Origin of the sequence: Bradyrhizobium murdochi (assembly GCF_000472965.1) — a bacterium.
Taxonomy (GTDB): domain Bacteria; phylum Pseudomonadota; class Alphaproteobacteria; order Rhizobiales; family Xanthobacteraceae; genus Bradyrhizobium; species Bradyrhizobium murdochi.
Genome location: NZ_AXAU01000020.1, coordinates 57079 through 113220, shown reverse-complemented (window position 1 = coordinate 113220; position 56142 = coordinate 57079). Strand labels below are relative to the sequence as shown.

Below are 56142 nucleotides of genomic sequence, written 5' to 3'. Positions count from 1 at the left end.
GGCGGCGACGCCCGGAGGCCCCGTGGTCGGCTTTTCGATCGGTGCAGTGGCGCTGAAGGTCGGCGGCGGCACGCCACAGGTGATCGCCTATGTCGTCGCCTGGGCGCTGTTCGCCTTTCAGCGCATGATCCTCTGGGAAATCCCGTTCATGCCGGCCCGCTTCGTCTGGTTTCGTGCCGCAGTCTCAGTGCCGTTTCCGTTTCTGGCGGCGGCGATCGCGATGGTGATCGGGAAGCCGTGAGGGTGCTAGGAGGGCCACAAGGCTTTCAATGAGGAACCGAACTCATTATATTTGCAGGATGACCCGCTTGCTCGAACAGGCCGTCAGGGCCGTTTCCGCTCTGCCAGATGAGGCGCAGGACGATCTTGCGCGAATTCTGCTGCAACTCGCAGGCGTGGACCAGCCGCCTTATGAGCTCACACCCGAGGAAGCCGCCGATCTTGATGCTTCGCTGGCCGAAGCCGCACGCGGTGAGTTCGCAACCGATGAAGAGGTCCGCGCCGTCTGGGCGAAGCATGGGCTGTGAGGGTCCGCTACACACGCCGGGCGCTCCGGCAGCTTGCCGAAATCCTCGACTACATTGATGCTCGTTCGCCACAGGGTGCAGACAACGTCAAGCGGCGACTCCAAGCCGTGATTGAACTGCTTGCAGATCACCCGAATTCCGGCCGTCTTACCAGCAAGAATGGCATCCGCAGGGCGGTGGCAAGACCCTATCCCTATCTGATTTTCTATCGGCCCGACACGATGGGGATTGTAATCCACGGGGTTCGGCATGCCGCTCGCAGATCGCGTTAAAGACCTCGATTCGCGCCGGGTATCGGGTATCTAATGATGGGGCTCGTCCGCTTCGCCGGAGCCTGTCATCGGGCGCGCATTCGCGCGACCCGGTGGGGCGAGGGACGACGGGCCAGGGCTCCCTAGAGAACACCGGTTTACCTAGAGAACACCGGTTTACGGCCGCTCCGCCTCGTGGACTCCGGTAATGTTATAATATAACGTCGATCCATGCCTCACGCCCATGACCACGCGCATCACGCTCACGCCCACAGCCACGGCCCGGCGACGCCGCATCCGGCGCAGGCCGCGCCCTGGTCGATCCTGCGGATGACCCTGTCAGCCCGCCTTGCGGCAGCGCTCGCCGTCAGCGTCGCTCTGTGGGCCGTTGTCCTGGTGGCGATGAGGTGAGCATGACCGCGCAGATAAAGTTTCGAAACGTCACGCTCGGCTACGACCGCCATCCGGCGGTGCATCACCTCAACGGCGAGGTCGCGCCGGGCGCGCTGATGGCGGTGATCGGGCCGAACGGCGCCGGCAAGTCGACCCTGTTCCGGGGGGTGGCCGGCATCCTCAAGCCGCTGTCCGGCGCGATTGGTCTCGGCGGTCTCGATAGCAGGGACATCGCCTATCTGCCGCAGAGCGTCGACATCGACCGCAGCTTCCCGATCTCGGTGTTCGATTTCGTCGGCAGCGGGCTGTGGCGTTCGACGGGTCCGTTCGGCGGCATCGGCAAGGCCGCGCGCGAAAAGATCCTGGCGGCGCTCGCCGCGGTCGGGCTCAACGGTTTCGAAAACCGTGCGATCGGCACGCTGTCCGGCGGGCAGATGCAGCGCATGCTGTTCGCGCGGGTGCTGCTGCAGGATTCGCGCCTCATTGTTTTGGATGAGCCGTTCAACGCCATCGATGCAAAAACTTCCGCGGACCTGATCGCGCTGGTCAGGCGCTGGCATGGCGAGGGGCGCACCGTGCTGGCGGCGCTACATGATCTGGAGATGGTGCGAAGCCACTTCCCCGAAACCCTGCTGCTGGCGCGCGGGCCGGTTGCGTGGGGGCCGACCGCCGAAGTGCTGACACCGGAAAACCTGCTGGTCGCGATGAAGATGTGCGAAGCCTTCGATGACAGCGCCGCAGCTTGCGCCGCCGATATGCCATCACGGGCGGCCTGATGCTATACGACGCGCTGTTCGCGCCCTTCATCGAATTCGAGTTCATGCGCCGCGCGCTCGCCGCCGTGATTGCGCTTGCGCTTGGCGCCGCGCCGATCGGCGTGTTCCTGATGCTGCGCCGGATGAGCCTGGTCGGTGACGCCATGGCGCATGCGATCCTGCCGGGCGCTGCGATCGGTTTCCTGGTCTCGGGGTTGAATCTATTCGCGATGACGACGGGCGGATTGATCGCGGGCTTTACCGTCGCGCTGCTCGCCGGCCTCGTCGCGCGCAACACCGAGTTGAAGGAAGACGCCTCGCTCGCGACCTTCTATTTGGTGTCGCTGGCGCTCGGCGTCACCATCGTCTCCATCAGGGGCACCAATATCGACTTGCTGCACGTGCTGTTCGGCAACATCCTCGCGATGGACGACCAGACGCTGCTGGTGATCGCCTTCAACGCCACGATTACACTCGTGGTGATGGCGGTCATCTACCGTCCCCTCGTGATCGAATGCGTCGATCCGGTGTTCCTGCGCACCGTCTCGCGCGCCGGCGCGCCCGCGCATCTGGCGTTCCTGGCGCTGGTCGTCATCAATCTGGTCAACGGCTTTCACGCGCTCGGCACGCTTCTCGGCGTCGGCCTGATGATCCTGCCCGCCGGCATCGCCCGCTTCTGGTCGCGCGACATCACCGGCATGATCTGCATCGCGGTCGCGAGCGCGATCGTTTCAGGCTATGCCGGACTGGTGCTGTCCTTCCAAACCAAAATTCCCTCAGGCCCCGCGATCATCCTGATCGCGGCGGTGCTGTATGTCGCGTCGCTGTTGTTCGGCCCTGTCAGCGGTTTGGTCCGGCAGATGTTTCCCGGCCGTCATCTCGAGGCGTAGTCATGATCCGATACTGGCCTATCGTTCTCGCCATGCTCGCGGTCGTCGGCCCGGCCCGCGCGGCGGATCGTCTCGACGTCGTTGCGAGCTTCTCGATCATCGGCGATTTCGTCCGCCAAGTCGGCGGCGATCGTGTCGAGGTTACGACGCTGGTCGGGCCCGACGGCGATGCGCATGTTTATGTGCCGGCGCCCTCGGACGCCAAACGGGTTGCGGGTGCAAAGCTTGTGTTCGTCAATGGTCTTGGGTTCGAGGGCTGGTTGTCGCGGCTCGTCAAATCCGCTGGCGGAAAGGCGACCGTCGTAACCGCGACGACCGGCATTACGCCGCTCAAGCTCGGCTCGGTAGCTGATCCTCATGCCTGGCAATCGGTCGCCAACGCCAAGATCTACGTGGCCAATATCCGCGACGCGCTGGTGGCCGCCGATTCCGCCAGTGCCGAGACCTTCAAGTCCAACGCCGGCGCCTATCTGGCGCAACTCGACGCATTGGACCACGAGGTGCGCGAGGCAGTCGCCAAAATTCCGGAAGGGCGCCGCAAGGTGATATCGACCCACGGCGCGTTCGGTTATTTCGCCGCCGCCTATGGCATCGAATTCATTGCGCCGGTCGGCGTATCGACCGAGTCCGAGGCCAGTGCCCGCGATGTCGCAAAAATCATTACCCAGATCAGGGCGGCCAAAATACCGGCAGTTTTTCTCGAAAATATCAGCGATCCTCGCCTGATGGGCCGGATATCGGCGGAGACCGGCGCCAGGGTCGGTGGAACGCTCTATTCCGACAGCTTGACCGGCGAAAAGGGCGATTCTCCCACTTACATTGCGATGGTCAGGCACAATATAAAGGCCCTGACCAGCGCGCTGAGCCCATAGGGCAGGGGCCTCCCTGCTGCCGGTGCGTAAAACCATTTCCGCTCCGGAGCGATTATGTCTGAACTTTCGTCCCAAAAAATTCCAGTGACCGTGCTGACGGGCTATCTCGGTGCCGGCAAGACCACGCTGCTCAACCGCATCCTATCGGAAAATCACGGCAAGAAGTACGCCGTCATCGTCAACGAATTCGGCGAGATCGGCATCGACAACGACCTCATCATCGGCGCCGATGAGGAAGTATTCGAGATGAACAATGGCTGCATCTGCTGCACCGTACGCGGCGACCTCGTCCGCATCATGGATGGCCTGATGAAGCGCAAGGGCAAGTTCGACGCCATCATCGTCGAGACCACGGGGCTGGCCGATCCGGCGCCGGTGGCGCAGACCTTCTTCGTCGACGAGGACGTGCAGAGGAACGCGCGGCTTGACGCAGTCGTCACCGTGGCGGACGCCAAATGGCTGAGCGATCGTCTCAAGGATGCGCCGGAAGCCAAGAACCAGATTGCGTTCGCCGACGTTATCGTGCTGAACAAGACCGACCTCGTCTCCAAGCCGGAATTGGCCGAAGTCGAGGCCCGAATTCGCGGCATCAATCCATATGCAAAGCTGCACCGCACCGAGCGCTGCAAAGTGGCGCTTGCGGACGTGCTGGAGCGTGGCGCGTTCGACCTCGACCGCATTTTGGAGATCGAACCGGAATTCCTCGACGCCGGCGACGACCATCACCATCACCATCATGACCATGACCATCATCACAACGATCACAGCCACAGCCGTGGCGGATTGAAGCACTACCACGACGAGGACATGCAATCGCTGTCGCTGCGGTCGGACAAGCCGCTCGACCCGACCAAATTCATGCCGTGGCTGCAAAACCTCGTCGCTACCGAGGGCCAGAAGATCCTGCGCTCGAAGGGCGTCCTCTCCTTCACCGACGACGACGACCGTTATGTGTTCCAGGGTGTGCATATGATGCTGGAAGGCGATCATCAGCGGAAGTGGAAGGAAGGCGAGCCGCGCGAAAGCCGCGTCGTCTTCATCGGCCGCGAGTTGCCGGAAGAGACGATCCGCGAAGGTTTCGAAAGCTGCATTACTGCGTGAGACGGAAATCATGTCTTCCGAACAGCTCACCATTGCATCCCTGACCGATCGCGTGAAATCCGTCGCGGTCGGTGCTCCCGTCTCCGCCGTGCATTTCCTCGGCGAGCGCGGTGCCTTCGTCTGTGCCGAGGAAAAAGTCGCAATCGCCGATGCCACCGGAGAAATCTCCCATGTGGTCGTGCACGGCGGCGCCATCCTCTGCACCGCGTCCGATGGCAAGCGTGTCGTCACCGGTGGCGACGACGGCAAGCTCGTTGCGTTGAATGCAAAGGGTGAGACGTCGGTGCTTGCGACCGACGCGAAACGGCGCTGGATCGACAGTGTCGCGCTGCATCCCGATGGCGCGTTTGCCTGGTCGGCTGGCAAGACGGCGTTCGTCCGCAGCGGCAAGGGCGAGGAGAAGACTTTTGACGCGCCGTCGACCGTCGGCGGCCTCGCCTTCGCGCCAAAAGGCCTGCGCGTGGCGGTCGCCCATTACAACGGCGTGACGCTGTGGTTTCCCAACATGGCGGCGAAGCCGGAATTTTTGGAATGGGCCGGCTCGCACCTGGCCGTCACCTTCAGCCCCGACAACAAATTCCTCGTCACCGCGATGCACGAGCCGGCGCTGCATGGCTGGCGGCTCGCCGATAACAGGCACATGCGGATGAGCGGCTATCCCGGCCGTGTGCGCTCGATGTCGTGGAGCGCGGGCGGCAAGGGGCTCGCCACGTCGGGTGCGGACAGCGTGATCATATGGCCGTTCGCTAGCAAGGACGGTCCGATGGGCAAAGAGCCTGCGATGCTGGCGCCGCTGCAGGCGCGCGTTTCCGTGGTCGCCTGTCATCCGAAGCAGGACATCATGGCCGCAGGCTATAGTGATGGCACCGTGCTGATCGTGCGGCTCGAGGACGGCGCGGAAATTCTGGTGCGCCGCAACGGCAGCGAGCCGGTCTCGGCGCTGGCCTGGAACGCGAAGGGCACGTTGCTGGCCTTCGGCACCGAGGACGGCGACGCCGGGATGCTGGAATTCTAGAAAACGACCGCCTGACACCGGTCCGTGGCTACCCGACAAAACACCGTTTCACCGGCCCGCTGCGTCACTCGTAACCACCAAACCCGCCTTCAACCATGGCGGCCGAGACTTCAACCATGGCGGCCGAGACTTCACAGGCGTACCCGATCAGCAATCCGTACTTCGCGACTACCAGTTTTTCGGCGGTTATTCGTCCTATCCCCTGACCGAGCCGAGTTGCATGAGCGGTTGACCCGACGACATCGGTGAGTAGAAGAGTCGCGAGCATACGTCGTTTGCCGCTGTAACCACCAGTCGACGTCTCCATGACGTAACGTCGTTTCTCAAGACTTCGCCGTTGCAGGTGTCTGCATCTACGCACCGCCGGGCTCGAATGGGCCTGGTTCGGAGAAGCCCTCGATCGATTCGACCTTTGCGTAGTTCTCGGCGATGCTCTCGGGTGTCAGATGTGGATCGTAGAAGCCAGGTCCCATGACAATAGCGATGCGTTGGATTGCTCGGGCTCCCACGTTGTAGATCCTGTTCGTCTCCGAACAACTATCGCTTGCCAGCCAAACAATCGCTGGCGCAACAGCCTCAATCGGCATGGCGGCTCTTCCATCTGCTTCAGCCAAGCGGGATCCGGCGGCCGGGTGCATCCTCGTGTACGCGACTGGCGAGATGGTGTTCACGAGAATCCCATGCTCAGCACCTTCAATTGCAAGAATGCGCATCAATCCGACTACTGCGCACTTGGCCGGCGCATAAGTGGCTTGGCCACGCAGTCCGAACAGGCCGCTGACTGAGGTCGTGAGGATGATCTTCCCATAGCGCTGTGCGGCCATATAGGGCCAGGCAGCTTTCACCGTGTTAACCGGCCCGCCGAGGTGCACGCGCCAATAGTGATCGAAATCGTCAAAGGTGGCGTCCTTGAATAGCTGGCTTCCGCAGATACCAGCGTTGTTCACGAGAAGGTCTATTCTCCCGAAATGCTCGATGGTCGTCGCGATCAGGTCACTGCCACCTTCAGGGGTGGAAACATCGCTGTCATTCGCGATTGCCTCGCCTCCACGTGACCGAATGAGGCCGACCACCTGTTCCGCTATCGCGGAGTCCTTCCCGAACCCCGATACGTCGGTCCCCAGGTCGTTCACCACGACCCGGGCACCGCGTTCGGCGAGAAGTTCGACGTATGCCCGCCCCAGCCCGCGGCCTGCCCCAGTCACAACCGCAACCTTTCCTTCTAACGAAATTCGTTCAGTCATCTCGCTATCCTCTTCCGCGTTTTTTCCTTGGGGCTCCGCGGCGCCGCCAGTCGCGGCCGGAGCCTTATGCGTGGCTCTTGCGAAGAAATGACGCGGTAACTCAATCGGAAACACGCTTAAGATTGCGCATCTTCCGAATTCTAGGCGTCTCGGAGAGGTTACCAAGCAGGTTCCCCGCGGAACCATGCGCCTTGCCGGCCGTTGAGCCCACGAACCATTTTGTGGGTCGAACGATATGCCCGCCGATGCCCGTCAACGCAGTTACCGAAGGGAAATGCTGGGCGCGTCCACGCTGATCGCGGTCGGGCTAATCATTTCGGCGCTGTCGCTGAGCGAGATCGTGGCAGGCGATCCCCGGCACATCGCGCAGGCAACGCCACCCACACAATCGACGCCGGGCGCGGAAACGAAACCGCCTGCGGAGAAACCGCCCGAACCCGCCGAGCCGGGCACGACCGGGCAAAGGCCATCAGACATTCCGCCGCAGCCGGCCCGTCCCGACCCGGAAGCGCAGAAGTCGGGCGCTCAGCCCGCGCTGCCGCCGGCGCCGGCGGAGAAGACTGCACCGCCGATCCGCGAAAAGGAAAAATGATCCCACTGCCGTTGCGCCAATTGTGCAATCGCAAAATCGTGGGCTGAAGCCGTGCCGCGCTCGTTCGGTGCGCAAATGTGCGGGCCATGTGACCCTATCCGCCCGTGTCAATTCGTCGGAGAGGGCGCAGGCATCGCCTTCGAACGCCTTGTGCTGATCCCCAACAAGCGGTTAGGCTTGCAGCAAAACAGCCGGCAGGTCGAATAACAGCCGGCAGCTCAGGGAGTGACGCATGCGTGAGTTAACGCCGGAAACGATCACGGACGCCGTGCTCGACCAGATGGCGACGACGCCCGATCCTCGTCTGAAGGAGATCATGGCGTCGGCGGTAAAACATCTCCATGCCTTCGCCCGCGAGGTCAACCTGACGCCGGCGGAATGGATCAAGGGCATCGAATTCATGACTGCCGCTGGCAAGATGTGTTCGCCGGAACGGCAGGAATTCATCCTGCTATCCGACACGCTCGGCCTCTCGGCGCTCGTCAACGGACTGCACGACGCCACCGCGCTCGAGGAAGCTACCCACACCAGCCTGCTTGGCCCGTTCTACCGCGAGGCCACGCCGACGCTTGCAGCCGGCAGCTCGATCGCCAAGAACCCGAAGCCCGGCAGCGAGTGCGTGTTGTATGGCCGCGTCACCGATGCCGCGGGCAAACCGGTCACGGGCGCCACCGTCTCGATCTGGCAGACCGGCGCCGACGGCCTCTATGACATCCAGTCCAGCGCGACCTCGGTCGATTACCGCGGCGTGTTCACGACAGACGCTGACGGACTCTATGTGCTGCGCACCGTGAAGCCACTCGGCTATTCGATCCCGATGGATGGCCCGGTCGGCGCGATGGTGAAGGCGCAGGCGCGGCATGGCATGCGGCCGGCGCATATTCACTTCCTGGTCGGCGCAGCCGGCTATCGCGAACTGGTCACGGCGCTCTATCTGCGTGACGATCCCCATCTGGCCGATGATGTCGTGTTCGGCTCGTCGGGCGATCTTGCCGTCGACGTGGTAGCCAATGATCCGGACTGCCCGATCAAGGGCATGCCGAGTATCCGCTTCGACATGCGGCTGTCGCGCGAAAGCGCCGCCGACAAGACCAGTGGCCGCGTCGGCGCCGATCCGTCGGCGATCATGAAACAATCGAAGAACGAAACCGCCCCGGCGGGTGCCGGCGGCTAGCCCGAGACTGACACGATCCACTTCACCGCAGCCGGGCGAAGATCCGGCGGACGCAGAAATACAACGACATAAGGGGGAAGCAATGAAACGCAGAACATTCCTGGGCGGCGCAATGGCCGTCGCGGTGGTAGGGTACGGATCGAGCACTCTCGCCCAGCAGCCTCCGATCAAGATCGGCATGTCGATGCCGCAAACCGGCGGCCTCGCCGGCGGCGGCAAGGCGTCGTTGCTCGGCATCGAGATCTGGCGCGACGATGTCAATGCCAAAGGTGGACTGCTCGGCCGCAAGGTCGAACTGGTCGTCTATGACGACAAGTCGAGCGCATCCGAGACGCCCGCGATCTACGCCAAGCTGGTCGATGTCGATAAGGTCGACCTGCTGTTCGCGCCCTATGCAACGGTACCGACCGCGCCGATCATGCCGTTCGTCAAGCAGCGCGGCCTCTTGCTGATGGGGAATTTCTCGTTCCAGGTGAACAGCAAGGTCGGCCACGACATGTGGTTCAACAATGCACCCTGGGGGCCGGCCGATAGCTGGGCGGCTTCGTTCCTCGACCTGGCGCAAAAGGCCGGCGGCAAGAACATGGCCCTGTTAACGGCGGATCAGGAATTCGCGCAGAACCTCGCGCTCACCGCGCGGGACGTCGCCAAGAAGCGCAACATCCCGATCGTTTTCGACCAGGTCTACCCGCCGAACACGGTTGAATTTTCGTCCATCGTTCGCGCGTTGAAGGCGGCCAAGCCCGACATCGTCTATGTCGCGTCCTATCCGCCGGATTCGGCCGGCATCCTGCGTGCCGTGAACGAGATCGGGATCGGCGACAGCGTCAAGATTTTTGGCGGCGGCATGGTCGGTCTGCAATTTGCCGCTGTGATGTCCAACCTCGGCTCGCTGCTCAACGGTGTCGTGAACTACAATACCTGGCTGCCGGAAAAGAGCATGTATTTCGACGGCACCAAGGAATTTTTCGACAAATACACCAAGCGCGCCGTCGAGGCCAAGGTCGATCCGCTCGGCTACTATCTGGCGCCGTTCGGCTATGCGATGGGCCAGATGATCGAGGCGGCGGTCGGCGCGACCAAGTCGCTCGACCAGAAGGGCATCGCCAAATATCTGCGCGAAAACGAGCACAAGACCATCGTCGGGCCGATCGCATTTTCGGCCGATGGCGAGCGCAAGGAAACAGCAACGTTGCAGGCGCAATTCCGGGGAGTGAAGGACAAGGACATCGAACAGTTCCGGTCCTCCGGCAGGCAGGTGATCCTGTTCCCCGACAAACTGAAGACCGGAGATCTCATCAGTCCCTTCGAGGCTGCCCGAAATTAGCCTCGTGGCTTTTCCGGCTCAGGGCCAAGGGGGGACTTGAATTGCTTTCGATGGACCTGCTGCTTGGGGCAGTAGTACTCGGCGTGCTGCTAGGCTGCTTCTATGCAGCCGTCAGCGTCGGCTTGTCCGTCGCGTTCGGCTTGCTCGACGTTCCCCATGTCGCACATCCGGCCTTCCTGGTGCTCGCCTCCTACGGCGTGTTCCAGCTCAACGAGAGCTATGACATCGACCCGTTGCTGGCGGGCCTCGCAATCACGCCGCTGTTTTTCGTGTTCGGCCTGCTCGCCTACCGCGTCTACTACGAAACCTTCGAGCGGCGCGGTAGCGATGCGGCCGTCCGCGGCATCGCCTTCTTCTTCGGCATCGCCTTCATCATCGAGGTGCTGATCATCCTGCAATTTGGCGTCGACCAGCGCTCGGTTTCCGCGACCTATATCGGCAAGTCGTGGCGGTTCGGCGAGTTTCGGATACCGATCCGGCAACTGGTGGCGTTCGCGGTGGCGTTGGCGCTGACGGTGCTGCTTGCCGTGTATCTGTCGAAAACCTTCATGGGCCGCGCGATCCGCGCGGTCGCGCAGGACGAGGAGGCGCTGCGGCTGATGGGCGCCAATCCGGTCCGCATCAAGCAATTTGCCTTCGGCATCGCCACCGCCGTGCTCGGCATCGCCGGCGCGCTCCTGATCATCGTGGCGCCGGTCGAGCCGACGCTCGATCGAGCCTATATCGGGCGGACCTTCTGCGTCGTCGTCATGGCCGGGCTCGGCAGCATCAGCGGCACGCTGATCGCCGCCATCATCCTCGGCGTCGCCGAATCCATCGTGCTGACGTTGTTCGGGGCCTCCTGGGCGCCGGCGATCTCGTTCGCAATGCTGCTCGGCGTGCTCGCCGTCCGGCCGCAAGGTCTGCTCGGCCGATGAACAAGCGCAACCACAGCATTGCATTTTGGGCCGCCGTCGTCGTCTTCCTGGTCGCCGTGTTGTCGATGACGCAGATCGTCCGCAACGAATATCCGTTTTTTGCCGGCTACGTCATCCTGCAGTTCATCGCGCTTGCGGTTGCCTGGAGCATCCTCGGCGGCTACGCCGGTTACGTCAATTTCGGCACCAACGCCTTTTTCGGCGTCGGCGTCTACACAGCGGTAGCTTTGTTCAAGGCGACAGGCGCGCCGCTCGCGGTGCAGATCGCCGCCGCCGCCGTCGTCGGCATGACGCTCGGCTTTGGCGTTGGCCTCCTCACGTTGCGGATGCGCGGCATCTTCTTCTCGATCGCCACGATTGCGCTAGCGATCATCATCGAGACCTTTGTGATGAACTGGCGGTTCGTCGGCGGCGCGGCCGGCATCCAGATCCAACGACCGCCGGTGATGGCGCCGTTCGACAGCTATGTGAAGATGCTGTTTTTCGTGCAGGCCATCCTGGTCGTCATCGCCATTGCGATCGCGCGCTACATCCAGAATTCCCGGATCGGCCGCGGCCTGCAGGCACTCAGAGACGACGAGCTCGCCGCCGAATGCACCGGCGTGCCGACGCTGAAGCTGAAACTGATCGCCTGCATGATATCCGGCGCGCTGATTTCTGCAGCCGGCGCGCCCGCCGCCATGTACCTGCAATATGCCGATCCGTCCTCGGCGTTCAACCTGAGCTACTCGGTCTCGGCGCTGGCGATGGCGCTGATCGGCGGCACCGCGCACTGGATCGGCCCGGTGTTAGGGGCCATCCTGCTCGGCTCGACGCAACAGCTCCTCGCCGTGACCATCTCCTCGGAAGTCAACGTGCTTGTGCTTGGCATCATGCTGGTGCTGTTCGTGGTCGGCGCGCCGAAGGGCATCATAGGGCTGTTGCGGCCGCGCTATCGTCTGCGCGCGGGGGGCAAGCAATGAATACAGCAGCCGCCGACGCACCCCTGCTGCGGGTGGGGACTCTGACAAAGACCTTCGGCGGCTTCACCGCGCTCGACAATATCAGCGTTGATATCCGAAAGGGCGAGCGGTTCGGGCTGATCGGCCCGAACGGCTCGGGCAAGACCACGCTGATCAACTGCATCTCCGGCGCATTGAAGCCGCAGGCCGGCAGCGTGGTGTTCTGCGGCGAGGACATCACGCAATTGCCGCCGCACTTACGCGCGCGCCGCGGCATCGCCCGCAGCTTCCAGATTCCGCGGCCGTTCAGGAGCATGACGGTGCTGGAAAACCTCATGGTCGGGCTCGACTTCGCTGCCGCCGGTTCAGCCGCGGCGGAGGAAGAGATCGCGATGTCGATCCTGACGCGGATGGGGCTCGCCTCAAAAGCCGGCGCGGCGAGCGATACGCTGAGCCAGGTGGAGCTGCGCAAGATGGAGCTCGCCCGCGCGATGGCGGTGCGTCCAAAACTTTTGATTTCGGACGAGGCGATGGCCGGGCTGTCATCTTCCGAAGTCGACGAGGTGCTCGACCTCCTGATCAGCCTTGGCGAGGAAGACATCACCATCATCATGATCGAGCACATCATGCAGGCGGTGATGCGCTTTTCGGAGCGGGTGATGTGTCTCGACGCCGGAAAAATAATCGCGCTCGGCGCGCCAGCCGAGGTGATGGCCAACAAGCGGGTGCAGGAGGCCTATCTTGGCACTTAGCCTTGCCATCGAAGGCCTCGATGCCGGCTACGGCGCCGTCAAGGCGCTGCGCGGCGTCACGCTGCATGTCGAGGCCGGCGAGACCGTGGCCTTGCTCGGCACCAACGGCAACGGCAAGAGCACGCTGATGAAGTGCGTCATGGGCCTGGTGCGTCCGGATGGCGGCCGGCTTGCGCTGTCGATCGACGGCGTGGCGCATGACCTCACAAGGCTCTCGCCCGAGGCGATCGTCGATCTCGGCGTGGCGCTGGTGCCGGAGGGGCGGCGGCTGTTTCCCAAGCTGACGGTGACGGAAAACCTGATGCTCGGCGCGTTCAGGAAAATGGCCCGCAGCGCCATCCAGCAGAATCTCGCGCTCGTCTTCGACACCTTTCCGGTGCTGAAGGAGCGGCGCGGCCAGCTCGCCGGCACCATGTCCGGCGGACAGCAGCAGATGCTGGCGATTGCGCGCGCGCTGATGTCGTCGCCGCGGCTGCTCTTGATCGACGAGCCGTCGGTCGGGCTGTCGCCGCTATTGGTGTCGCAGACCATTGCCAAGATCGGCGAGCTCAAGCAGCGCGTCGGCCTGACGGTGCTGATGGCGGAGCAGAATTTCAACCAGGCGATCCGGATCGCAGACCGCGGCTACATCATCGTTCACGGCGAGATCGCGGTGGCTGCGCAGTCGGTCGATGAGTTGAAGGCCAACGATATCGTCAAGCGGCTCTATCTCGGCGGCGTCGCGTGACGGCGCTTGCCCAAGACCTGTACTCATGAGCGCGATTGGTTGAGTGCGGCGGGCTGAATATCCGCTTCTCTCCAATAGCGACCGCTATGCGAGCATCCCAAAATCGACGCGGTGGGGCCACGAGCGCAACTTCACTGCTTGGGCGGTGGGCGCAATGACGAGTGATGATGGGCTAAGATCTTTGGAGCTTATCTGTGGCCGGCCCGTTCACCACGGGTTCAGTCCCAATGACCAAAGCTGAATTGGTCACAACGGCTGCAGGAATTCCTAGCGACGTTGTAGGCGCAGAATCATTGCTGATTTCCAAAAGGAGCAAGTTTGATGATCAATCGGCGTCTCGCACTCGGACTGATCGCGACAGCTACCACGATCGACGCATCTCGCATCGCCTTCGCGAAGGAGAAACATCATCTCAACGGAAAAGACCTTCTTGGCGAAAAAATCAAAAAGAATGGCAAGCACAAGATCCATACGAGTGGAAAGAAAGCCGATGTATTTACCGAAGTGAGCAACGGCAAGGTCACCTCTGTTACCGCCGCTGGAATGCAGGTTAAGAAAGTGAGGTCACGTCAGAAGTTGGCCGACACGACCCCTGGTATCATGCTTGCCAGCATGCAACTCGCACAGGCCGACATCTACTACTACGGATATTGGGTCTATGACGATCTGACTGATTACTACTATTGGTTCCCAGCCGAGTACGTGATCGTCGATTCGTCCTGGATCGACTATGTGGGTTAGGAGCGATCGGCCGAATGATCAAGCTTCGGCCTGACCTGCGCCGTGAGGCTCCCACTTGTGGGCACATGGACGTGATTGAGCTCGCTTCTCAGCGAGCGTTGTGACGGCAGCTTCGGGTCAAGAGCAGCGGTGCATGCGAGGATGGATAGCCGTGCGGCCGGATCATAGGCTTCGGGGCGCGGCGGTGGCGGTATTTCCCCAGCGCATCATTACCAATCAAACTTCAGCCGTTTCTGGGGAGCAATCCATATTCCTGGAACCTTGTTTCGCTTCGCCAGTTATTTTCCACGCAATTTCGCGTTTGGAGGAGACACAAATGAAAAGCGCGATTCTGGGTTGCGTCGCAGTTGCTGCGTTGGTCACAGCTGCTTCAGCAGCACCGCTCAATCCAACTGCGCTCGGAGGCGAGGAGGCTTCTAACATAGATCAGGTTCGCCTCGTTTGTAACGAATATGGACGCTGCTGGCGAACCCGCGGTCCTCGGTACATCACGCGCGACTATGATGATGACGGTTATTACGTGCGCCGCAGCTACGGCTACTATGATCGGCCGGGGTATTATGGCGGCCCCGCCTATGGGGGCTATTACGGTGGCCCTAGCATCGGGTTCAGCTTTGGGACCGGGCGTTGGTAGAAGCAAAATCGAACAAAAGGCCGCCCTTTCGGGGGCGGCCTTTCTTCGCAGCAAGCAGTGACCGATGTCCGGTCCGGGTCACGAGCGTCGCTCTCTGTGATAGATGGCGGCCTATCGATTTCCGCTTTGCCTTGTAAGCGACCGAGATCGTTGGCGGTGCAATATGTCGCGAAGGGCCAATAGGTGACATTCGAAATGAAAGAGGCCGCCAACTGAGGCAGCCTCACGTTATGTCTTGCAACCGAAGATTAGTCGGTACGCTGCGCCGGTAGTAGCTGGTCCGGCCGCTGTCCCACTTCACTTTGACTTCGCCGTTGGCGGCTAGGATTGCTGAGAGTTCTGGCTTTACATTTCCGACCTACTTCTCGTCCTTTGGTACCAATCGACCTTCATGAACTTCATGGCTGATGGCTTGTCTTTGGTCGGGAGTGGACAGGCGTTGAACCAGCCGCGTTCCGCTCCAAAGCTCCGCGGGCTGCTGGCCCACCATCTGCCTTGCCCACACGATAGCGTTCTCGTCAGTGTCGCAGACGAACGCGCGGGAGCTTTCGAACTGGCCGTCCGAGCCAATGAGGTAGGCGCGATATTCTGCCATGCACGTTCTCTTTAAAGCGAGGCCGGTTACTGCTGGGGCTTTACCGGACGCTTAGTTCTTTGATTGCCAGAGTCGAAAGCTGCGCCGCATCATGGACACCAGTTTGCGCGATCCCGATGATCTTCTTCGCAATCATTTCCGTAAGAGGATCGTCGCGATCCTTGACGCAAAGGGTGTGCAGCGTTTGCTCGTATGCCTCTATGATGCAATTAACCTCCTTCGGCCCCAGTCCTAGGGCAGAGTTCTCTAATAGGCGATAAATAGCCATTTCTGTTTGATCCTATCTTGGTTGCTTGCGGGCCGAGGTCAGCCACTCGATCATTTGAGAAGCTGCCTCGGATCGCCGGGCCTTGCGAACCAGGAGCTCGCGCTCAAACCCCGGTGGGGTATCTTTCGCCTGCTTGCGCAACCGCGTCGCCTCTTCTGCAAGGCGTTCTTTAACGGATGTCGTTTGTTTGAAACGGCTACGCTTTGGCATGCGCTGCTCCATCCGTGCGAGGTTTGCAGGAGCGCGACTGGCGGTCTCATCAGCGATGAAAGCCACGTGCCAGTGATAAGCGATATGTACGAGCGGTGATAACGATGTATGCAAGATCCTGAAAAGCACCAGAGTTAAAAACATTAACTTTCTGTCACTCTGACTTGCTCTCTGGACGTTCGATAAGTTCGTATGTGGGAGCGTGGGTGCTGTGCTGCCACGACTCTAAAGCAGCTCCGCAAATTGCGGCAGACCGCGTCACCGTTTGCGGTACCAGCGTCGACGCCTGTGTCGATACGCTCGCGACCAACGACCATGGCTGGAGAGAGCGCAAATTTGACTATCTTCTGAGACCTGGGAAGACACTCGCGCGGCGGGCAATTAGGCAGCGGATGGGCCGATTGGCCGCGCTGCTGATGTCGCCTTTGGGTTAATCGCGACGTTTACGCGGTTCAGCTAAGGCCCGGTTTGCTCCAATCGCGACATCCCGGTAGCCGATACCCGTCAAACCGTGCCTGATCTCCAGCTCATTCGTTCAAGTATCGGGAAGCCGCGGGGCTGGGACTCAAGTTCCTGATTGGCGCCTCGAATCTTGCGCTACGAATTGAGCGAGATTGCTGCCCGCCCATGATTCCACGCCCCCGGTGACTTGGCAATGTTGTGACCGTCTGCCGATTTTACGGTCTCGCATGTCGTCGCCTGCTGTCCCACAATCGCTCAATCGTGCGTAACGATACATGAGGGCAAGCCATGAAGATCGACGATGTCAGGCGAACCGCCTATTCGATGCCGCTGACTAACCCGTCGTTTCCGCCGGGACCCTATCGCTTCTTCAACCGCGAATATTTCATCATCGCCTATCGCACCGACCCCGACGCGCTCGCCGCGGTGGTGCCGGAGCCGCTGGAAGTCACTGATGCGGTCGTCAAATACGAGTTCATCCGCATGCCTGACTCGACCGGCTTCGGCGATTACACCGAAACCGGGCAGGTGATCCCGGTCCGCTTCAAGGGCGAGGAGGGCGCCTACGTCCATTCGATGTATCTGGACGACGAGGGCCCGATCGCCGGCGGCCGCGAGCTCTGGGGATTCCCCAAGAAACTGGCGTTGCCGAAAATCGCCGTGGAGAGCGACGTGCTGGTCGGAACGCTGCATTACGGCTCGGTACTCTGCGCCAGCGCCACGATGGGATACAAGCACCGCACGGTCGACCACGACACGGTGCTGAAGTCGATGAAGGCGCCGAACTTCATGCTCAAGATCATCCCGCATGTCGACGGCAGCCCGCGGATCTGCGAACTGGTGCGTTACTATCTCGAAGACATCACGCTGAAGGAGGCGTGGACCGGCCCAGCGGCGCTCGGCCTGTTTCCGCACGCGCTTGCAGATGTGGCCCGGCTCCCGGTGCGCGAGGTGATCTCCGCGCTGCATTTCAGGGCCGATCTGACGCTGGGTCTCGGGACGGTGGCGTTCGATTACATGGCGAAGTGACGGGTGGGCTCTTTGCCTGCGCTTACTGTGCGCCCCTGAGCGTGCAGGCGGTCGAGCAGGTCGTCACCACGCCGCGCTCGCAGGCGATGCACACCGCGACGCACTGCTTCTTGTCCTTGGGATTGTACTGGCTGAAAAGCTTGCGGGCGCAATTGTCGATCGAGCCCGTGACATCAGCATTGCTGCCGCTCTCGGGCGTGCACGCCGCCAGTGCCGCCGCCGACAGCACGATGGCAATGATGCTGCGCATGTTGCTCGCTCCACCGAGGGAGCCGCCGCTCAAAAGCTTGGCGACGGCCCAAGGGCCCTCGCAGAAATTCACCCTTCAGGATGGCGCGATTGGATTAATCGACTGTTACACGGCGCCGGCTTCGGGTGCGTAGTTCTACGCCGGTCGAGGCCGTGGAAGAACAATGTGCACTGCAGCGAGAGCTGCAGCGCCTGTGTCGCGGTGCTACCGCACCAGCACGTTCCTGAACTGCCAGGGATCCGACGTGTCGATATCCTCCGGGAACAGGCCGGGCCGGTCCGACAGCGGCGTCCAGTCGGTGTAAAACCCTTTCACCGGGCCGAGATACGGCATCTGGATTTCGAGGCAGCGGCGGAAATCCATCTCGTCGGCCTCGACGATGCCGGCCTCGGGGTTTTCCAGCGCCCACACCATGCCGGCGAGCACCGCCGACGACACCTGCATGCCGGTGGCGTTCTGGTAGGGCGCGACGAGGCGGGTCTCCTCGATCGAAAGCTGCGAGCCGTACCAATAGGCGTTCTTGCCATGGCCGTAGAGCAGCACGCCGAGCTCGTCGATGCCGTCGACGACCTCGTTCTCGTCGAGGATGTGCCACGACGACTGCATCTTGCCGGTGGCGCCGAACATCTCGTGCAGCGACAGCACGGCGTCATTAGCCGGGTGGTAGGCGTAATGGCAGGTCGGGCGGTAGACCACCTTCGTCCCATCGCGCACCGTAAAATAGTCCGCAATCGAGATCGACTCGTTGTGGGTGACGAGGAAGCCGTATTGCGCGCCCGGCGTCGGGCACCAGGAACGGACGCGCGTATTGGCGCCGGGCTGCAAGAGATAGATCGCAGCCCCACAGCCGTCGGTGTGCTGCCGGCCGTTGTCCGGCATCCATTTCTCATGGGTGCCCCAGCCGAGCTCGGCCGGCTGCATGCCCTCGGAGACGAACCCTTCGACCGACCACGTGTTGACGAACACATTCATCGGCTTGGGATTCCTGGCGCGCTGGGTGTCGCGCTCGGCGATGTGGATGCCTTTGACGCCGAGCTTCTGCGCGAGCTGGCCCCAACCCTCGCGGCTCTTCGGCTCGTTGAAGGGCGTGTTGGTGTCGCGAGCGATATCGAGCAGCGCCTGCTTGACGAACCAGGATACCATGCCGGGATTGGCACCGCAGGTGGAGACGGCGGTGGTGCCGCCCGGGCTCTTGTGCTTGGCGGCGAGCAAGGTCTCGCGCAGGGCGTAGTTGGAGCGCTTTTCGGGACCGATGTTCTTGTCGAAATAGAAACCCGCCCAGGGCTCCACCACGGTATCGATGTAAAGCGCGCCGATCTCCCGGCACATGGTCATGACGTCGACCGAGGAGGTGTCGACGGAGAGGTTGACGCAGAATCCCTGGCCGCCGCCTTCGGTGAGCAGCGGGATCAGGAATTCGCGATAATTGTCGCGGGTCACGGCTTGCTTGATGAAGCGCACGCCGTGCTTCTTGGCGAGCTCGCCATCCTCATGCGGATCGATGATGACGAAGCGCGACTTGTCATAGTCGAAATGGCGCTCGATCAAGGGCAGCGTGCCCTTGCCGATCGAGCCGAAGCCGATCATCACGATGGGGCCAGTGACTTTCGCGTGAATTTTGGCGAGTGCGTTCATCAGTTGGTCTCCGGAAACAGAAATTCGTGGGAATGGAGGGATTAGGCGGTGCGGCGCCTGGCCGTCACTTCGATCTCGATCTTCATCTCGGGCTTGTAGAGGCCGGCGACCACCAGCAGGGTTGTGGCCGGACGGATCTCGCCGAAGACTTCGCCGCAGACCGCAAAGAAGGCGTCCGCATCGGCAATGTCGGTGATGTAGTAGGTGGCGCGGACGATGTCGGCCATCGCAAAGCCGCCTTCCCTCAGCGCCGCCTCGATATTGCCAAAGCAGTTGCGCGCCTGGCTCGTGATATCGGCCGGAATGACCATGGTCTTGTAGTCATAGCCAGTGGTGCCGGCGACGAAGGCGAAATCGCCGTCGATGACGGCGCGGCTGTAGCCGGCGGTCTTCTCGAACGGCGAGCCGGTGGAAATCAGGCGGCGGGGCATCGGAACCTCGATCTTGGGAACGATCCTGGGAATGATCCGGCGGCGGGATGGGCGCGGTTTAAGGGCTTTTCCCCGGCGCGCGCAACCCCTGGGGACGTCACCGGGAATGCCGGGCGAAATCGGAGGCCGGCGGCGCGCCGGCGCTCCAGCGACGCACGAGAATGTCGTTGACGATCAGGCCACGCGCGGCAGGAGCAAGGTCTTCGCCTTCCTGGCCCGCACTGCCTTTGTTTTCGGCAAGCGTGCACCGGTCGGAACGATCATGCCGCAGGCGCCGTCGAGCGCGCCTTCGCAAATCTCCAGGCCGAGCAGCCGGTCGCGCTCGAACGCGCCCGGTAGCCGCAGCTCGGCGGTCTTCGCGGCCGAAAAGCCGAAGCGGGCGTAGTACGGCGCATCGCCCAGCAGGACTACCGCGCGATGGCCACGCGCCTTCGCCGCCGCGAGCGCGTGGTCCATCAGCGCAGCCCCGACCCCGAGCTGGCGGGAGGATGCCTCCACCGCCAGCGGGCCGAGCATGAGCGCCGGGATGCCCCCGGCGCTGACGTGCCACAACCGCAACGTACCGACCAGCCGGCCCTGGCTCACAGCCGAAAGGCTGAGGCCCTCGGCGGGCGTGCGTCCGTCGCGCAGGCGCTGGCAGGTGCGCATATGGCGGTTGTCGCCAAAGCAGGCATCCAGCAGCGCCTCGCGCGCGGCAACGTCCGAGGCCCGCTCGCTGCGGATCGCAAACGGAGCGGCATCGGAGATGAGGGCAGCAATGGTCTTCCGCAAAGCAGTCATGGCACGTCAGTCCCCGCTCGCAACGGCAAACTTGCCGCGCAAAGCGTTGTCAAAAATTCGCAAATGACGGGGAGGGAGCCGGCGCACCGGCTCCCGTTATTCGAGCCTCAAAAAGAGGCAGCTCAGATGTGGTAGGTCCTGAGCGGCGGGATGCCGTTGAACGCCACCGACGAGTAGGTCGACGTGTAGGCCCCGGTGCCTTCGATCAACAGCTTGTCGCCGATCTCGAGCGTCACCGGAAGCGGGTACGGCATCTTCTCGTACAGCACGTCGGCGCTATCGCAGGTGGGGCCTGCGAGCACGCACGGCGTCATCTCCGCGCCGTCATGCGGCGTGCGGATGGCGTAGCGGATCGACTCGTCCATCGTCTCGGCGAGACCGCCGAACTTGCCGATGTCGAGATACACCCAGCGCACCTCGTCCTCGTCGCTCTTCCTGGAGATCAGGACGACTTCGGTCTCGATGATGCCGGCGTTGCCGACCATGCCGCGGCCCGGCTCGATGATGGTCTCCGGGATCTGGTTGCCGAAGTGCTTGCGCAGCGCACGGAAGATCGACCGGCCGTACTGCACGACCGGCGGAACGTCCTTGAGGTACTTGGTCGGGAAGCCGCCGCCCATGTTGACCATGGACAGGTTGATCCCGCGCTCCGCGCAGTCCCGGAACACCGTCGAGGCCATCGCCAGCGCGCGGTCCCACGCCTTCACCTTGCGCTGCTGCGAGCCGACATGGAACGAGATGCCGACCGGCTCCAGCCCCAACCGCTTGGCGAGGTCGAGCACCTCGACCGCCATCTCCGGGTCGCAGCCGAACTTCCGCGACAGCGGCCATTCGGCGCCGGCACAGTCATAGAGGATGCGGCAGAACACTTTTGCGCCGGGAGCGGCGCGCGCGATCTTCTCGACTTCGGCGGCGCAGTCGACCGCAAACAGGCGAATACCGAGCGCGAAGGCGCGCGCGATGTCGCGCTCCTTCTTGATCGTGTTGCCAAAGGAGATGCGGTCCGGCGTCGCACCGGCAGCCATCGCCATTTCGATTTCGGCAACGGTTGCGGTGTCGAAGCAGGAGCCCATGGAGGCGAGCAGCGACAGCACTTCGGGCGCAGGATTGGCCTTCACCGCGTAGAACACGCGGCTGTCGGGCAGCGCCTTGGCGAAGGTCTGGTAGTTGTCGCGCACGACTTCGAGGTCGACGACGAGGCACGGCTCGGTGTCCTGGCCCTCGCTGCGGCGGTGACGCAGGAATTCCTGAATACGTTCGGTCATAGCACCCTCCAAACGGCCCAGCGACGGGTCCCGTTCAAATTTGATCTCGGACGTGAGTGCTTTGGCGTTGTCGCACGATGGAGACGCGACGAAGCCTCGAACTCAAGAACCGAATTGTGCTGCCGTGGATTGGTTGGGAATTTTCCCGCCCGCTCACCTGGCAATGAAGGACAAGCCTTTTCAGTAGCCCGCGCCGGCGGTGGAATGCCGGTAGAGACCAAAAAAGCCCGATCCGTCGTTGCTTTAAGTCGCGTCCCCCGTTGAGAGCGGGGTGCGCCGGTTCGCCTCCGGCTGCCAGTCACGGTTGCAAAGGATGGAGAGACCTTCAACGGCATCTCTTGAGAGAGATGCTGGCCGCTTCGAAAAACGACCCTCGGTTCTTCATCCCTTGGCGGCTGTCCGGCCTCTTGTCCGGATACCTACCGACTGACACACGACCACAGGCACGTGCGAAATTGGGCAAGGCTGGAAATAAGTCTTTTGAATCGGCTTCGCAAGAATTTTTTTAGGGTGGGGACAAATTTCCCCGACGTGTGCTTACGAAAGCGTTCGCAGCGCGCACGGCTCACGACAAACATGAATGGAAGTTAAGATTTTTTAGACAGGCGATGAGCGCTTCAGCGCCTGGGCCGCAGCGCTTTCTTGAACGCGCGTCAGGCGCGCTTGGAGAACGGCTCGATGCGCTGCGCGCCGCGGATGAACGCCACCATGATCATCACGCCGATGCCGAACAGCACCGCCTGGAGGATGTGCGCGCTGGTGTCGTCGAGGCCGAACAGGATCGCGAGCGCCCAGCCGCCGGCAAACGCCGCGCCGAACACTTCCGCGCCGATCAGGATCGCAGCCGAAATGACGGTGATGACGCTCGGCCAGACGATCTGGCGGGAGGATGTGGAGGCGGGCTGTGGGCTCATGAAAAAGGTCCTGTTCTTGGGGGCGCAATCTCTCCGAAAAGGCCCCATCTATCAAGCGCAAAAGGCCCAAAAATGCCGCATCGCGTGCTATAGATTGCCGCATCTTCTGGAGCGTTTTCGAGCGAAATCGGTGCCGGTTTCAGCCCAAGAAAACGAGCCACGAAAACGAGACAAAAACGGGAATTGTGATGTCAGAAACCCTGCAGACGGCGGCCCCTTCGGATGCTGGCGAAAACCCGCTGCTCCGGCCGTGGCAGACGCCGTTCGAGACACCGCCCTTCAGCGAGATCCAGCCGGAACACTTCCTGCCCGCCTTCGAGCAGGCTTTTGCCGATCACGCCGCCGAGATCGCGGCGATCACCCATGATCCCTCACTGCCGGACTTCGCCAACACCATCACGGCGCTGGAGCGCTCGGGCAAGCTGCTCGCGAAGGTCTCTGCCGTATTCTACGACCTGGTCTCGGCGCACTCCAATCCGGCGATCCTGGAGATCGACAAGGAAGTCTCCTTGCGGATGGCGCGGCACTGGAACCCGATCATGATGAACGCAGTGCTGTTCGGCCGCATTGCGCTGCTGCACGAGAACCGCGCCAAGCTTGGCCTGACCGGCGAACAGATGCGGCTCCTGGAGCGCACCTATACCAATTTCTACCGCGCCGGCGCCGGCCTCGACGAGGTCGCCAAGAAGCGCCGGGCCGAGATCAACGAGCGGCTGGCCCAGCTCGGCACCTCGTTCAGCCACCATCTGCTCGGCGACGAGCAGGACTGGTTCATGGAGCTCGGCGAGGACGATCGTGACGGCCTCCCCGAGGCCTTCGTCACCGCGGCCAAGGCCGCCGCTGAAGAGCGCGGCATGGCGGGCAAGGCGATTGTGACGCTGTCGCGCTCCTCGGTCGAGCCGTTCCTGAAGAGCTCCTCCCGCCGCGACCTGCGCGAGAAGGTCTTCAAGGCCTTCACCGCGCGGGGCGACAATGGCAACGCCAACGACAACAATGCCACCATCGTCGAGATCCTCGCGCTCCGCGAGGAGGCCGCCAAGATCATGGGCTTTCCGACCTACGCCGCCTACCGGCTGGAGGATTCCATGGCCAAGACCCCGGAGGCGGTGCGTAGCCTCCTGGAGCGGGTCTGGAAGCCCGCCCGGGCCCAGGCGCTCGCCGACCGCGACGCGCTGCAGGCGCTGATCGCGGAGGAGGGCGGCAACTTCGCGCTCGCCCCGTGGGACTGGCGCTACTACGCCGAAAAGCTGCGGCAGCGGCGGGCTGACTTCGACGACGCGGCGATAAAGCCCTATCTGGTGCTCGACCACATGATCGAGGCCGCCTTCGACTGCGCCACCCGCCTGTTCGGGATCACCTTCTCCGAGCGCAAGGACATTCCGGTCTGGCATCCGGATGTCCGGGTCTGGGAGGTCAAGGACGCCGCCGGCAAGCACAAGGCGTTGTTCTATGGCGATTATTTCGCCAGGCCCTCAAAGCGCTCCGGCGCCTGGATGACCTCGCTGCGCGACCAGCAGAAGCTCGACGTCGACGTCGCCCCGCTGATCATCAACGTTTGCAATTTCGCCAAGGGCGCGGACGGCCAGCCGTCGCTGCTGTCGCCGGACGATGCGCGCACCCTGTTCCACGAGTTCGGCCACGGCCTGCACGGCATGCTGTCCAATGTGACTTATCCTTCGCTGTCGGGGACATCCGTGTTCACCGATTTCGTCGAGCTGCCTTCGCAGCTCTACGAGCATTGGCAGGAGCAGCCGCAGGTGCTGCGGCAGTTCGCCAAGCACTACCAGACCGGCGAGCCGCTGCCGGACGACCTGCTGCAGCGCTTCCTCGCCGCGCGAAAATTCAACCAGGGCTTTGCCACCGTGGAGTTCGTCTCCTCGGCGCTGGTCGATCTCGAATTCCATACCCAGCCGGCCGCTGCCAGCCGCGACGTGGCGGCGTTCGAAAAGGCGGAGCTGGAGAAGATCGGCATGCCCGCCGAAATCGCGCTGCGGCACCGGCCGACCCAGTTCGGCCACATCTTCTCCGGCGATCACTACGCATCGGGCTACTACAGCTACATGTGGTCGGAAGTGATGGACGCCGACGCCTTCGGCGCGTTCGAGGAGGCCGGCGACATCTTCGATCCCGCGGTGGCAAAACGCCTGCACGACGACATTTATTCGTCGGGCGGCTCGCGCGACCCCGAGGACGCCTATGTCGCCTTCCGCGGCCGCGAGCCGGAGGCCGACGCGCTGTTGCGCCGTCGCGGCCTGCTCGAAGCAACGCCGGCGGCCTGATCAGCCGGCGCCGCTTCCACGAGTCGTCCCTGCGAATGCAGGGACCTATAACCTCTGATGTTCGTTGTGAAGGAACAGCCTTTGCCACATTGCCAAACAGAGACGACACGGCGTATCGGTCAACGTCTTCGGAGGAATGACGTGTTACGTGGAATGTTCGGATTGTTGGGCTTGATCGTCGCGTGGTCGCTCGGCACGGCCGCGGCCGAGGCCCATCCCCATGTCTGGATCACGGCCAGGAGCGAGGTGGTCTACGCACCCGACGGCGCGATGACGGGTGTGCGTCACGCCTGGACCTTCGATGACATGTTCTCGACCTACGCGCTGCAGGGTGTCGCGACCAAGACCAAGGGCGTCTACACCCGCGAGGAACTGGCGCCGCTGGCACAGACCAATGTCGAGTCGCTGAAGGACTTCGCCTATTTCACCTTCGCCAAAGCCGACGGCAAGAAGGCGAAGTTCGAGGAGCCAGTCGACTATTACCTCGAATACAAGGACAGTGCGCTGACGCTGCATTTCGTGCTGCCGTTGAAGGCACCGGCGACCTCGAAGCAGTTGGCGCTGGAAGTGTTCGACCCCTCCTACTTCATCGACTTCAAGTTCGACGACAAGGACCCGATCAAGCTGATCGGTGCGCCCGCCGCCTGCCAGATGCAATTCCAGCGGCCGAACGACGAGACCGCCAACACCCAGCGCCTGAACGAGCAGAATTTCTTGAACGGCGACAATTCCAATTATGGCGCGATGTTCGCCAACAAGGTCACGGTGAACTGCCCATGAGGCGGATGCTCCCCGCAAGCCTCGCGCGAAGTATCGCAATGACGGCCGCGGTGATCGCGGCCGTTGTGATTTTCGATGCTGCCTTGCATGCACTGATGGCGCAGAATCCGTTCGGTGGTCCACGTCCCGCGGCCGAGCCACAGGTCGGCGGCGTGATCGGATGGATTTTGGCCAAGCAATCCGAATTCTACCGCGAAATGTCCGCCACCATCCGCGCGGCGAAATCGGACGGCAGCGCAGTCTGGACGCTGCTTGGAATCTCCTTTGCTTACGGCATTTTTCATGCCGCCGGCCCCGGCCACGGCAAGGCGGTGATCTCGTCCTATCTCGTCGCCAATGAGGAAACCGCGCGCCGTGGCATCGTGCTGTCGTTCGCCGCGGCGTTCCTGCAGGCGTTGGTGGCGGTCGCGATCGTGGCCGTCTTCGCCTGGCTGCTCTCTTCCACGGCCAAGACGATGTGCAGCGCGGAGAAAGCGATCGAGATCGTCAGCTACGCGCTGATCGCGGCGCTCGGCGCCCGGCTGGTCTGGACCAAGGGCGGCGGCTTTATGCGCGCGCTACAGGCGAAGCCGGAGCTGGCGATGGCATCGGCCACGGCTCATCATCACGATCATGGCCACGCCCGCGCCCATCACCATCATCATGATCACGGCGATCATCACGGCCATGGTCATGACCATGATCACGGCGATGCCCATGTTCATGACGAGCATTGCGGCCATTCGCACGGGCCGACACCGGACCAACTCGCCGGTCCTGGCGGCTGGCGGCGCGGCTTGGGGACGATCTTTGCCGTGGGCATGCGGCCCTGCTCGGGTGCCATCCTGGTGCTGGTGTTCTCGCTGGCGCAGGGCCTGTTCCTGGCCGGCATCGCTGCGACTTTTGTGATGGGTCTCGGGACCGCGATCACGGTCGCTGCCATCGCCGTGATTGCCGTATCGGCGAAAGGTCTGGCAAAGCGGCTGAGCGCCGGGCGCGAAGGCGGCGGCGCGCTGGTCATGCGCGGCATCGAATTCGGCGCCGCCGGCCTCGTGCTGCTGTTCGGCCTCGGCCTGTTGTTCGGCTACCTCGCCGCCGAACGCGCGACGTGCCTCTAGATCCACGCTACGAACTGTCGTCCCTGCAAAGCCGGGAATCCCATGTCACGCGAGCAATTCTGGTTCTTCCACCCGTTCCGGGTACGCTACTCCGAGATCGACGGCCAGGGCGTCGTCTTCAACGCGCATTACCTGACCTATTTCGACACCACCATCACCGAATATTTTCGCGCGCTCGGCTATGATCAATATGCCGACGCCAGGAAATCCGGGGTCGATTTCCACGTCGTGAAATCCGTCATCGAATACAAGGCGCCCGTCCGGTTCGACTGGGAGCTCGACGTCGGCGCGCGCGTGGCGCGGATCGGCAATTCGAGCATGACCTTCGAACTCGCGATCTTCCTGAAGGGTGAGAGTGACGCGCTCGTGACCGGCGAGATCGTCTGGGTCAACACCGATCAGAAGACCCATCGCCCGCTCCCGATATCGAAGGAGATCCGGGATTTGATCGCGACGCGTGAGCGGCATCTGACGGCGCCGACATCGTAGGGTGGGCAAAGGCGCGATAGCGCTGCGCCCACCATCCATCACCGACTGTGCTGCTTGATGGTGGGCACGCTTCCGCCTTCGCTCTTCGAGCTACGGCGGACAAGTCGCTTTGCCCACCCTACGAACTCTCATTGGAGAGGGCGGAAAAGAAAATGCAAACCTCGGGCAAACATGTCGCGAGAAGGCGAAACTATATCCACGTCATTGCGAGCGCAGCGAAGCAATCCATCTGTCCCCGAGCTGAGGCGTGGATTGCTTCGCTGCGCTCGCAACGACGCGGAGGGGCTGCAGCGTACCCTCTACTTAACCCGCGCTGAGCACTCCACCCTACACCGACAAATAATCCTTGATCGCCGGCAGAAAGAAGATCGCGATATTGATCGCGAAGCCGATGCTCCAGAGGATCGAGCGCAGCGTCGGGCGGTTGCCGAGATACGTGAAGACATAGGCGATCCGCACGATCACGAACAGAATCGCGAGTTCGTCGATCAGGCGCTGCGGCCCGAGCCGAAACTCCGCCAGCAGCACGGCGACTGCGAAGAACGGAAAGGCCTCGATGCCGTTTTGATGCGCGCCAAGGGCGCGGGCGCGGATCGGGTCCTGGTAGAAGGCGGGATCGCGCGGCTTGGCATTGTCGAAGCGGCCGTAGGCGGCCCATTTGACCGATGCGATCGTCAGCAAATACAGCAGCACCGTTCCGAAAACGCACCATTCGGCGATCGTCATGGTTCCTCCCCGCGCACGCGCGCCCAGCCGCCAGTTGCGAAGCGTAGCGAACCGGCGGTTATCTTGACAAGGATGGTGCAACGCGCGAAGCCATCGAAATCATGACCGAGGTCGTTCCCCCCAGAAATGCAACGGCGCCGGCAGCCCTGGAGCAACGCATCGGCGTGCTGCTGGTCAATCTCGGTACGCCCGATACCGCTGATGCCCGGGGGGTGCGGGTCTATCTGAAGGAATTCCTCTCCGACCCCCGCGTGATCGAGGATCAGGGCCTCGTCTGGAAAGCGATCCTCAACGGCATCATCCTGCGGGTGCGTCCGGCCAGAAAGGCGCGCGACTACCAGAAGATCTGGAACGCCGAGAGAGGCGAGTCCCCGCTCAAGACCATCACCCGGTCGCAGGCCGAAAAGCTCGCGGCGGCGATCGCCGACCGCGAGCACGTCGTGGTCGATTGGGCTATGCGCTACGGCAACCCGTCGATCCGCTCGCGGATCGATGCCCTTGCCGCGCAAGGCTGCGATCGCCTGCTGGTGGTGCCGCTCTATCCGCAGTATTCCGCGGCGACCTCGGCGACGGTCTGCGACGAGGTGTTTCGCGCGCTCGCCGACATGCGCGCGCAGCCGACGCTGCGGGTGAGCCCGCCTTATTATGACAATCCCGAGTATATCGAAGCGCTCGCCGTCTCGATGTCAGAACATCTGGCGGCTCTGCCATTCCAGCCCGAACTGATCGTGGCGTCGTTTCACGGCATGCCGCAGAAATATGTCGACAAGGGCGATCCCTATTACGCGCAGTGCGTTGCAACGACGGAAAGCTTGCGCAAGCGGTTGGGCCTTGATGCCGCCAAGCTGGTCCTGACATTTCAATCGCGCTTCGGCACCGACGAGTGGCTGCAGCCCTACACCGACAAGACCATCGAAAAATTGGCGAGAGATGGCGTGAAACGCATTGTGGTGGTGACGCCCGGCTTCTCCGCCGATTGCCTGGAGACGCTGGAGGAGATCGCGCAGGAGAACGCCGAGATTTTCAAGCACAATGGCGGCGAGCAATTCTCCGCAATTCCTTGCCTGAACGACAGCGAGCCCGGCATGGACGTGATCCGCCAACTCGTTTTGCGCGAGCTTCAAGGCTGGATTTAACCACCTCGACAACCAACTCGCCGTTCGGAGCCCAAGAACATCTGGTGGCCCGCAAACGATTCCCTAGCTATATAACCGTAAACTGAGAATAGCCGGCTGAACCGGGCCTACGCCGTTGCAGACAAATGAGAGATCGCGCCGGGCAACGCACCGTGCCGGCCTTGGAGGGATTTTATGAGTGGCTTCGACATTTTCGCGATTGCCCTTGTTCTACTTGTCATTGCCACATTGTTCGCGGGCGTCAAAACGGTGCCGCAGGGCTATGATTGGACCATCGAGCGGTTCGGCAAATACACCCGCACGCTGTCGCCGGGGTTGAATCTCATCATTCCCTATTTCGACCGAGTCGGCCGCAAGATGAACATGATGGAGCAGGTGATCAACATCCCCGAGCAGGAGGTGATCACCAAGGACAACGCCACCGTGACGGTGGATGGCGTCGCGTTCTTCCAGGTGTTCGATGCCGCGAAAGCGAGCTACGAGGTCGCCAATCTCGAGCAGGCCATCATCGTGTTGACCATGACCAACATCCGCTCGGTGATGGGCTCGATGGATCTCGACCAGGTGCTGTCGCATCGCGACGAGATCAACGAGCGGTTGCTGCGCGTGGTCGATGCGGCCGTCTCGCCATGGGGGCTCAAGGTCAACCGCATCGAGATCAAGGACATCGTGCCGCCGGCCGACCTGGTCGAGGCGATGGGCCGGCAGATGAAGGCCGAGCGCGTCAAGCGCGCCGACATTCTGCAGGCCGAGGGCCAGCGCCAGTCGGAAATTTTGCGCGCCGAGGGCGCCAAACAGGGTCAGATTTTGCAGGCCGAAGGCCGCCGCGAAGCCGCATTCCGCGACGCCGAAGCGCGCGAGCGCCTGGCGGAGGCGGAAGCCAAGGCGACGCAGATGGTCTCCGAATCGATCGCCAAGGGCGATGTCGCAGCGTTGAACTATTTTATCGCCGACAAGTACATCAAGGCGTTCGGACAGTTCGCGGACTCGCCGAACCAGAAGATCCTGATGATCCCGCTGGAAGCAACTAGCGTGCTATCCTCGCTCGCGGGCATCGGGGAGATCGCCAAGGCGACGTTTGGCGAGAGCGTAGCTTCCGCTGCGGCCGCCGCACGGCGGACATCGTCGGTGCCGAACGCTGGCCCGACCCCGCCGCCGGTCACGCCGCAGCGGTGAGACCTTGATCTGGAAGATCGATTAGAGGTTCGTGTCATGACCGACATATTTTCGACGTTAGGCACCTGGAATTGGCTGATCTTTGGCTTCGTCCTGATGGCGCTGGAATTGCTCGCGCCGGGGGTCTTCATGTTCTGGCTCGGGCTTGCGGCGCTATTGGTCGGGCTCGTGTCGTTTGCGATCAGCCCGTCCTGGCAGACGCAACTCCTGATGTTTGCCGTGTTCGCGGTTGCCGCGGTACCGGCATGGCGGCACTTTGCGCGCAGCGAGGGCAGCCGTAGCCTGAGCAACCCGTTTCTCAACAACCGGACCAAGGCGCTGATCGGCCGGGAATTTACGCTGGAAAAGCCGATCGTCGGCGGCACCGGCACCGTTCGGATCGACGACACGATCTGGCGCGTCGCGGGCCCTGACGCGCCGGCCGGCAGCCGGGTCAAGGTGGTGCAGGCCGATGGCGCCAGCCTGACGGTGGCGGCGGCTTAGCTTTCCATCATCTCCTTGCAGTATGCTACAAAAAGTGTAGCATTGCTACTGTATTAGTAGCAAGGGGGCTTGGCCGTGTCACAAACTATGCCGCGCATCGCGCCACTTGAGCCGCCTTATGCACCTGACATTGCCGAGCAGTTCGACCGCATCATGCGCGGCGCGCCGCCGCTCGTGCTGTTTCGCGTCATGGCGGGCAATGCCCGCGCCTGGGAGAAATTCCGCGCCGGCAGCCTGCTGGATCGCGGCCCGCTCAGTTTGCGGGAGCGCGAGATCGTCATCGACCGTACCTGCGCGCGAACGGGCTGCGAGTACGAATGGGGCGTGCATGTCACGACGTTCGCGGAAGCGGCGCATCTGACGGAAGAGCAGGTCCGCGCCACCGTGCTCGGCGCCGCCACCGACGCATGCTGGTCGCCGGGAGAGCAGGCCCTGATCGCCGCGGTCGATGCGCTGCACGAGCGCGCCACGCTTGATGACGCCGAATTCGCGGCGCTATCGGCGCATTACGACGAGGCGAAAATATTCGAGATCATCCTGCTGTGCGGATTCTACCGCACCGTCTCGTATCTCGCGAACGGACTGGCGCTGCCGCTGGAGGAGAACGCGGCAAGGTTTCCGCTCTGACCGTCATTCCGGGGCGATGCGAAGCATCGAACCCGGAATCTCGAGGTTCCGGGTTCACGCTTCGCGTGCCCGGGAACGACTGAGAGTTACGCCACACCCGCGCGCAGGAAATCGTGCAGGTGCACGATGCCGATCGGCTTATTGGCGTCGGTCACGATCAGCGTCGTGATCTTCGAGGAGTTGAGGATCTCCAGCGCCTCGCCGGCCAGCACGTCGCGGTCGATCGTTTTCGGATTCCTCGTCATCACCTCGTCGACGGTGGCCGACATGAGCCGCGGCCCCATGTCCATGTGCCGGCGCAGGTCGCCGTCGGTGACGATGCCGACGATGTGTCCGCGTGCGTCGACAATGCCGACACAGCCAAAGCCCTTGGACGTCATCTCGACCAGCGCCTCGGACATGCTGGTGCCGAGCGGCTTCAGCGGCACCGCCTCGCCGGTATGCATGAGGTCGCGGGTGTATTTCAGGAGCGCGCCGAGCTTGCCGCCGGGATGCAGCACGCTGAAATCGACCGAGGTAAAGCCGCGGCCTTCCAGCAATGCGATCGCCAGCGCGTCGCCGAGCGCAAGCATCATCAGGGAGGAGGTGGTCGGCGCGAGATTGTGCGGGCAGGCCTCACGCGCCTTCGGCAGCGTCAGCGCGATGCCGGCCGCCTTGGCGAGGGAAGATTCGCGCTCCGCCGTCATGGCGATCACGGGAATGCGGAAGCGCTTGGCATAGGTGATCAAATTCTTCATCTCCGGCTGCTCGCCGGACCACGATAGCGCCAGGATGACATCGTCTGGCGTGATCATGCCGAGGTCGCCATGGCTCGCTTCGGCCGCATGGACGAAGAAGGCGGGCGTGCCGGTGGAGGCGAAGGTCGCGGCGATCTTGCGGCCGATATGGCCCGACTTGCCGAGCCCGGTGACGATCAGCCGTCCCTTGGCGTTCCGGATCAGATCGACGGCGGCGACAAAGGGTGCGCGAAGGTCGGACTGCAGCGCCGCCGCGATCGCGGCGATGCCGCTGCCCTCGGCATCGAGCGTGCGCAGCGCCGATTGAACGGCGGCATCAGCGGGTTCGGAGCCGGATGATTGTACCATCAGCGGATTCGGATTGGCCATGTCTGTCCCAGGGAAGGAGGGGCTTCGCGCCCCGAACCCCTGCATAGCATGGGCCGTCCGGCGAAGCGACGCGGGCTGCCGCCCTCAACGGCTCATTAACCATAATTGTTTTAACTCCGTTAACGACGTGTTCCGCGGGCGTTCGGCGTTAGTCCACCAAGTATCTGTTTTTGTTGGGGTATATTTTTATCGTGAGGGCGGGGCCAGCATCGGGCCGGAACAGCCGCGCGCGCCTCTTCCGCGCAGCCTTGCCGTGCCTTGCGCTGATCGCCCTGACCGGGACCGCGGCGCGAGCGCAAACCCTCACGCCGGACCTGTTCAGCCCAAGGCGCACCAGCCAGATGCAGCCGTCGGATTCGCTGCTGCGCCGGACGGCGGCAGAGGTGAACGATCCCCTCAACAGCCCGAAGCTGCAGGAGAGCGACAAGCCGGCGCCGTCGCGGATAGGGCAGATTCCGAAATACGGTCTGCCGGCCGCGAGCGGTGCCGCCGACATCGGCTATGATTCGCTCAACCGCAAGCGCAAGAAGCCGAAATACTATCCGGGCCAGGCGAAGCCGAAGCCGCCGGTCGGGCCGGGTAGTCCGCTGCCGCCGATTGCGTCGAACACGCGGCTGCGGCTGTCGATTCCCCCATCGGAATCGGCGCACAAAACCCCGATCCCGCCGGCAATGGCAGGCACGGTCGTGGGACAGCCGCCGCGCAAGCGTCTCAGGATCGATGACGATCCGTTCGGCGCGGTCGGCGACTACGCCGGCAGCTTCCTGATCAAGTCCGCGGTCGAATTCTCGGGCGGCTACGATACCAATCCCGGCCGGCTCGCCCCCGCGCAAGGCAAGCCGTTCTATGTGATCGCGCCGGAATTATTAGTGGTCTCCGACTGGGAGCGTCATGCGTTGGTGGCCGATCTCCGCGGCTCCTTCACCGGCTACGGCAGCAATCTCACGCCGAACGCGGACGGCACGCCACTGTCGGCACCTCTCGATGTCGACCGGCCCAACTTCATCGGTCATGTCGACGGCCGGCTCGACGTCAGCCGCGACACGAGGCTGACCGCGCAGGGACGCTTGTTCGTCTCGACCGACAATCCCGGCAGCCCGAACGTGCAGGCCGGCCTCGCCGGATATCCGATCTTCACCACGCTGGGCACGACTATCGGCGTCGACCAGAGCTTCAACCGGCTGCAGGTTTCCGCCGGCGCCACCGTCGACCGCACCGACTACACCAATTCGAAGCTCACCGACGGCACGTCAACGACCAACGACGACCGCAATTTCAGCCAGTACGGCGGCGTCGGCCGCGTCAGCTATGATTTGAAGCCGGGCATAAAGCCGTTCGTGGAAGTGCAGGGCGACAGCCGCGTGCATGACGTCAGGCTCGATCGCAGCGGATTTGCGCGCGATTCGAGTGGCGGCTATGTCAAGGGCGGCTCCAGCTTCGAATTCTCGCGGCTATTGACCGGCGAAATCGCCGTCGGCTACGCCGCGCGCGACTATGTCGATCCGAGGCTCGATCGCCTGGAAGGCCTGCTCGTCTCGTCCTCGCTGGTCTGGACCGCAACGCCGCTGACGACGGCAAAATTCTATTCCGACACCACGATGACCGAGACCACGCTGCCAGGCACGTCGGGCGTGCTGACGCATGTCTACACCGTCGAAGTCGACCACGACTTCCGCCGCTGGCTGACCGCAATCGGCAAGTTCACCTGGGGCTCGCTCGACTATCAGGGCAATCCCAGGCGCGACAAGATCTACGCGGTGTCGGGCGAGGCCATCTACAAGATGAACCGCAACGTCTGGCTCAGGGGCACCCTGCGGCGGGACTGGCTGGATTCGAATCTAGTGGGGAATAGCACGGCGTCGACGGTGGTGATGCTGGGGGTGAGATTGCAGCATTGAGGGGCCACAAGGAAGCCGTCATACCCCGCGAAGGCGGGGTATCCAGTACGCTGCGGCCTATCGATTTACGACAAACGTCTCTGGGATACTGGATCGCCCGCCTTCGCGGGCGATGACAGCCGTGTGGAAGGGGGGACTACCTCGGCAGCGTCGTCGTCCCCATCAGATACTGGTCGATCGCCCGCGCGCACAGCCGGCCCTCACGGATTGCCCACACCACGAGCGATTGCCCGCGGCGCATGTCGCCGGCGGAGAAGACGTTCGGCAGCGAGGTCTTGTAGTCGGCCATGTTGGCGCGAACGTTGCCGCGCTGGTCGAGGTCGACGCCGAGCGTCTTCAGCATACCTTCGTGCACTGGGTGCACGAAGCCCATGGCGAGCAGCACGAGCTGCGCTTCGAGCTCGAATTCGGTGCCCGCAATCGGCTTGAACTTGTCGTCGACCTTCACGCAGTGCAGCTTTTGCACCTTGCCGTCGACGCCGGAGAATTTTTGCGTCAGCACCGCGTATTCGCGGATAGCCCCTTCGGCCTGACTCGACGACGTGCGCATCTTCAACGGCCAGTTCGGCCAGGTCACGCCCTTGTTCTCGTGCTCGGGCGGCGACGGCATGATCTCAAGTTGCGTGACGGACTTTGCGCCTTGCCGAAGCGAGGTGCCGATGCAGTCGGAGCCGGTGTCGCCACCGCCGATCACGACGACATGCTTGCCGCCGGCCAGGATATCCTTGACGTCGCCGAGCGGCTCGGAGGAGACGCGGCGGTTCTGCTGCGGCAGAAAATCCATCGCAAAATGGATGCCGTCGAGATCGCGGCCGGGGATCGGCAGATCGCGGCCAGCTTCGGCGCCGCCGGTCAAGGCTACTGCGTCATACTGGTTGAGCAGCTCGCGCGGATCGATCGCGCCTTGTAAAGTGCCGCCGATATGGACGCCGTAGTGGAACGTCACGCCCTCGGCCTCCATCTGCGCCACGCGGCGGTCGATGATGTGCTTTTCCATCTTGAAGTCGGGAATGCCGTAACGAAGCAATCCGCCGGCCTTGGCGAACTTCTCGTAGACATGGACATCATGGCCGGCGCGCGCGAGCTGCTGCGCGGCTGCAAGGCCGGCAGGGCCGGAGCCTACGATCGCGACCTTCTTGCCGGTCTTGGCGGGTGCGACTTCCGGCTTCAGCCAGCCATTGTCCCAGGCGCGGTCGACGATCGCGCATTCGATGGTCTTGATGGTGACCGGGTTGTCGTCGATGTTGAGCGTGCAGGACGCCTCGCACGGCGCCGGGCAGATGCGGCCGGTGAACTCCGGGAAATTATTGGTCGAGTGCAGGTTACGCGAGGCTTCTTCCCAGTTGCCCTGATAAACGAGGTCGTTGAAGTCAGGGATCTGGTTATTGACCGGGCAGCCCGGCGTGCCCGGCGCCACCGAGCCGGTGCCGTGGCAATAGGGGATGCCGCAATTCATGCAGCGCGCGGCCTGATCGCGGGTGTCCTTCTCGCTCAAGGGAATGACGAATTCGCGATAATGCTTCAACCGCTCGGCGACCGGCGCATACTTGCGTTCGTTCCGGTCGATCTCGAGAAAACCTGTGATCTTGCCCATTAAACCTGATGCCCCTGCATCTCTCGTTCGCATCTATCTGTTTCCGTCACCCTCCGTCACTGCGAGGAGCGTGAGCCGTGAAGCAATCCATGGTTCGGCTCGTGGCGCTATGGATTATTTCGCTGCGCTCGCAATGACGGGCTGGTGTAACTAAGCCCCGATCGCGATTTTCGGCTCGGCGTCGGCGTCCACCTTCAATTCCTTCAGCGCGCGGCGGTATTCCACCGGCATCACCTTGCGGAATTTCGGCAGCCAGCCTTTCCAGTTCGCGAGGATCTCGGCGGCCCGCTTCGAGCCGGTCAGCTTGGCATGGCGCGTGATCAGCACGTGCAGCCGCTCCACGTCGGAGTCGAGCAGGTTCTGGAACACGTCGACCCGGCCATGTGCTTCGAGATCGCCGGTGTGGTGATAGGTGTTCTGGTTGATCATCTCTTCCGAGAGCACCGGCTCCAGTTCGACCATCGCCATGTTGCAGAGCTTTGCGAAGTCGCCGGCCTCATCGAGTACATAGGCGATGCCGCCGGACATGCCGGCTGCGAAGTTGCGCCCGGTCTTGCCGAGCACCACGACGATGCCGCCGGTCATGTATTCGCAGCAATGATCGCCGGCGCCTTCGACGACCGCGATAGCGCCGGAGTTGCGCACCGCAAAGCGTTCGCCGGCGATGCCGCGGAAGTAGCATTCGCCCTCGATCGCGCCGTACATCACCGTATTGCCGACGATGATAGATTCTTCCGGCACGATGCCGGAATTCCGCGGCGGCTTGACGACGATGCGGCCGCCCGACAGACCCTTGCCGACGTAATCGTTGCCTTCGCCTTCGAGCTCGAAGGTGACGCCCTTGGCCAGCCACGCACCGAACGCCTGGCCGGCCGTGCCCTTCAGGCTGACATGAATGGTGTCATGCGGCAGCCCGGCATGGCCGTAGATCTTCGCCACGGCTCCGGACAGCATCGCGCCGGCGGAGCGGTCGGTGTTGTTGATCTCTTCCTCGATTTTCACCGGCGCACCGCGGTCGAGCGCGGCCTGCGCCTTCTCGATCAGGCGGCGGTCGAGCACCTTCTCCAGATGATGGTTCTGGGCTTCGGCGTGATAGATCTTCTGGTCCTTCTCTTCCTTCTGGCGGACGAAGAGTTTTGAGAAATCGAGTCCCTTGGCCTTCCAGTGCGCCACCAGCGTGGACTGGTCGAGCATCTGGGTCTGGCCGACCATTTCGTCGAACTTCCTGTAGCCGAGCTGCGCCATGATCTCGCGCACTTCCTCGGCGACGAAGAAGAAATAGTTGATGACGTGCTCGGGCTGGCCGGTGAAGCGCTTGCGCAGCACCGGATCCTGGGTCGCGACGCCGACCGGGCAGGTGTTGAGATGGCACTTGCGCATCATGATGCAGCCGGCCGCGATCAGCGGCGCAGTGGCAAATCCGAACTCGTCGGCGCCGAGAAGCGCGCCGATCACGACGTCGCGCCCGGTGCGGAAGCCGCCGTCAACCTGGACCACGATGCGGCTGCGCAGCCGCTCGCGCACCAGCGTCTGGTGGGTCTCGGCAAGGCCGATCTCCCACGGGCTGCCGGCATGCTTGATCGAGGTGAGAGGGGAGGCGCCGGTGCCGCCCTCGAAGCCCGCAATGGTGACGTGGTCGGCGCGCGCTTTCGCTACGCCTGCGGCCACCGTGCCGACGCCGATTTCGGAAACCAGCTTGACCGAGACCTGACCGTCCGGATTGACGTTCTTGAGGTCGTAGATGAGCTGCGCCAGATCCTCGATCGAATAGATGTCGTGATGCGGCGGCGGCGAGATCAGGCCGACGCCGGGGGTCGAATGCCGCACGCGCGCGATCGTCGCGTCGACCTTGTGGCCAGGCAATTGGCCGCCTTCACCGGGCTTGGCGCCCTGGGCCATCTTGATCTGCATCATGTCGGAGTTGACGAGATATTCCGTCGTCACGCCGAAGCGGCCCGAGGCGACCTGCTTGATCGCCGAGCGCATTGAATCGCCGTTCGGCATCGGCTTGAAGCGATCGGCCTCTTCGCCGCCTTCGCCGGTGTTCGACTTGCCGCCGATCCGGTTCATCGCGATCGCGAGCGTGGTGTGCGCCTCACGCGAGATCGAGCCGAAGCTCATCGCGCCCGTGGCGAAACGCTTGACGATTTCGGAGGCCGGCTCGACCTCGTCGAGCTTCACCGGCTTGCGCTTCTCGTCCTCGGCGGTCTTGATCCGGAACAGGCCGCGCAGCGTCAACAGCCGCTCCGATTGCTCGTTGAGGATTTTTGCGAACGCGCGATAGCGCTCCTGCGAGTTGCCACGCACGGCATGCTGCAGCGCTGAGACGGACTCGGCCGTCCAGGCGTGGTCCTCGCCGCGGGTGCGGTAGGCGTATTCGCCGCCGACATCGAGCGCGGTCTTGTAAACCTCTGCGTCTCCGAACGCATCCGTATGGCGCCGCACCGTTTCCTCGGCGATTTCGACCAGGCCCACGCCCTCGATGCGGGTGTGGGTGCCGGCAAAATACTTCGCGACGAAATCGGCCTTCAGCCCGACGGCGTCAAAAATCTGCGCGCCGCAATAGGACTGGTAGGTCGAGATGCCCATCTTGGACATCACCTTCAATAGGCCCTTGCCGATCGACTTGATGTAGCGCTTGACGATTTCATAGTCGTCGAGCGCGCCCGGCAGGCGGTCCTTCATCGCGATGATGGTTTCGAACGCCAGATACGGATTGATCGCCTCGGCGCCGTAGCCGGCCAGGCATGCGAAATGATGCACCTCGCGCGGCTCGCCGGATTCGACGACGATGCCGACCGAGGTGCGCAAGCCGGTGCGGATCAGATGATGATGCACGGCGGCGCAGGCGAGCAGCGAAGGGATCGGAATCCGGTCCGTCCCCGCCATGCGGTCGGACAGGATGATGATGTTGACGCCTTCGCGCACCGCGCCTTCGGCGCGCGCGCAGAGCTCATCGAGCACCTGCTCCATTCCCGCCGCGCCGAAGCCGGCATGGAAGGTGGTGTCGAGCGTGCGCGACTTGAAATGGGTGTCCGCGACGTCGGAGATCGAGCGGATCTTTTCCAGATCCGCATCGGTCAGGATCGGCTGGCGCACCTCGAGCCGCTTGGTCGAGGCCATGCCCTGCAGGTCGAACAGGTTCGGCCGCGGCCCGATGATCGAGACGAGGCTCATGACGAGCTCCTCGCGGATCGGGTCGATCGGCGGGTTGGTGACCTGCGCGAAATTCTGCTTGAAATAGGTGAACAGCGGCTTCGGCCGGTCCGACAGCGCCGAGATCGGTGTATCGTTGCCCATCGAGCCCGCGGCTTCCTCGCCGGTGGCCGCCATCGGCGTCATCAGGATGTTGATGTCTTCTTGGCTGTAGCCGAACGCCTGCTGCCGGTCGAGCAGCGGCAGGTTCGAACGCATGCCCTTGACGGGCGCATCGGGCAATTCCTCCAGCACGAGCTGGGTGCGATGCAGCCAGTCGCTGTAGGGATGGCTCTTGGCCAGCGTCGCCTTGATCTCGCTGTCGGGAATGAGGCGTCCTTGTTCGAGGTCGACCAAAAGCATCTTGCCGGGTTGCAGCCGCCACTTGGTGACGATCTCATCCTCCGGGATCTTCAGCACGCCCATTTCGGACGCCATCACGATGCGGTCGTCCTTCGTAACGAGATAGCGCGCGGGACGGAGCCCGTTGCGGTCGAGCGTGGCGCCGATCTGGCGGCCGTCGGTGAACGCGATCGCGGCAGGGCCGTCCCACGGCTCCATCAGGGCTGCGTGATATTCGTAGAAGGCGCGGCGCTGCTCATCCATCAGCGGATTGCCGGCCCACGCTTCCGGAATCATCATCATCACCGCGTGCGGCAGCGAGTAGCCGCCCTGCACCAGGAATTCGAGTGCGTTGTCGAAGCAGGCGGTGTCGCTCTGGCCTTCGTAGGAGATCGGCCAGAGACGGTTGATGTCCTTGCCGTACAGCTCCGAGTGAACGGAAGCCTGCCGCGCCGCCATCCAGTTGACGTTGCCGCGCAGCGTGTTGATTTCGCCGTTATGGGCGATCATCCGGTACGGATGCGCCAGCGACCAGGTCGGGAAGGTGTTGGTCGAGAAGCGCTGATGCACCAGCGCCAGCGCGCTCTCGAAATCCGCTTCGTGCAGATCGGGATAGTACTTGCCGAGCTGGTCGGCGAGGAACATGCCCTTATAGATCACGGTGCGGCATGACAGCGAGACCGGGTAATAGCCGGCGAGCCCGCGGTCGCGGCGCTGGTAGATCGCCTGCGAGATCGACTTGCGCAGGATGTAGAGCCTGCGCTCGAACTCGTCCTCGGTCTTCGCCGTGCCGTTGCGGCCGATGAAGACTTGCATGTGGTAGGGTTCGGTCGGCTTGACGGTTTCGCCGAGCGAAGCGTTGTCGGACGGCACATCGCGCCAGCCGAGCAGCACGAGGCCCTCTTCCTTGATCTGTTCGGCGATGATGCTCTGGATCACCTTTCGCCACGCCGTCTCCTTCGGCATGAACAGCGCGCCGATCGCGTAGTGGCCGGGCTCCGGCAGCTTGAAGCCGAGCTCGGCGGTCTTGCGCGAAAAGAACGCGTGCGGGATCTGCACCAGAATGCCGGCACCGTCGCCGGCGCGCGGATCAGCGCCGACCGCGCCGCGATGTTCGAGGTTGCAGAGAATGCTGATCGCGTCGGAGACGATCTGATGCGACTTGCGGCCCTTGATGTTGGCGATGAAGCCGACGCCGCAGGAATCCTTCTCCATGCCGAGGTCGTACAGGCCCTCGGCCGGCGGGCGCCAGTCGTGCTCACGCGCAATGTCGGCCGGTTTCGAAGCCGCGGTCGCCGACAGGGTTTCTGTCACGATGTTTTCGCGCTCGAATTCCGACCCGCTCATTTCATTCCTCTCAAAAAGGCTAAGGGCCTCACCGCATCGTCGGCGCACCTTGGACGCTTGCGGCACCCACCGGGCCACCGCTCGTCCACCGCGAGCCGCAATTTCTTAAATTCAGGCTTGGGCGTTCAACGTCCCTGAGGAACGGCCTTGCCTGCACTGCCCTGGAGCTCGTGTCGCCACGGTTTCGTTGCAATCCCTGTGCCGGGACGGCTCCGCAATTGAGACAGTGATACTGTCCTAACTTCGACCATGCCAAATTTTTCTTTATCACACAAGCGCGTGAAAGTCCTCGCCCGCATGCGGATCAGGGCTTGGTGGCCTGGGGGAAAAGCCGCCCGCTGGGGTTTGCGGCAGCGGCGCCCCGATCCGGCCCAAGGACCGCCGGATTTCGCAATGAAATTCGCCCTGGGCCGTCGGCGAGCGAGCAAAATGCTCCGGCTGCGGTCCGGAGGCTGCGGGGCTTACAGGAGCTTTCGGTGATGAAGTTGTTCACGGGATCTTTGGCGGCGGGACTGGTCCTTCTTGTGGGCGGCGCGCAGGCGCAGGTGCCCGGACCTTATGAGATCGGGCGCTCGCCATACAGGGCGGCATCGGATTTCGACGCCCCCTATGCGGTGGCGCCGCAACCGGTTCCCGAGCCGTATGACGAGCCCGGGCCGCGCTACGGAGCCGGGCCGCAGTATGGATACGCTCCGGGACTGTTGCCGTCGACGGAAGTCTATTCCGTGCTGCGTGATAACGGATTCTCGCCGCTTGGTATCCCGAGGCTGCGCGGCATCGTTTACACGATTACGGCGCTCGACCGCGGCGGCGAGGACGGCCGGCTGGTGATCGACGCACGCAACGGCCGGATCATCCGTTTCGTGCCGTCCTCCCGGATGGGCGACAATTTCTATGAGGAGCACAGCGCGCTTCCGGCAGCTACGGGGGCTCCGCCGCCGCAGGCCCATGCGCCGGCCACCCCGGCCAATGTCCAGGCCGCGCCGCGGCCGCAACGGCCGGCTTCCCAGGCGTCAAGCCGCGCGGTGCCGATGCCGAAGGGCAGTCCGATTGCCGCCAAACCTGCACCGGCGCCGGTCAAGCAGGCCGCAGCGCCTGCGCCGAAGCCGACCGAAGCTCAGGCCGCAGCATCGCCGGCGGTGACTGGTTCGGTCCCGGCCAAGCCCGCGCCGCAGATTGCGCCGACGCAGGCGATGCCTGACGTGCAGGGGCTGGAGTAGGCATCCCATCTACGGATCTTCAAAAACGCCCCGGTCTTTCCGGGGCGTTTTTCATTGCGATGAATTATTCGTGCTGTCCGGCGGCGGCCAGGATCAGGTCGGCGACCTTGTCGGCCTGAGAGACCAGCGACAGGTGGCCGGCCTCCAGTTCGACCGTCGTGGCATTCATCCGCTTGGCCAGAAACCGCTCGAGATCGGGATTGATGGTGTAGTCCTGCTTCGACACGGCGTACCAGCTCGGCTTGCTGCGCCAAGCGGCAGCGGTGGTGCGGCCGGTGAACAGGGATGCCGCGGTCGGCTCCTGCACGGCGTAGAGGACTTCAGCCGTCTTCCGGTCGACGCCATTGGCGAAATATTTCAGGAACGCGTCCTCGGACAATTGGGTGAAGCCGTCATGTTCCTGAACGCCCGCGCGCGCCGGCCCCGTTGGAAATTTCTGCGAGAGCGCGACGAAGTCCTCGCCCGCATCGGGCGCGCGCGCCGCGATATAGACCAGCCCCGTGACCTTCGGGTCGGTACCGACTTCACTGATGACAGTGCCACCCCAGGAATGCGCCACCAGCACGGTCGGACCGTCCTGTTGCGCCAGTGCGCGGCGTGTGGCGGCCACGGAATCTTCCAGCGAGGTCAGTGGATTCTGCACGGCAGTCACGTGAAGTCCCGCTGCCTGCAGCCGCGGAATGACCTTCGACCAGCTCGATCCGTCGGCCCAGGCGCCGTGCACCAGCACGACATTTTTCACCTTGACCGGTGCCGCGGCCTGCGCCGGCGTGGGGAGTGCGCCGAACAGGCTTGCAAACACACTGGCGGCGAGCGCCGCAACGATCTGTAACTTCGCCATCGATCTCTCCTGATTGGATATGTCTATTGAAGTGCTGGGTGCAAAGTGAGTACGTCGCCGAACTTCAAATGTTACGCGTCTAGGTGCCGCCGATACCGGGGGGCGCGCGGTCAAGTAGTCGTCGTCGAAGCGGACATCATTTAAATTCGCTGTTAATGAGCGCAGCCGGATTGCGCCGTCTTCTTGATGCGCGCACAAAAAAACGCCCCGGTTGCCCGGGGCGTTTTCGCGTTCAGCCAATACCGGCTGAACCTACCGCGTTACGCGGCGACGGAAGCGTCGACCACCTGCGGGGCCTGCGCGCCCGAATTGATCGGAATGCTGCGCGGCTTCTTGGCCTCGGGGATCTCGCGGACGAGATCGACGTGGAGCAGGCCGTTCTCGAGCGAGGCGTTCTTCACCTGCACGAAATCGGCAAGCTGGAAGACGCGCTCGAAGGCGCGCGCGGCGATGCCGCGGTAGAGCACTTCGGATTTATCCTTGCCGTTCTCGTTGGCGGTTTTCTCGCCCTTGATCGTCAGCGTGTTTTCCTTCGCGACGATCGAAAGCTCGCCCTGCGAGAAGCCGGAAACCGCAACGCTGATGCGATAGGCGTTCTCACCGGTGCGCTCGATATTGTAGGGCGGATAACCGGGGCTGCCGTCGGAGGTCACCTGATCGAGCAGGTTGAAGAAGCGATCGAAGCCGACGGTGGAACGATAAAACGGAGTGAGATCGTAGGTACGCATAGGATAGTCCTCCATTGAGCGACTGTTGCAATTAACCCGCCCGCCATCGGGCCGAGCTTTAGTCCCGTGCAGCCTCAGTTTTTTGGAACCTTGGGTTTGGTTCCGAAACACTGGTAGTGGCCTGCACAGAAGTGATATGGGAGGGGTGAAACGGCGTTCAAGAGGGCTGAAACAGGCCCTTTTTGCGCTCCCGCCTTGATTTTCAGCCCTTTTCACCTAGCCGGTTCCCGTCATGACGCTCGTCTCTATCCCCGCCAATCCGGTTCCGGAGGACGTCGTCTCGGGCACTATCAAGACGCCCGACGGTGCGGAACTGAGGTTCGCGCGCTGGGCGCCGCCGGCGGGCCGCAAGGGCACGGTCTGCGTCTTCACCGGGCGCAGCGAGCCGATCGAGAAATATTTCGAGACGGTGCGGGACCTGCGCGATCGCGGTTTTGCGGTGGCGATGATCGACTGGCGCGGCCAGGGGCATTCGTCGCGCCGGCTGCGCGACCCGCGCAAAGGCTATGTCCGCGACTTCTCCGATTTCGAAGTGGACGTCGAAACCTTCGTGCAGCAGGTGGTGCTGCCGGATTGTCCGCCGCCTTATTTCGCGCTGGCGCATTCGATGGGCGGCGCGGTCATGCTGCGGGTGGCGCATGCGGGAAAGCGCTGGTTCGACCGCATGGTGCTGTCGGCGCCGATGATCGACCTGCCGGGGCGCACGACGTCGTTTCCGACCCGGGCGCTGCTTCGGGTTATGCGGTTGATGGGGCAGGGCGGCCGCTACGTGCCCGGCGGCAGCGATGCGCTGACCGGCACGGAATCTTTCATCAACAACCCCTTCACCAGCGATCCCGTGCGCTACGCCCGCAACGCCGCGATCCTGGAAGAAGACCCGACGCTGGGCATCGGTTCGCCGACGGTGGCCTGGGCCGATACCGCGTTCAGGGCGATGCATACCTTTCGCGGCATGAACTACCCGTCCGAAATCCGCCAGCCGATCCTGATGCTGGCCGCCAGCAACGACACCATCGTTTCAACGGCGGCGATCGAGGAATTCGCCTATCACTTACGCGCCGGCTCGCATTTGGTGATCGCAGGCTCCAAGCACGAGATCCTGCAGGAGCAGGACCGCTACCGAGCACAATTCTGGGCGGCGTTCGATGCGTTCGTGCCGGGCACGCCGCTGTTCAAATAGTTGATTGCTGCGGCTTGAGCCGGTTCAATCGGACACGAGCCGCTTCGGCTATACTTCGGGTCTGGAGAATGCGATCATGATTCGTGGAAGCTGCCTGTGCGGCGCGGTCAGGTTCGAAGTCGACAAGGTGCGATCGATCACACACTGCCATTGCGCCAATTGCCGCAAGCTTACCGGCGCAGCATTCGCGACATATGCTCACGTCGAAGCGGACAAGTTTCGATTCACAGCAGGTGAGGACATGACCGTGCGCTATGAATCCGCGCCCGGCAGTTTCCGCCATCGTTGCAAGATCTGCGGCTGCCTGACGCCCGGCAAGGCAAGCTACCTGACGACGATCAGCATCCCGGCGGGTTTGTTGGACGACGATCCCAAGGTTCGGCCGCGCCTGCACGTATTTACGTCGTCCCGCGCGCCCTGGTGGACGATTCAGGACGACCTGCCCCAGCATGAAAAGTGGGTTCCTGGCTACGGGCCGAATCCGTAGCAATGCGTGGCTGGCCGCACCAACTGTGGCAATTATCTTCCAGCCGCCGGCTTCGGCAGTCGCGCCGTGATGCGCTCGGGCAAGCGCCTTTCCACGAACAGCGTCCTGACCTCGGCGACGCTGAGGTAGCGCGCCTCGCCTTCGCCCTTGCCGAGGATTTTCAACAGGACCGGCCATTCGCCCTTCATCAGGATCGGGAAGTACCAGCGCGCTGCATCGCCGTCGCGCTTGATATTGTCTGCCATGAAGGCCTCGATCTCCTTCGCCGTCAGCCCGATCTCGATGCCTCCGGCGGGATCTTTGCAGTCCTTGCCGAAGCTGGCGAGCCGGTCGATTTGGTCTCCATGGACCTTCGCGTCGGCATCGAGAATGCGTGAACCGCCGCCATGCTTGTCGAGCGGGCCGTTGCGCAGCTCGTCGAGCACGGCGCCAGACGTTGCGCTCTTGAATACGCGCAGCGGCCCGAGGCCGTTGGCAATGACGGCGACCATCCAGGCTTTCCGCCGCACCTCTTTTTGGGCCGAGCCGGTTTCGCCGCTTGCCAATCCGATCATTTCGGAGAGTTGCGAGAGCGGCACGACATGGCCGCCGACATAGCCGTTGGCGACCAATGCGCGCAGGAAGGGACAGGGATTATTGGGCGAAACGGGAAACTGCCCGGCAGGCGCAGCGCCCGGGGCGGTGGCAATGTGGCGGTCTGACATGGCTCAAATCCTCAAAGGCGCCGAATATGAAAAATGGCCTGTCACCGACGCGGAGCGGATGACCGTTTTGAAAAAGAAAATTCGGCGGCGCGCTACCTCAGGGTGTACGCAAGTCTTGGCGGAATTCGACGCCGTGTCAATCGACCAGCTTACACACGCTCAGGAATCTGCGGCGAGCTTTGGCGAGGATTCGACGAGCGTCAATTTGCTGAACGGGATGCCGGCCTTCAAAAGTCCGTCGCGGAAATGAGCGATGTCGGCCGGGACCTTCCAGTTAAAATTCCGCAAAAACCGCTCGACCGTCAGGGTCGGATAGTTGCCGAGCAGGACCTCAGTAGCGTTGGCTGCTTCGGCGGTTCGTCCCAACTGGGCAAGCGCCGCCGCGCGTACCGCCAGCGCCTGCAGATGATTGGGATTGGCGTATAGAGCCTCGCGCGCCCATGACAGTGAGGCATCGTATTGACCGAGCAGATAGTGGCTGAATGCGTTGAACGCCGCAAATTGGTATCGGGGATCGCTGTTACCGCGTTGCGCTGCCATCGTAAACAATTCGACGGCGGCCCGGTGTTCGCCGCTGTAGAGGTGACACGCGCCAAGCACGCCACGGGCGCCCATGTCGTAGGGGTTGAGCCCGACCGCACGCTTGGCGGCATCCATCGCCGCCTCGTAATGCCCCTCCAGCGCATGCAGATAGGCCAGAATCTGAAATGCAAAGGACGAACGGGGATCGAGCCGGACGCTGCTCTCCGCGAGACACATCGCGCTATCCCACACTTCGCGCGTGCCCTTGATCCACCCGAAATGGATGGCCTGGGTCTGAATGGTGGCGAGATAGGCGCGCGCGATCGAAAGCGTCGGATCGAGCGCGATGGCTTCCTTGAACAGCCCGATCGCGGTTTCGAAATCCGCTTTGGTCTGTAGGTAATAGTGCGACAGCCCCTTCAGGAAACGATCCCATGCGGTGATGTCATTCGACGAAGAGCGGGGCGGGGCGGACGCTTCCGCCCGGTAGATCTCGGCCGCGATCGCCGCCGACAGGCTCGTGGTGAGTTCGTCCTGCATCGCGAACAGGTCGCCCATATCGCGGTCGAACCGGCCGGTCCACAATTGCTCGCCGGTTTCGGGCGCGATCAACTCGGCGGTGACTCGGATCTTGTTGGCGGCGCGGCGCACCGAGCCCTGGATCAGGTAGGTGGCATCGATCTCGCGCGCGATCAGGCGCGTGCTCACGTTCTTGCCCTTGAACGAGAACGTCGAGTTCCGGCTCAGCACCCGATAGAACGATTGCAGCGATAACGCGTGGATCAGGTCCTCGGTCAGCCCGTCGGAAAAATACTCGTCCGCGCTTTCGCTCAAATTCGTGAACGGCAGCACGCCCACGATCGCGGTGCGGTACTGGGCAGGCAGGTTCGTGGCCGATGTCTCGGACGCGGCTTTACGGGCCGGGCCGCTGTCGACACCCCCGGGCTGCCAGGTCCAGACATGGATCGCCTCTTCGATGTTCTTGAACCGGTAGGGACCAGCATCGACGAATGTGACGCTGAGGCGCTTGCCGGCCTCATGACAGGCCTTGCCCGAAACCGCCACGCCGCCGGGGGCGGCAACCGATTCGAGGCGGACGGCAATATTGACGTCGTCGCCGAACACCTCGTCCTCATCGGCCATCACGTCGCCCATGTGGATGCCCATGCGAAACTGCATCGCGCGATCGGCGGGCAGGTGCTCGTTGCGTTCCGCCATCACCATCTGCATCGCGACCGCGGCCTCGATGGCGCCGACGATAGAGGGAAATTCGAGGAGGAAGCCGTCGCCGGTGTTCTTCACCAGGCGGCCGCCGTGATTGAGGATGATCGGATAGATCGCGCTTCGGTGGGCCTTGAACGTGGCATGCGTCCCCGCCTCGTCGGCTCCCATCATTCGGGAGTAGCCGGCGACGTCAGCGCAGACGATGGCTGCCAGGCGTCTTTCCATATCCCCACTATATCCCCAATGACACCCGAGCGGGCAGGATAACCACTACGCGGTCAGCCAACCAATTCCAATGTTTATAAAATATGCGCAATCTGGTGGAAGCCCGATTTCCTCATGATAGTACTGCAATCCCTAAGGGATTGGCATGTGCGCAATAGGGCTGCTGGGCCAAGGAACCATCAAATGATAGAGATGCTTGGCATTCACCAACTCTGGCTATTCATCCTCTCGGGCCTGCTGCTCAATATCACGCCGGGGCCGGACACGGCCTACATTATCGGCCGCAGCATCCAGTTCGGATGGCGCGGCGGGGCGGCGGCCGCGACCGGGATCAGTGCCGGCTGCCTCGTTCACGTGTTCGGTGCCGCCATCGGCCTCTCGGCGCTGTTGATGGCGTCATCTGCCGCCTTTGCGGTCGTGAAATGGGTCGGCGCCGCCTATCTGCTGTTTACGGGTGTCCAGATGCTACTGTCGCGTTCGCGCCCGCTGGCGGAGGCGGGAGTGGCAGGCAATGGCCCGGCAGGTAGCGAGACTTCGCTTGCCCGCGTGTTCTGGCAGGGCGCCCTGACCAATGTGCTCAATCCGAAGGTGGCGCTGTTCTTTCTGGCGTTTCTGCCGCAATTCGTGGCGGCGGAGTCAGCCCACAAGACGCTGGCCTTCCTGGTGCTCGGCCTGATCTTCATCACCAGCGGCACGTTGTGGTGCTTTTGCATCGCCGCCTTCGCAGCCCGGGCCGCGGGCCGTATCCGGCAATCGGCCGGCGCGGTAGCCTGGATCAACCGCGCGCTCGGCGGGCTGTTCGTCTATCTCGGTATCCGCGTGGCGATGCTGGAGGCGCGCTGATGCTTCAGCCGTGGATTTTCACGAAGGCGCTGCCGGCAAGATAGAGACCGAGCAAGATCATGGCGATCAGGAACCAGCGGCGGAAAACGTCCGGCTGCATGCGATTGCGCACCGCCTGTCCGATGAACATGCCGGTAAAGGACGCCACCATCGCGACTGCGCCGGGCAGAGCGGTTGCCGCCGTCAGCAGGCCCGCGGTGGTGAGATTGAAGGCGAGCGCCACCGTGGCGACGGTAAAGAACACACCGAGCGCCTGCACCAGTTCGTCCTTCTCCATCCCGATCGCCTGCAGATAAGGCATCGATGGAATCACTTGAACGCCGGTCGCGGCCGACACCACGCCGGTGATCAGGCCGACGATGCCGCCGATCCATTTCTCGTCGCGGCGCGTGACCTTGAAGTGGAGCTGGCTGAGACCGAGGATGGCGTAGATCACCAGCAGCGTGCCGAGAACGACGGTGCCATAGGGCGCGTAGGGGCCGGTCAACAGTCCCGCGTTCAGCCAGATGCCGGCGACAGTCCCGGCCATCAGCGGCCACAGCCGCCGCATGATGTCGCGCAAATACGGGCCGCTGAAGGTTTGCCAGATGTTGGTGACGATCGCCGGCACGATCACGATCGCAATCGCTTGCGCCGGCGGCATCGTCACCGCGAGCAGGCCCATCGATACCGTCGGCAGGCCGAGCCCGATCACGCCCTTGATGAAGCCGGCCAGCAGGAACGCCGCCGCGATGAGAATGAGCAAGGAATCGAACATGGGCGGACATTGACCTATCGGCGTATCAGGCACAATCTGGAGATTACGGAGACAGCCTTCGGCTGCGCCGAAGGCTGATATTCTCCGTCATTGCGAGCGCAGCGAAGCAATCCATTCTTTCTTAGCGCCGCGAGATGGATTGCTTCGTCGCTTCGCTCCTCGCAATGACGGGCTCCACAGGGAATCCCCATGCGTTTCGATTTGGTCGACCTTCAGCTCTTCGTCGCCGTGGCCGAGACCCGCAGCATCACCAATGGCGCGCAGCGGGTCCATCTCGCGCTGGCGTCGGCGAGTGAGCGGATCAAGGGCCTGGAAGAAGCGCTCGGCGTTTCGCTGCTCGCGCGCGGCCGCCGCGGCGTCGAGTTGACGCCGGCCGGCGAAAGCCTGCTCGACCATGCCAGGATCGTGCTCCACAACATCGAGACCATGCGCGGCGATCTCGCCGACTTTGCCCGCGGCATGAAGGCCACCGTCCGTTTCCTCGCCAACACGTCGGGGCTTTCGGAATATCTGCCGAAGACATTGGCGGCCTTTCTGACTGCAAATCCGAACATTTCAATCGACGTCGAGGAACGCGAAAGCAGCGACATTGCCCGCGCCATCGTCATCGGTGCCGCCGATCTCGGGCTTGCTGCCGAACACGCGCTTGCAGACAATATCGAGCGGATGCCGTTCAGCGAGGATCGGCTGGTGCTGGTTGCCGCGCGCAACGACGAACTGGCTAATCGGCGGCAGGTCGATTTCGCCGAAGTGGTGGAGCGCGATTTCGTCGGCTTGATCAGCTCGATCGCACTCCACGCCCATGTCAGCGGGCATGCGGCGCGGCTCGGCGCGCGGCTGCGCTTTCGTGCGCGGCTGAACAGTTTCGATGCGATTGGTCAGATGGTCGCCGCCGGCATCGGCATTGGCGTGATGCCTGAAGTCGCGGCAAAGCGATGCGCGCGATCGATGAAGATCAATGTCATCAGGATCAGGGATTCCTGGGCCAACCGGCGGCTCGTGATCTGCGCGCGGAGCTTTCGGGCGCTGCCCAAGCCCGCGCAGCAATTGGCCGAGCATTTGCGCAAATCTGCGCCACGTTGAACATGCGATGGAGCGCGAATGCTGAAAGTCTGGGGGGCCCGGCGTTACTTGCCGATGGCGAGGCCGGCAGCCTTGATGACGCGCGCCCATTTTTGGGCCTCGGTTCCGATGTAGTCGCGAAAATGCCCCGGCGTGTTGCCGGCGACTGTCAGGCCTTGATCTGCAAGCTTCTGCTTCACCTGCGGATCGTTCATCGCCTCGTTGGCGACACGGTTCAGGGTGGCGACAACAGCCTCGGGCACACCGGCCGGCGCGATCATGCCGTACCAGTTTTCGATCAGGAGATCCGGCATGCCGACTTCCGCGGTGGTCGGCACGTCGGGTGAGGTGGGCGCACGTTTCGGAGCGCCAAGGGCAATCGGACGCAGACTGCCAGCCTTGATATGCGGCAGCAGCACCGGCAGATCGAGGAACGCCATCTGCACCTGCTGGCCGAGCAGATCGTTGATGGCGGGTGCAGCGCCCCGATAGGGCACGTGCACGATGTCAATTCCGGCCGTCTGCTTGAGCAGTTCACCGGCAAGGTGCGGCATGCCGCCGACACCGGCGGAAGCAAAATTGAGTTTCCCGGGCTGTGCCTTGGCGAGCGCGATCAGTTCCTTCATGTCGCCGGCGGGCACGTTGCTGGCGACGACCAGCATCTCCGGCACTGTCGTGACCAGCGTGACCGGCGCAAAATCCTTCGCCACGTCGTAGGGCACCTTTTCCATCGCCGGGTTGATGACCAGCGCGCTCGCGCTCACGATTCCGATCGTGTAGCCGTCGGGGGCTGCCTTCGCGATCGCATCGGTGCCGAGCACGCCGGCCTGGCCGCCGCGATTGTCGATCACGACCGGCTGCTTTGTGATTTCCGACATGCGCTGGCCGACCAGCCGCGCGATGATGTCGTTGGGACCGCCGGCCGGGAACGGCACGATCAGCTTGATCGGTTTGCTGGGGAAATCCTGCGCCGAGGCTAGCGCCGGCAATAAGAGCAGCATCAGTCCAGCAAGCAGCTTGCTCAGCGGTCTCATGAGTGCTCCCCCGATCCCGCATCTAACGTGCGTGTTCGGGGCATCGTACGCGATGAAGCGCTCAATACAAGGTCCCGTCGATTGCAGCGGGAGCAAAGCAGCAGTTCGTCGGTACGCGCGTCTTACCAAACGCTGGGTGTAGCCGTCTCTAGCAATTCAGCAATTTCAGCGTGGCCTCATGGACGCGGGCGTCGCCGGCGGCGACGATGCGGCCGCCGCGCTGGGCCGGTCCGCCCTCCCAATTGGTGACGATGCCGCCGGCGCCGGTGACGATCGGGATCAATGCCGCGATGTCGTAGGGCTTGAGTTCGGTTTCGACCACGAGGTCGAGATGGCCGGCCGCCAGCATGCAGTAGGAATAGCAGTCGCCGCCATAGCGCGACAGCCTCACCGCATTTTCGACCCGGCCGAAGATCTCGCGGTCGGCGGCGTTCATCAGCAGTGGACTGGTGGTGAAGGAGGTCGCCTCCTTCAGCGACGCGCAGCGGCGCACTGTGAGCCGGCGCTCGCCGGATGGCCCGGAATAGTGCGCCGAGCCGCTATCGCCGGAAAAGCGCTCGCCGATATAGGGCTGGTGCATCATGCCGAACACCGGCGTGCCCTTGTGCAAGAGCGCGATCAGGGTGCCCCAGATCGGAAATCCTGCGATGAAGGATTTGGTGCCGTCGATGGGATCGAGCACCCAGACATAATCGGCATCCTCGTGCTCGTTGCCGAATTCCTCGCCGACGATGCCGTGTTGAGGGAAATTGGCCTTGATCAGGCGGCGCATGACGGCCTCGGCGGCGCGATCGGCCTCGGTGACCGGATCGAAATCGCTGGCGCTCTTGTTGTCGATGGAAAGTGAGGTCCGGAAGAACGGCAGGATGGTCTCGCCCGAAGCGGTAGCAAGACGCCCGATAAAGGCTGTAAAATCGATGACCGTCACGGCTTTCCCTTACCGCACTAGATATGCCGTCTCTTGCCCATAGCGTTTTCGAGCGAAGTGGATACCGGTTCGCGTGAAGAAAACGCGTCAAAACTAGAAGCTAGAGCTTCGGTTCTGAATCAATCAGAACCGAAGCTCTAGCCCAATCCGGGCTGCCGCGCATCGCCAACGGCACGTTATTCCCATTCGTCTTGCGAACAGACTTTCGAATCGCTTTCGAAAAGGCTTCGTTTCAGGCGTGGATTTTTGGTTAGCCCGGCCATCACGAAGTCGCGAGTTTTGGCATACCAGCACTGCAGTAAGCACGGAACTGAAGCGGTGTATGACGTAACTAATTGATATTGCTTAATTAAATGTCATGGTCGTCAGTGTTGCCGATTCGCCAGAGTGACCCGGTTTGCATCGGAAGAGATTCGAAAAACCCTTGCCTTTTGTGCAGCGCGGTCGCATATTGTTGCGGTGCGGTAGCGCCTCGCGCTATCGCTGCCCTCCTTGGGCGTTTCCTCCCTAGACTTGGGCCGCTTGTTCATTCAAGCGGCCCTTTTTTCTTTTGAAGATTGCTTTCTCCGAGATTCCGGATCGCCGCTGCGCGACGTCCGGAATGACGGCCTTCTACTCCGCCGCCGCCTGGAACGGGCCGAGGTCGCCGAGCGGCACCTGTGCCAGCGCGTCCGCCAGCATCGCGAAATCAGTGACCACCTGGGCAAAGCGCGGGCTGCGCTCCCTGCGCCGCTCATCCATGTAGATCGCGCGGTTGAGTTCGAGCTGCACGGTGTGCAGGCCGCTCGCAGGGTTGCCGTAGTGCTCGGTAATGAAGCCGCCGGCATAGGGCTTGTTGCGGCCGATCGAATAGCCGAGCCCGCTCATGATGTGCTCGACAACATCGGGCAAAAGGCTCGCGCAACTGGTGCCGTAGCGATCGCCGATCACGACATCGGGCCGCCGCGGCTCTTCTCTGGACACGCCGACCGACGGCATCGAGTGGCAATCGACCAGGATCACAGTCCCGAACGCCTGATGGGCCTTGTTGATCAGCCGCCGCAGCGCGCGGTGGTAGGGCTTGTAGAGCGCCTCGATCCGCCCCAGCGCGTCATCGACGGAAAGCCGCTCGCGATAGATTTCCTGCCCGTCGCCGACCACGCGCGGGATGGTGCCGAGGCCGCCGGCCACCCGCACCGAGCGGGTGTTGGCAAAGCTCGGCAGGCGGCCGGTGAACATCCGTGGATCGAGTTCATAGGGCTCGCGGTTCACGTCGACATAGGAACGGGGGAAATTGACCCGCACCGTCGGAAAGCCCTGGTCGCTCAGACCGCCGATCAATTCGTCCATGAACGAATCCTCGGAGCGGCGCAGCGCGGCGAGGTCGATCCGGGAGGCGTTGAGGAATTCGGACGGGTAGACCGAGCCGGAATGGGGCGAGTTGAAGATGATCGGCGCCCGCCAGCGCTGCGGCTCCACGATCTCGAAGGGAGGCGACAGTTCGCCATCAAACTGGGTCATCGTCGGGCGCCGTCCCTTGAATGTCCGCATTTCCCTTCCGCTGGCCGGTCATGCGACCGATTCTACCGGAAGGGCGGGTATTGTAAGGATGCATTGTCCGTAATCGTAATCATTCTGCCAAGCGAAAAAAGCCACGGTTCTCCTGGAAGATGTCGTAAACGCCTGAAAAGCGCCGCCTTGATCGATCCAGATGCGCGCCGCTACAAAAATAGCGGCGCCCGCTGTCACCAAGAAGCCGTTACCTTTCACCCGAAATTTACCCTCTGTCGGGCTTAGTGGGCGCAATGATCCTCCAAGCCAGGTTCAACGACTGACCGCCATGCACAAGATCCTCCTCGCTGAAGACGACAACGACATGCGACGTTTCCTGGTCAAGGCGCTGGAAAACGCCGGGTTTCAGGTCTCGCCCCACGACAACGGCATGTCGGCCTATCAGCGGCTGCGCGAGGAGCCGTTCGAGATGCTGCTGACCGATATCGTGATGCCCGAAATGGACGGCATCGAGCTGGCGCGCCGCGCCTCGGAACTCGACCCCGACATCAAAATCATGTTCATCACCGGCTTTGCCGCGGTTGCCCTGAACTCCGATTCGGAGGCACCCAAGAACGCCAAGGTGCTGGCCAAGCCGGTTCACCTCCGCGAACTGGTCAGCGAAGTGAACAAGATGCTGGCGGCCTGATTCGGCGGCTATTTCGTTCGAAAAGGCACCAGAAATTAGTCCCGAGCATCCTTGCCCGGGCGCTTTGGAGCCGATATACGGACCCCACCCAATACGAATAAAGCTGGAGCGGGATGACAGGTCATCCCATTCTGGGGCGCGTAGCTCAGCGGGAGAGCACTACCTTGACATGGTAGGGGTCACAGGTTCGATCCCTGTCGCGCCCACCAGCCTTCGCTTGCTTCGCAAGCTACGGCTGGGCAAGCCACACTCAGTCCTATCATAGCGAAGCTAGCGAAGGCTGCCTCGCCGAAGCGACTTCGCGAAGGCGGGCTCTCCGGCGCGAGCTACCGGTCAGCAGCATCAAAACTTCATCCACCGCGATCTGATCCCGCCAACCTCACGCCGGTAATCCGGCCTTGAGCAGGCCGGCCTCGTGACGCGCCCGATCGGCCTCGTGCTTGTAGTGCTGGGTGGCGAGATAGGCGGCCACCGAGAAACCCGGTTCAAGCTTGATGACCTCTGCGGCATGCGCGCCGGCCGCAACGGTGTCGCCCATCTGCGCGAAGATGGCGGCGAGGAAGGCGTGATGGGTGAAGTCGGGCCGCGTGATCCGCGCGAACGCCTCTGCGGCTTCGGCAAATTTCTCCGCGCAATAATACGCACGACCGAGGTGGCTCCAGAAACGCTCGGGGTGGAACGGGTTGAGGCGCATTGCCTTCTTGATCCAGTCGATCCCTTCTTCCGGCCGCCCCAGCCAGGTCAGAAACTCGCCCTGCTGCACCACGACGATATCGTAGTTGGGATTGAGCGCGAGGGCCCGCTCCTGATGGTAGGCCGCCCTGTCATGATCGTCGCGCGTCAGGTTCACCGCAGCCAGGATGCGGTGAACGTCGCTGTCATTGTCATCGAGCGCCAGCGCGATCTGCAACTCGTCAGCCACCTGCTGGAAGGTGGCGTCGCGATCTTCGCACCATCCGTAGACCCAGGTCTGGCCCAGCACGCACGCCTTCCAGGCGTGGGCGTGCGCATAATTCGGATCGAGCGCGATGGCGCGGTCGAGCAGGATCTGGGCCTGCGCATTGTCTTCACGCCGTGAGCGGTGGTGCAGGACTTTGGCGGCGAGCACGCATTCATAGGCCGCCATGTTGTCCGGCCGCTTGCGCTTCGCCCGTTCCTGCGTGGCGGCCTCGACGCGGCCGGGAAGCGTGGCAACGATCGCCCCGGTCACCTCGTCTTGGATGGCGAAGATATCCTCGAGC

At 62.8% G+C, this 56142-nt stretch carries 56 protein-coding genes, 1 tRNA gene and 1 pseudogene (2 of these 58 cut by a window edge); 34 read left to right on the top strand and 24 right to left on the bottom strand.

The window, feature by feature from the left end; all coding sequences use genetic code 11:
• The 9 genes from YUO_RS0129490 to YUO_RS0129460 all read left to right on the top strand — a co-directional run.
• A protein-coding gene (locus YUO_RS0129490; protein ID WP_051379708.1) for a hypothetical protein crosses the window boundary here: on the top strand, window positions 1–241 show its 3' portion. The gene continues 200 nt to the left of window position 1, outside the view; only the last 241 of its 441 coding nucleotides appear in the window; the start codon falls outside the window, past its left edge; it ends in the stop codon at window positions 239–241.
• A 58-nt stretch (window positions 242–299) separates the two neighbouring features.
• Window positions 300–527 (top strand): hypothetical protein, encoded by a 228-nt coding sequence (locus tag YUO_RS0129485; protein WP_028350501.1) that lies wholly within the window; start codon window positions 300–302, stop codon window positions 525–527.
• A complete protein-coding gene (locus YUO_RS45165) occupies window positions 524–799 on the top strand; it encodes a type II toxin-antitoxin system RelE/ParE family toxin (RefSeq protein WP_198028112.1) in 276 nt (91 codons plus the stop codon). The genes YUO_RS0129485 and YUO_RS45165 overlap by 4 nt, the downstream gene beginning before the upstream one ends.
• A gap of 210 nt (window positions 800–1009) precedes the next feature.
• The gene (locus YUO_RS42055; protein ID WP_035727915.1) at window positions 1010–1189 is read left to right on the top strand and encodes a hypothetical protein; all 180 of its coding nucleotides are present in this window, start codon (window positions 1010–1012) and stop codon (window positions 1187–1189) included.
• Window positions 1190–1191: 2 nt separating this feature from the next.
• Entirely contained in the window at window positions 1192–1947 is a 756-nt protein-coding gene (locus YUO_RS0129480) for a metal ABC transporter ATP-binding protein (RefSeq protein WP_028350500.1), read from the top strand.
• Entirely contained in the window at window positions 1947–2816 is an 870-nt protein-coding gene (locus YUO_RS0129475; RefSeq protein WP_028350499.1) for a metal ABC transporter permease, read from the top strand. The genes YUO_RS0129480 and YUO_RS0129475 overlap by 1 nt, the downstream gene beginning before the upstream one ends.
• Before the next feature lie 2 nt (window positions 2817–2818).
• Window positions 2819–3688, top strand: a complete 870-nt coding sequence (locus tag YUO_RS0129470; protein WP_028350498.1) for a metal ABC transporter substrate-binding protein — start codon at window positions 2819–2821, stop codon at window positions 3686–3688.
• 54 nt (window positions 3689–3742) lie between these two features.
• Complete coding sequence (locus YUO_RS0129465) at window positions 3743–4789, top strand: CobW family GTP-binding protein (RefSeq protein WP_028350497.1); 1047 nt, start codon at window positions 3743–3745, stop codon at window positions 4787–4789.
• A 10-nt stretch (window positions 4790–4799) separates the two neighbouring features.
• On the top strand, window positions 4800–5804 hold the full coding sequence (locus YUO_RS0129460) for a WD40 repeat domain-containing protein (RefSeq protein WP_028350496.1): 1005 nt from the start codon (window positions 4800–4802) through the stop codon (window positions 5802–5804).
• 64 nt (window positions 5805–5868) lie between these two features.
• On the opposite strand, the gene YUO_RS0129455 is transcribed toward YUO_RS0129460, so the two are convergent.
• Together YUO_RS0129455 and YUO_RS42050 are read right to left on the bottom strand one after the other, a co-directional pair.
• Complete coding sequence (locus YUO_RS0129455; RefSeq protein WP_156908817.1) at window positions 5869–6111, bottom strand: hypothetical protein; 243 nt, start codon at window positions 6109–6111, stop codon at window positions 5869–5871.
• 46 nt (window positions 6112–6157) lie between these two features.
• Window positions 6158–7048: an SDR family NAD(P)-dependent oxidoreductase gene (locus YUO_RS42050; RefSeq protein ID WP_035727925.1), complete on the bottom strand. Its 891-nt coding sequence runs from the start codon at window positions 7046–7048 to the stop codon at window positions 6158–6160.
• Window positions 7049–7322: 274 nt separating this feature from the next.
• Between YUO_RS42050 and YUO_RS0129445 the strand changes: the two genes are divergently transcribed.
• The 8 genes from YUO_RS0129445 to YUO_RS0129410 all read left to right on the top strand — a co-directional run bounded on the left by YUO_RS0129445 (window position 7323) and on the right by YUO_RS0129410 (window position 14219).
• Window positions 7323–7640 carry a hypothetical protein gene (locus tag YUO_RS0129445; RefSeq protein ID WP_235782859.1) on the top strand — a complete coding sequence of 106 codons (318 nt, stop codon included), beginning with the start codon at window positions 7323–7325 and terminating at the stop codon, window positions 7638–7640.
• Between the two features lie 232 nt (window positions 7641–7872).
• Entirely contained in the window at window positions 7873–8814 is a 942-nt protein-coding gene (locus YUO_RS42045; RefSeq protein ID WP_051379703.1) for a dioxygenase family protein, read from the top strand.
• 82 nt (window positions 8815–8896) lie between these two features.
• Window positions 8897–10141 carry an amino acid ABC transporter substrate-binding protein gene (locus tag YUO_RS0129435; protein WP_028350493.1) on the top strand — a complete coding sequence of 415 codons (1245 nt, stop codon included), beginning with the start codon at window positions 8897–8899 and terminating at the stop codon, window positions 10139–10141.
• A gap of 50 nt (window positions 10142–10191) precedes the next feature.
• Window positions 10192–11058: a branched-chain amino acid ABC transporter permease gene (locus YUO_RS0129430; protein ID WP_235782858.1), complete on the top strand. Its 867-nt coding sequence runs from the start codon at window positions 10192–10194 to the stop codon at window positions 11056–11058.
• Entirely contained in the window at window positions 11055–12020 is a 966-nt protein-coding gene (locus YUO_RS0129425) for a branched-chain amino acid ABC transporter permease (RefSeq protein ID WP_028350491.1), read from the top strand. The genes YUO_RS0129430 and YUO_RS0129425 overlap by 4 nt, the downstream gene beginning before the upstream one ends.
• A complete protein-coding gene (locus YUO_RS0129420) occupies window positions 12017–12751 on the top strand; it encodes an ABC transporter ATP-binding protein (RefSeq protein ID WP_028350490.1) in 735 nt (244 codons plus the stop codon). The genes YUO_RS0129425 and YUO_RS0129420 overlap by 4 nt, the downstream gene beginning before the upstream one ends.
• Complete coding sequence (locus YUO_RS0129415; protein ID WP_028350489.1) at window positions 12741–13478, top strand: ABC transporter ATP-binding protein; 738 nt, start codon at window positions 12741–12743, stop codon at window positions 13476–13478. The genes YUO_RS0129420 and YUO_RS0129415 overlap by 11 nt, the downstream gene beginning before the upstream one ends.
• 321 nt (window positions 13479–13799) lie before the next feature.
• Complete coding sequence (locus YUO_RS0129410) at window positions 13800–14219, top strand: hypothetical protein (RefSeq protein WP_028350488.1); 420 nt, start codon at window positions 13800–13802, stop codon at window positions 14217–14219.
• 992 nt (window positions 14220–15211) lie between these two features.
• Here the strand turns inward: YUO_RS0129410 and YUO_RS42040 are convergent.
• From YUO_RS42040 to YUO_RS48700, 3 genes are read right to left on the bottom strand one after another with little or no spacing between them, the layout of a single operon-like run.
• A complete protein-coding gene (locus YUO_RS42040) occupies window positions 15212–15448 on the bottom strand; it encodes a hypothetical protein (RefSeq protein WP_035727914.1) in 237 nt (78 codons plus the stop codon).
• A gap of 40 nt (window positions 15449–15488) precedes the next feature.
• Window positions 15489–15716, bottom strand: a complete 228-nt coding sequence (locus YUO_RS0129395) for a hypothetical protein (RefSeq protein ID WP_028350486.1) — start codon at window positions 15714–15716, stop codon at window positions 15489–15491.
• Window positions 15717–15728: 12 nt separating this feature from the next.
• Complete coding sequence (locus tag YUO_RS48700; RefSeq protein WP_347335948.1) at window positions 15729–16070, bottom strand: hypothetical protein; 342 nt, start codon at window positions 16068–16070, stop codon at window positions 15729–15731.
• A 606-nt stretch (window positions 16071–16676) separates the two neighbouring features.
• On the opposite strand from YUO_RS48700, the gene YUO_RS0129385 reads away from it, so the two are divergent.
• Window positions 16677–17417 carry an acetoacetate decarboxylase gene (locus tag YUO_RS0129385; protein WP_028350484.1) on the top strand — a complete coding sequence of 247 codons (741 nt, stop codon included), beginning with the start codon at window positions 16677–16679 and terminating at the stop codon, window positions 17415–17417.
• 22 nt (window positions 17418–17439) lie between these two features.
• Here YUO_RS0129385 and YUO_RS0129380 read toward each other — a convergent pair whose 3' ends face one another.
• From YUO_RS0129380 to YUO_RS0129355, 6 genes are all read right to left on the bottom strand, one after another.
• A complete protein-coding gene (locus tag YUO_RS0129380) occupies window positions 17440–17667 on the bottom strand; it encodes a hypothetical protein (protein ID WP_028350483.1) in 228 nt (75 codons plus the stop codon).
• A gap of 204 nt (window positions 17668–17871) precedes the next feature.
• On the bottom strand, window positions 17872–19302 hold the full coding sequence (locus YUO_RS0129375) for a homospermidine synthase (RefSeq protein ID WP_028350482.1): 1431 nt from the start codon (window positions 19300–19302) through the stop codon (window positions 17872–17874).
• Window positions 19303–19343: 41 nt separating this feature from the next.
• Window positions 19344–19733, bottom strand: a complete 390-nt coding sequence (locus YUO_RS0129370; protein WP_028350481.1) for a RidA family protein — start codon at window positions 19731–19733, stop codon at window positions 19344–19346.
• 174 nt (window positions 19734–19907) lie between these two features.
• Window positions 19908–20513 carry a GNAT family N-acetyltransferase gene (locus tag YUO_RS0129365; protein WP_028350480.1) on the bottom strand — a complete coding sequence of 202 codons (606 nt, stop codon included), beginning with the start codon at window positions 20511–20513 and terminating at the stop codon, window positions 19908–19910.
• Window positions 20514–20635: 122 nt separating this feature from the next.
• Window positions 20636–21778: a type III PLP-dependent enzyme gene (locus YUO_RS0129360; protein ID WP_028350479.1), complete on the bottom strand. Its 1143-nt coding sequence runs from the start codon at window positions 21776–21778 to the stop codon at window positions 20636–20638.
• A gap of 653 nt (window positions 21779–22431) precedes the next feature.
• On the bottom strand, window positions 22432–22692 hold the full coding sequence (locus YUO_RS0129355) for a hypothetical protein (RefSeq protein WP_028350478.1): 261 nt from the start codon (window positions 22690–22692) through the stop codon (window positions 22432–22434).
• A 188-nt stretch (window positions 22693–22880) separates the two neighbouring features.
• Between YUO_RS0129355 and YUO_RS0129350 the strand changes: the two genes are divergently transcribed.
• The 4 genes from YUO_RS0129350 (at window position 22881) to YUO_RS0129335 (ending at window position 27337) form a co-directional block, all read left to right on the top strand.
• Window positions 22881–24971: a M3 family metallopeptidase gene (locus tag YUO_RS0129350; protein ID WP_028350477.1), complete on the top strand. Its 2091-nt coding sequence runs from the start codon at window positions 22881–22883 to the stop codon at window positions 24969–24971.
• A gap of 153 nt (window positions 24972–25124) precedes the next feature.
• Entirely contained in the window at window positions 25125–25751 is a 627-nt protein-coding gene (locus YUO_RS0129345) for a DUF1007 family protein (protein ID WP_028350476.1), read from the top strand.
• Window positions 25748–26848, top strand: coding sequence for a nickel/cobalt transporter (locus YUO_RS0129340; protein ID WP_156908816.1), 1101 nt, complete (start codon window positions 25748–25750; stop codon window positions 26846–26848). Before YUO_RS0129345 ends, YUO_RS0129340 begins: the two co-directional genes overlap by 4 nt.
• 42 nt (window positions 26849–26890) lie before the next feature.
• Window positions 26891–27337, top strand: a complete 447-nt coding sequence (locus YUO_RS0129335; RefSeq protein ID WP_028350474.1) for an acyl-CoA thioesterase — start codon at window positions 26891–26893, stop codon at window positions 27335–27337.
• Between the two features lie 327 nt (window positions 27338–27664).
• On the opposite strand, the gene YUO_RS0129330 is transcribed toward YUO_RS0129335, so the two are convergent.
• Window positions 27665–28063: an MAPEG family protein gene (locus tag YUO_RS0129330; protein ID WP_028350473.1), complete on the bottom strand. Its 399-nt coding sequence runs from the start codon at window positions 28061–28063 to the stop codon at window positions 27665–27667.
• Between the two features lie 101 nt (window positions 28064–28164).
• Here YUO_RS0129330 and hemH point away from each other — a divergent pair, with 101 nt between their 5' ends.
• From hemH to YUO_RS0129310, 4 genes are all read left to right on the top strand, one after another.
• Entirely contained in the window at window positions 28165–29199 is a 1035-nt protein-coding gene (hemH, locus tag YUO_RS0129325; protein WP_028350472.1) for a ferrochelatase, read from the top strand.
• A 174-nt stretch (window positions 29200–29373) separates the two neighbouring features.
• Complete coding sequence (locus YUO_RS0129320) at window positions 29374–30375, top strand: SPFH domain-containing protein (protein ID WP_028350471.1); 1002 nt, start codon at window positions 29374–29376, stop codon at window positions 30373–30375.
• Window positions 30376–30411: 36 nt separating this feature from the next.
• A complete protein-coding gene (locus YUO_RS0129315) occupies window positions 30412–30858 on the top strand; it encodes an NfeD family protein (protein WP_028350470.1) in 447 nt (148 codons plus the stop codon).
• A 75-nt stretch (window positions 30859–30933) separates the two neighbouring features.
• Window positions 30934–31485 (top strand): carboxymuconolactone decarboxylase family protein, encoded by a 552-nt coding sequence (locus YUO_RS0129310; RefSeq protein WP_028350469.1) that lies wholly within the window; start codon window positions 30934–30936, stop codon window positions 31483–31485.
• Between the two features lie 86 nt (window positions 31486–31571).
• Here the strand turns inward: YUO_RS0129310 and YUO_RS0129305 are convergent, their stop codons facing one another.
• Window positions 31572–32591 carry a KpsF/GutQ family sugar-phosphate isomerase gene (locus YUO_RS0129305; protein WP_028350468.1) on the bottom strand — a complete coding sequence of 340 codons (1020 nt, stop codon included), beginning with the start codon at window positions 32589–32591 and terminating at the stop codon, window positions 31572–31574.
• 191 nt (window positions 32592–32782) lie between these two features.
• Between YUO_RS0129305 and YUO_RS0129300 the strand changes: the two genes are divergently transcribed.
• Complete coding sequence (locus tag YUO_RS0129300) at window positions 32783–34489, top strand: outer membrane beta-barrel protein (protein WP_028350467.1); 1707 nt, start codon at window positions 32783–32785, stop codon at window positions 34487–34489.
• Between the two features lie 136 nt (window positions 34490–34625).
• Here YUO_RS0129300 and YUO_RS0129295 read toward each other — a convergent pair whose 3' ends face one another.
• Window positions 34626–36083: a glutamate synthase subunit beta gene (locus YUO_RS0129295; RefSeq protein ID WP_028350466.1), complete on the bottom strand. Its 1458-nt coding sequence runs from the start codon at window positions 36081–36083 to the stop codon at window positions 34626–34628.
• A 150-nt stretch (window positions 36084–36233) separates the two neighbouring features.
• Window positions 36234–40967, bottom strand: coding sequence for a glutamate synthase large subunit (gene gltB / locus YUO_RS0129290; RefSeq protein WP_028350465.1), 4734 nt, complete (start codon window positions 40965–40967; stop codon window positions 36234–36236).
• Window positions 40968–41446: 479 nt separating this feature from the next.
• Between gltB and YUO_RS0129285 the strand changes: the two genes are divergently transcribed.
• Window positions 41447–42187: a hypothetical protein gene (locus YUO_RS0129285; protein WP_028350464.1), complete on the top strand. Its 741-nt coding sequence runs from the start codon at window positions 41447–41449 to the stop codon at window positions 42185–42187.
• A 64-nt stretch (window positions 42188–42251) separates the two neighbouring features.
• Here the strand turns inward: YUO_RS0129285 and YUO_RS0129280 are convergent, their stop codons facing one another.
• Window positions 42252–43028, bottom strand: coding sequence for an alpha/beta fold hydrolase (locus tag YUO_RS0129280; protein WP_035727910.1), 777 nt, complete (start codon window positions 43026–43028; stop codon window positions 42252–42254).
• A gap of 260 nt (window positions 43029–43288) precedes the next feature.
• Window positions 43289–43756, bottom strand: coding sequence for an Hsp20 family protein (locus tag YUO_RS0129275; RefSeq protein ID WP_028350462.1), 468 nt, complete (start codon window positions 43754–43756; stop codon window positions 43289–43291).
• 232 nt (window positions 43757–43988) lie between these two features.
• Here YUO_RS0129275 and YUO_RS0129270 point away from each other — a divergent pair, with 232 nt between their 5' ends.
• Window positions 43989–44936, top strand: a complete 948-nt coding sequence (locus tag YUO_RS0129270; RefSeq protein ID WP_028350461.1) for an alpha/beta fold hydrolase — start codon at window positions 43989–43991, stop codon at window positions 44934–44936.
• A gap of 4 nt (window positions 44937–44940) precedes the next feature.
• Window positions 44941–45423, top strand: coding sequence for a GFA family protein (locus YUO_RS0129265; RefSeq protein WP_235782857.1), 483 nt, complete (start codon window positions 44941–44943; stop codon window positions 45421–45423).
• Window positions 45424–45467: 44 nt separating this feature from the next.
• On the opposite strand, the pseudogene YUO_RS0129260 reads toward YUO_RS0129265, so the two are convergent.
• Both YUO_RS0129260 and YUO_RS0129255 read right to left on the bottom strand, forming a co-directional pair.
• Window positions 45468–46127, bottom strand: a pseudogene (locus YUO_RS0129260) (di-heme-cytochrome C peroxidase); the annotation flags it as partial.
• Between the two features lie 159 nt (window positions 46128–46286).
• Window positions 46287–48098 carry an adenylate/guanylate cyclase domain-containing protein gene (locus tag YUO_RS0129255; RefSeq protein ID WP_028350458.1) on the bottom strand — a complete coding sequence of 604 codons (1812 nt, stop codon included), beginning with the start codon at window positions 48096–48098 and terminating at the stop codon, window positions 46287–46289.
• Window positions 48099–48290: 192 nt separating this feature from the next.
• Here YUO_RS0129255 and YUO_RS0129250 point away from each other — a divergent pair, with 192 nt between their 5' ends.
• Window positions 48291–48941: a LysE family translocator gene (locus YUO_RS0129250; RefSeq protein WP_028350457.1), complete on the top strand. Its 651-nt coding sequence runs from the start codon at window positions 48291–48293 to the stop codon at window positions 48939–48941.
• A gap of 4 nt (window positions 48942–48945) precedes the next feature.
• Here YUO_RS0129250 and YUO_RS0129245 read toward each other — a convergent pair whose 3' ends face one another.
• Window positions 48946–49698 carry a sulfite exporter TauE/SafE family protein gene (locus YUO_RS0129245; RefSeq protein ID WP_028350456.1) on the bottom strand — a complete coding sequence of 251 codons (753 nt, stop codon included), beginning with the start codon at window positions 49696–49698 and terminating at the stop codon, window positions 48946–48948.
• 189 nt (window positions 49699–49887) lie between these two features.
• Here YUO_RS0129245 and YUO_RS0129240 point away from each other — a divergent pair, with 189 nt between their 5' ends.
• On the top strand, window positions 49888–50781 hold the full coding sequence (locus tag YUO_RS0129240; protein ID WP_028350455.1) for a LysR family transcriptional regulator: 894 nt from the start codon (window positions 49888–49890) through the stop codon (window positions 50779–50781).
• 44 nt (window positions 50782–50825) lie between these two features.
• On the opposite strand, the gene YUO_RS0129235 is transcribed toward YUO_RS0129240, so the two are convergent.
• From YUO_RS0129235 to YUO_RS0129225, 3 genes are all read right to left on the bottom strand, one after another.
• Entirely contained in the window at window positions 50826–51794 is a 969-nt protein-coding gene (locus YUO_RS0129235; protein ID WP_028350454.1) for a Bug family tripartite tricarboxylate transporter substrate binding protein, read from the bottom strand.
• A 148-nt stretch (window positions 51795–51942) separates the two neighbouring features.
• Window positions 51943–52722, bottom strand: a complete 780-nt coding sequence (gene hisN, locus YUO_RS0129230; RefSeq protein WP_028350453.1) for a histidinol-phosphatase — start codon at window positions 52720–52722, stop codon at window positions 51943–51945.
• 612 nt (window positions 52723–53334) lie between these two features.
• Window positions 53335–54222, bottom strand: coding sequence for an N-formylglutamate amidohydrolase (locus YUO_RS0129225; RefSeq protein ID WP_028350452.1), 888 nt, complete (start codon window positions 54220–54222; stop codon window positions 53335–53337).
• A gap of 319 nt (window positions 54223–54541) precedes the next feature.
• Here YUO_RS0129225 and cpdR point away from each other — a divergent pair, with 319 nt between their 5' ends.
• Together cpdR and YUO_RS0129215 are read left to right on the top strand one after the other, a co-directional pair.
• Window positions 54542–54901 (top strand): cell cycle two-component system response regulator CpdR, encoded by a 360-nt coding sequence (gene cpdR, locus YUO_RS0129220; protein WP_027539837.1) that lies wholly within the window; start codon window positions 54542–54544, stop codon window positions 54899–54901.
• A 134-nt stretch (window positions 54902–55035) separates the two neighbouring features.
• Window positions 55036–55110 (top strand) — tRNA-Val (locus tag YUO_RS0129215).
• 170 nt (window positions 55111–55280) lie between these two features.
• Here the strand turns inward: YUO_RS0129215 and YUO_RS0129210 are convergent.
• Window positions 55281–56142: the 3' portion of an adenylate/guanylate cyclase domain-containing protein gene (locus tag YUO_RS0129210; RefSeq protein WP_028350451.1), read on the bottom strand. Its footprint extends 902 nt past the window's final position; 862 of the gene's 1764 nt are visible here — the last part of the coding sequence; the start codon falls outside the window, past its right edge; the stop codon is at window positions 55281–55283.

Coding starts and splice junctions, on each gene's coding strand:
- YUO_RS0129485 (WP_028350501.1), top strand. CDS start 300: ATGACCCGCTTGCTCGAACAGGCCGTCAGGGCCGTTTCCGCTCTGCCA.
- YUO_RS42055 (WP_035727915.1), top strand. CDS start 1,010: ATGCCTCACGCCCATGACCACGCGCATCACGCTCACGCCCACAGCCAC.
- YUO_RS0129480 (WP_028350500.1), top strand. CDS start 1,192: ATGACCGCGCAGATAAAGTTTCGAAACGTCACGCTCGGCTACGACCGC.
- YUO_RS0129475 (WP_028350499.1), top strand. CDS start 1,947: ATGCTATACGACGCGCTGTTCGCGCCCTTCATCGAATTCGAGTTCATG.
- YUO_RS0129470 (WP_028350498.1), top strand. CDS start 2,819: ATGATCCGATACTGGCCTATCGTTCTCGCCATGCTCGCGGTCGTCGGC.
- YUO_RS0129465 (WP_028350497.1), top strand. CDS start 3,743: ATGTCTGAACTTTCGTCCCAAAAAATTCCAGTGACCGTGCTGACGGGC.
- YUO_RS0129460 (WP_028350496.1), top strand. CDS start 4,800: ATGTCTTCCGAACAGCTCACCATTGCATCCCTGACCGATCGCGTGAAA.
- YUO_RS0129455 (WP_156908817.1), bottom strand. CDS start 6,111: ATGGAGACGTCGACTGGTGGTTACAGCGGCAAACGACGTATGCTCGCG.
- YUO_RS42050 (WP_035727925.1), bottom strand. CDS start 7,048: ATGACTGAACGAATTTCGTTAGAAGGAAAGGTTGCGGTTGTGACTGGG.
- YUO_RS0129445 (WP_235782859.1), top strand. CDS start 7,323: ATGCTGGGCGCGTCCACGCTGATCGCGGTCGGGCTAATCATTTCGGCG.
- YUO_RS42045 (WP_051379703.1), top strand. CDS start 7,873: ATGCGTGAGTTAACGCCGGAAACGATCACGGACGCCGTGCTCGACCAG.
- YUO_RS0129435 (WP_028350493.1), top strand. CDS start 8,897: ATGAAACGCAGAACATTCCTGGGCGGCGCAATGGCCGTCGCGGTGGTA.
- YUO_RS0129430 (WP_235782858.1), top strand. CDS start 10,192: ATGGACCTGCTGCTTGGGGCAGTAGTACTCGGCGTGCTGCTAGGCTGC.
- YUO_RS0129425 (WP_028350491.1), top strand. CDS start 11,055: ATGAACAAGCGCAACCACAGCATTGCATTTTGGGCCGCCGTCGTCGTC.
- YUO_RS0129420 (WP_028350490.1), top strand. CDS start 12,017: ATGAATACAGCAGCCGCCGACGCACCCCTGCTGCGGGTGGGGACTCTG.
- YUO_RS0129410 (WP_028350488.1), top strand. CDS start 13,800: ATGATCAATCGGCGTCTCGCACTCGGACTGATCGCGACAGCTACCACG.
- YUO_RS42040 (WP_035727914.1), bottom strand. CDS start 15,448: ATGGCAGAATATCGCGCCTACCTCATTGGCTCGGACGGCCAGTTCGAA.
- YUO_RS0129395 (WP_028350486.1), bottom strand. CDS start 15,716: ATGGCTATTTATCGCCTATTAGAGAACTCTGCCCTAGGACTGGGGCCG.
- YUO_RS48700 (WP_347335948.1), bottom strand. CDS start 16,070: ATGTTTTTAACTCTGGTGCTTTTCAGGATCTTGCATACATCGTTATCA.
- YUO_RS0129385 (WP_028350484.1), top strand. CDS start 16,677: ATGAAGATCGACGATGTCAGGCGAACCGCCTATTCGATGCCGCTGACT.
- YUO_RS0129380 (WP_028350483.1), bottom strand. CDS start 17,667: ATGCGCAGCATCATTGCCATCGTGCTGTCGGCGGCGGCACTGGCGGCG.
- YUO_RS0129375 (WP_028350482.1), bottom strand. CDS start 19,302: ATGAACGCACTCGCCAAAATTCACGCGAAAGTCACTGGCCCCATCGTG.
- YUO_RS0129370 (WP_028350481.1), bottom strand. CDS start 19,733: ATGCCCCGCCGCCTGATTTCCACCGGCTCGCCGTTCGAGAAGACCGCC.
- YUO_RS0129365 (WP_028350480.1), bottom strand. CDS start 20,513: ATGACTGCTTTGCGGAAGACCATTGCTGCCCTCATCTCCGATGCCGCT.
- YUO_RS0129360 (WP_028350479.1), bottom strand. CDS start 21,778: ATGACCGAACGTATTCAGGAATTCCTGCGTCACCGCCGCAGCGAGGGC.
- YUO_RS0129355 (WP_028350478.1), bottom strand. CDS start 22,692: ATGAGCCCACAGCCCGCCTCCACATCCTCCCGCCAGATCGTCTGGCCG.
- YUO_RS0129350 (WP_028350477.1), top strand. CDS start 22,881: ATGTCAGAAACCCTGCAGACGGCGGCCCCTTCGGATGCTGGCGAAAAC.
- YUO_RS0129345 (WP_028350476.1), top strand. CDS start 25,125: ATGTTCGGATTGTTGGGCTTGATCGTCGCGTGGTCGCTCGGCACGGCC.
- YUO_RS0129340 (WP_156908816.1), top strand. CDS start 25,748: ATGAGGCGGATGCTCCCCGCAAGCCTCGCGCGAAGTATCGCAATGACG.
- YUO_RS0129335 (WP_028350474.1), top strand. CDS start 26,891: ATGTCACGCGAGCAATTCTGGTTCTTCCACCCGTTCCGGGTACGCTAC.
- YUO_RS0129330 (WP_028350473.1), bottom strand. CDS start 28,063: ATGACGATCGCCGAATGGTGCGTTTTCGGAACGGTGCTGCTGTATTTG.
- hemH (WP_028350472.1), top strand. CDS start 28,165: ATGACCGAGGTCGTTCCCCCCAGAAATGCAACGGCGCCGGCAGCCCTG.
- YUO_RS0129320 (WP_028350471.1), top strand. CDS start 29,374: ATGAGTGGCTTCGACATTTTCGCGATTGCCCTTGTTCTACTTGTCATT.
- YUO_RS0129315 (WP_028350470.1), top strand. CDS start 30,412: ATGACCGACATATTTTCGACGTTAGGCACCTGGAATTGGCTGATCTTT.
- YUO_RS0129305 (WP_028350468.1), bottom strand. CDS start 32,591: ATGGCCAATCCGAATCCGCTGATGGTACAATCATCCGGCTCCGAACCC.
- YUO_RS0129295 (WP_028350466.1), bottom strand. CDS start 36,083: ATGGGCAAGATCACAGGTTTTCTCGAGATCGACCGGAACGAACGCAAG.
- gltB (WP_028350465.1), bottom strand. CDS start 40,967: ATGAGCGGGTCGGAATTCGAGCGCGAAAACATCGTGACAGAAACCCTG.
- YUO_RS0129285 (WP_028350464.1), top strand. CDS start 41,447: ATGAAGTTGTTCACGGGATCTTTGGCGGCGGGACTGGTCCTTCTTGTG.
- YUO_RS0129280 (WP_035727910.1), bottom strand. CDS start 43,028: ATGGCGAAGTTACAGATCGTTGCGGCGCTCGCCGCCAGTGTGTTTGCA.
- YUO_RS0129275 (WP_028350462.1), bottom strand. CDS start 43,756: ATGCGTACCTACGATCTCACTCCGTTTTATCGTTCCACCGTCGGCTTC.
- YUO_RS0129270 (WP_028350461.1), top strand. CDS start 43,989: ATGACGCTCGTCTCTATCCCCGCCAATCCGGTTCCGGAGGACGTCGTC.
- YUO_RS0129255 (WP_028350458.1), bottom strand. CDS start 48,098: ATGGAAAGACGCCTGGCAGCCATCGTCTGCGCTGACGTCGCCGGCTAC.
- YUO_RS0129250 (WP_028350457.1), top strand. CDS start 48,291: ATGCTTGGCATTCACCAACTCTGGCTATTCATCCTCTCGGGCCTGCTG.
- YUO_RS0129245 (WP_028350456.1), bottom strand. CDS start 49,698: ATGTTCGATTCCTTGCTCATTCTCATCGCGGCGGCGTTCCTGCTGGCC.
- YUO_RS0129240 (WP_028350455.1), top strand. CDS start 49,888: ATGCGTTTCGATTTGGTCGACCTTCAGCTCTTCGTCGCCGTGGCCGAG.
- YUO_RS0129235 (WP_028350454.1), bottom strand. CDS start 51,794: ATGAGACCGCTGAGCAAGCTGCTTGCTGGACTGATGCTGCTCTTATTG.
- YUO_RS0129225 (WP_028350452.1), bottom strand. CDS start 54,222: ATGACCCAGTTTGATGGCGAACTGTCGCCTCCCTTCGAGATCGTGGAG.
- cpdR (WP_027539837.1), top strand. CDS start 54,542: ATGCACAAGATCCTCCTCGCTGAAGACGACAACGACATGCGACGTTTC.